The sequence below is a fragment of the Aquimarina spinulae genome (assembly GCF_943373825.1).
Taxonomy (GTDB): domain Bacteria; phylum Bacteroidota; class Bacteroidia; order Flavobacteriales; family Flavobacteriaceae; genus Aquimarina; species Aquimarina spinulae.
On record NZ_CALSBP010000002.1, the window covers coordinates 3,834,777 to 3,892,447 of the forward strand.

Below are 57,671 nucleotides of genomic sequence, written 5' to 3' on the forward strand. Positions count from 1 at the left end.
TCAGGTGATCGAGAGAACTTATGAGTCTCCATTCTTACCTCATAATTGTATGGAGCCCATGAATTTCTTTGCAGATGTTACTCCAGAAAAAATTCGTTTGGTCGGCCCTATACAAACACCAGCAGGTACAGCACGTAGAGTTGCTAATTTGTTAGAGCGCGATCCAGAAGATGTTTCTGTAGAAATGACCAGAATGGGAGGAGGTTTTGGAAGACGACTCTATGGTGATTTTGCTTTGGAAGCAGCAGAAATATCAAAAATTGCCCAAAAACCTGTCAAAGTAGTATACTCTAGAGAAGATGATATGTCTGCAGGGATATATCGTCCGGCAATAAAATATAAAATCAGTGCATCAATTAAAGATGGTAAAATTAGTGGATATCATCTTAAGGAAGCTTCTGTAAATTCGAATATGTATGGGTTGATTCCTAACTTTTTCCCGGCAGGAGCTATTGAAAATTATCAGGTAGATGTTGCTAATTATAATAGTGAAATTACAACAGGAGCGTGGAGAGCCCCGTATACTAATTTCTTATCTTTTGCAGAACAAAGCTTCTTTGATGAATTGGCCGAACTATTAGAAATTGATCGTATTCAACTTCGTTTGGACTTACTACAGAAAGTAAAAGGAACTACAGATGATAGAATCCAGTATTCACCAGAACGATTAGAGAAAGTAATACAAGTAGCTGTAGATAAATCAGGATGGGGAAAAGCAAAAGAAGGAACTTATCAGGGGTTTAGTGCATATTATTGCCATAATACTCATGTAGCAGAGGTAGCAGATGTAGTATTAGAGAATGATGTACCTGTGGTAAAAAAAGTTACTTGTGTTGTTGATTGCGGAATTGTAGTGAACCCACTCGGAGCCAAAAACCAGATCGAGGGAGGAGTTATTGATGGTGTAGGCCATGCGATGTATGGTGATTTTTCATTTAAAGATGGAGTGCCGCAAGACAAGAATTTTAACACCTATCGTTTAATTCGTATTAATGAAACTCCTGTGGTCGAAACACATTTTATAGAAAGTGATATTGCCCCAACAGGACTAGGAGAACCCACATTACCTCCTGCAGGAGCAGCTGTAGCAAATGCAATTAAGGCAGCAAAAGGAATACGATTGTATAAGCAACCTTTTATTAAAAATATGAACTCCAAAGCGCCATTGGGATAGTACGCTTATGACACACGAATTCAAAGAAATAATAGAATCTTATCATAAAGCCAAACAGCAGGGAATACCTGCTGTTATGGCTACAGTAGTAGATGTAGAAGGGTCTTCTTATAGAAGACCAGGAGTGGGTATGCTCATTCTTCAAAATGGAAAAATGACAGGTGCTGTAAGTGGGGGATGTGTTGAAAAAGAAGTGTTACGACAAGCACAATCTGTTTTCGTTTCCGGAGAATCCAAAATGATGACCTACGATGGTAAATATAGGCTGGGATGCGAAGGACTATTGTATATTTTGATTGAAACTTTTGATATTAGTACTATTGAGATTACGACAATACAAAGACACTTAAAATCGAGAGTACCGTTTGAAATTAAATCATGGTACTCAAAAACAGAACAAGAAATCTCTACTATGGGATCTATTGTTCAATTTAAAGGAGATCAGGCATTTTGTTTTTCGCAAGATACCAGGCCAGATGATTGTTTAGAGAGTTTTGTGAGGGAAATGCAACCTTGTTTCAGATTAATAATTATTGGTACCGAGCACGATGCAGCGCAGTTATGTAAACTGGCATCAGCTACTGGTTGGGAAGTAGATATCGTAGGTTCGCCACAACATTCTAAAAAACTAGAAGATTTTCCGGGAGCTAAAGAGATAATTCATAGTGCTCCAGAAGATTTGAATATAGATCATATAGATGATCAGACAGCTATCATTCTAATGTCTCATAATTTTGCTAAAGATTTATTATATCTTCAGGCGTTAAAAGAAACCAGCCCGGTGTATATCGGATTATTGGGACCCGCGCAGCGTAGAGAAAAGCTATTGTCTGCTTTTATAGAGTATTTTCCCGAGGTTACCGATAGATTTCTCGATGCTATTCATGGTCCTGCCGGTTTAAATCTAGGGGCAGAAACTCCTCAGGAAATTGCAATTTCTATAATTGCTGAAATATTGTCTGTGATCAGAGGTCAAAACCCGATACCATTACAGGAGAAGAAAGGAGCGATTCATGATGATCCCAAAAGGAAAAAAATAAATGCCATTCCCACCAAAACCTAAAATAGCACAACTTATCCTTGCAGCAGGTTCTTCTAGTAGAATGGGAGAACCAAAACAGGTGTTGCCATGGCGTAATACTACATTAATTGGTCACGCTATAGAGAGGGCACTACTAATAAAAGAAACCTCAATCTATGTGGTTTTGGGAGCGCATTACGAGACCGTATATAAAGAGATTTGTCATTTTCCTGTTACCATACTCAGAAATGCAGAATGGCAATCGGGAATGGGTTCTACAATACGTTCTGGAATTAAGGCTATACAACAAGACAAATTGTCGTATGACGGAGTGCTAATTTCACTGGTAGATCAACCACTATTAGAGACAATTCATTTTAATGCATTAATCACTCAATTTAGTAAAGAACCAGGTGTTATTACTGCTACAGATTTAGGTTCTGGCGTTGGGGTTCCTGCAATTATCCCATCTCAATATTTCTGCGAATTAGTGCAATTACAGGCAGATTTTGGTGCACGATACATTGTTAAAAAGCATATAGATCATATACATACAGTTGATGCTCTCGATAAAGGAGTAGATATTGATACGATAGCACAATATCATGCTATGATAAAAAGCAATTTTTCTTCTTAAAAAAGCAAAAGGAGTTTCTGTGTAACTTCGTTTTTATAAATCATAAGATGTATCTTTGGCCTAAATTTTGATCTGATACATGTTACTATGAAAGACCCTGAAGAATTTTATAAAAAATTAAAAGAGCAGTTGGCAGATACATCACTATGGCCAACTTCATATTTATATAAATTTATTGTACCTACAAATACAGAAAAAATTGAACAAATCGAATCAATTTTTGATAACCTGGGTGCGGTAATTCAGACAAAACAATCTAAAAATGGTAAATATACTAGTGTATCTATCAATGTTAGAATGAAAAATCCAGATCAGGTGATTGCTAAATATAAAGAAGTTGCCGAAAAAGTAGAGGGAGTAATTTCATTATAGTATTTAGGTTGTACCAGATATCGTAAAGAGGTAAAACAGCCAATTTATAGGTGAGCATAAAAGTTGAGATGACTTTATTACCTGTTTTCTTTGTTAAATACCATTGATTAATAAATAAAATATAGTATTGACAGTAGCTTACTTATTTTATTTTAGTATTTTGCGAAACGAATTATAGAATAGTCCAAAAAGTAATCAATTGTCAAACTGAATCTAAAGAGGTTATACATAATTACTTATAAATAGTTTTCAAGAACTTATATTCACAACAACTTACATATTGATTTTTTAGGCTATCTCTACACAATTTTCACATACATTTTATGGATATATATAATATAGAATACAATACCGAGCGCGAAAAGCTCATTATCCCAGAATATGGTCGTCATATGCAGAAAATGATAAACCATACGGTTACTATCGAAGATCGTGAAGAACGTAATAAGGTTGCAAAGTCGATTATAGCAGTAATGGGTAATCTGCAGCCGCATTTACGAGATGTGCCTGAGTTTCAGCATAAATTATGGGATCAGCTGTTTATAATGAGTGATTTTAAATTAGATGTAGATACTCCTTTTCCTGTATTGACTAAAGAAAAATTACAGGAAAGACCAGAACCTCTTGAATATCCCCAAAATTTCCCAAAATATCGTTTTTACGGAAACAATATTAAACGAATGATAGATGTTGCAAATGGTTGGGAAGATGGCGATTTAAAAAATGCACTTACTTTAACAATTGCAAATCATATGAAAAAATGCTATCTGAACTGGAATAAAGATACGGTAGAGGATAGTGCGATATTTAACCATCTTTTTGAACTAAGTGATGGTAAAATAGATCTTAAAGGAAGTAATGAAAATCTTACAGATTCTTCAAATTTAATGAGAGGAAAAAAGAAAAAACATACGACAACAAATAGTAATAATAGCGGTAAAAAGAATTACCGAAACAATCGTGGTAAAAAACGCTATTAAAATTAATCAACTACCAATTACTAACCGCTAACGACTAACGATTACATGGGTACTTTTCAGATAGAAGGAGGGCATCAGCTCAAAGGGGAAATTACACCTCAGGGCGCCAAAAATGAAGCCTTACAAATTCTTTGCGCAGTATTATTAACACCAGAAGAAGTTATAATTTCTAATATTCCTGATATACGAGATGTAAATAAATTAATAGACATTCTCAGAAATTTAGGAGTGAAAATTCAAAAATTAGAAAAAGGGAAATACTCTTTTAAGAGTGATGAACTTAATTTAGAGTACCTGGAGAGTGAACAGTTTAAGAAAGAAGGAAGTGGTCTTAGAGGCTCTATTATGATTGTTGGACCTTTGTTAGCAAGGTATGGTAAAGGATATATTCCTCGTCCGGGAGGTGATAAAATAGGAAGAAGACGTTTGGATACCCACTTTGAAGGGTTTATTAACCTTGGGGCAGAATTTAGATATAATAAGGAAGAACGTTTTTATGGTGTAGAGGCACCAGAAGGTTTAACAGGTACCTATATGTTACTTGATGAAGCTTCGGTAACCGGTACTGCAAATATTGTAATGGCAGCTGTACTTGCTAAAGGCACAACTACAATTTATAATGCAGCTTGTGAACCTTATTTACAGCAGTTATGTAAGATGCTTAATGCTATGGGAGCAAAAATCTCTGGCGTGGGCTCTAATTTGTTAGTGATTGATGGGGTTAAAGCTTTAGGTGGATGTGAACACCGTGTACTACCCGATATGATCGAGATTGGATCATGGATAGGACTAGCTGCTATGACAAAAAGTGAAATTACTATTAAAAATGTAAGTTGGGAAAACCTGGGATTGATCCCAAATACGTTTAGAAAATTAGGGATTACCCTGGAGCGGGTAGGAGATGATATTTATATCCCTGCACATACGAATGGATACCAGATCGAAAGTTATATTGATGGTTCATTTATGACCATTGCTGATGCTCCATGGCCTGGATTTACCCCCGATTTATTGAGTATCGTTTTGGTTATAGCTACTCAAGCCAGAGGAGAAGTAATGGTGCACCAAAAGATGTTCGAGAGTCGTTTATTCTTTGTAGATAAGCTTATTGATATGGGAGCAAAAATTATTTTATGTGATCCACATAGAGCTACAATTATAGGCCATGATTTTCAATCTACATTAAAAGCAACTACAATGGTATCTCCCGATATTAGAGCCGGAATATCATTATTAATCGCAGCATTAAGTGCCAAGGGAACATCAACTATTCATAATATCGAACAAATTGATCGTGGATATGAAAACATTGATGAACGCCTTAGAGCAATAGGAGCTAAGATTATTAGGGTTAAGGCGTAATAGATACATATTTTTGCCGCAAGAGATTAGATAACTAGCTGCAGGCCTTTCAATCATATGCCATCACTTATGGTTTAAAAGATTGCGTAAAGGCCAAAAAAGAGTTTTGGTATTTTTAATTTCTTTGAATTGTATTTTAGAAATGTATTGTTTTTAATGCTAAGAATTAGACCGTTGTTTGAGATACTTTGGTGTATGGAATAGTAAAATAGAATGTAGATCCTTTACCTTTTTTACTTTCTAGCCAAATTTTTCCTGTTAGCATTTCGACATAAGCTTTGGCAATAGATAATCCAATACCTGCACCTTCTAGCGCATAACGATCTTCGAGATCTGCCTGTACAAATCGTTCAAAAATAGCTTTCTGACGATCTTTTGCGATCCCCATACCAGTATCTTTTACATAAAATTGAAGAATATCTTTATCTTTTAGATATCCAAATTCAATTCCTCCTTCATTCGTGTACTTAATAGCATTTTTTATTAAGTTAGAAAGGATTGCATTAAATTTTTCTTTGTCGGTTTTGATGATTGCATCTTCTGTCGACAAATCATTTGATAATGATAGTACAATATCCTTTTTATCTGTTTGCGGTTTAAAGAGGTCAAATAAATACTTGGTTTGTTTGTTGATATCAACCTCTTCGATATTGACTTTAACCTGATCTGCGGCTATTCTGGAGATATCGATAATATCCCTGATAATATTAAGCATGCGTGCTCCACTTTCTTTAATAAGATCCAGGTACAGTTGTTGTTCGTCACCAGTAAGTTTTGGTTCGTTTAAGAGTTCTGCAAGACCAAGAATACCATTCATTGGAGTTCTTATTTCGTGGCTCATATTGGCAAGAAAAGCAGATTTAAGGCGATCACTTTCTTCAGCTTTTTCCTTTAATCGACTTAATTCAATTTCGTATAACTTAATATCTGTGATATCTGTTAGAGTACCAACATACCCAATAATTTGATGTTTATCATTATACTCGGGTATAGCACGACCTAATACCCAGGTTACCGTACCATCGGGTTTAAGAAATCGGTATTCGGCATCAGAGGTTTCTTTTTTACCTGTAGCTGCATACCATCCTTGTTTTAGTTTTCTTCTATCCTCTGGGTGTACTGCATTAAGCCATCCGTCATTTAGGGCTTCTTCTTGTGATAGTCCCGAGATAGAACACCATTTTGGATTAACAAATATGGTTTTTCCATCGCTTTGAGTCATAAATACACCTACTGGTATCAGATTGGTTAATGTTTGATATCTGCCTTTGGTAAATTGAGCTGCTTTTTCGGCAACTTCATATTTTTGTTTGTACGTTAGAGAATGAAAAATATCTTTAAAAGTAAGATAGTTTACATGGTAGGTTTCTTTTTCAAAATACTTTAGATATAACGTAAATATAACACTATAAAAAATAGCCATAGATCCCTTTGATAATAATCCTGATAACAAGAGTTTTGGTATGTTTTCAAAATACCAAAACGAACCTAGTGTAAAAAAGATAGCATCAAAACTAAGTACTAATACCATAGTAAACATTACTCTAAGTAATAAGCTAGAAGTATGTTTTGAAATAAATTCGTATAAAAATATGATCAATATTGCATCCAGATAAAGTACTCCTGTTCCTACAAATAGTACCAGTACATTTGTGTAGAAGAAATCTGTAGAGATTTCGAAAGGATTATAGCTATATGCTCCTTCCATATTCATTCTAAAAGCGAGTAAAAGAAAGCATAATACAATATTGGCTATAACTAATGCGTAAATTAATTTTCGAGCTGTAGTTGCATCTTCTTTGATGTATATTAGAAGTATGGCAAAAAGTGTAGCAGAAAATAAAACAGATGAACCTGGAGAAACCACGATAGCATCAGATATTTTGAAATAAAGTGTACTGGCCATAAAAACCTGTACAAACTGAAACAATCCCAAAGAAGCGAATAGCACTCCTAAACCTATTATCGTTCGCAAACGAAATAGTAGTAATATTAGGAAGGCAACAACAAATCCTTGAAAAAGAAAAATTAAGATTTGATAGAAAATTAGTGTGTCCATAAGAGTCTAATGCTACATTTAATAGGCGTTTTTAGATTCTTTGGTTAACCTATTTGTGTATAGCATATAATTTTTAAGCCCCTTAAAGCTACGAACAATTGTTAAAACATTAGATATATAATCCCTTAAAAAACGATTTTTAATTAGTAATTATTACTTGTGATTACGCAAAAAAAAGGAGTTTAGATGTGTATTATATTGATTTACAGTTTGTTTTTACTTCAGTTACGTTTATTTTGATTTTTTTTAAATGAGAAGATATGCTTATAAAGTACTCAAAATAGAATTTAGGTTATGGTATAGATAAAAAAAACCTGTCATTTTTGACAGGTTGTAGTGCTTTAAAAAATTAAGTAGTATATATTAAATTACTTTTACATTTACTGCGTTTAATCCTTTTTTGCCTTCTTGCAAATCAAATTCTACTGCATCACCTTCTCGAATTTCATCGATTAGTCCAGAGATGTGTACGAAATGTTCTTTGTTAGAATCTTCTTCAGTGATAAATCCAAATCCTTTGGCATCGTTGAAAAATTTTACTGTTCCTTTATTCATTGTTAAAATTTAAATTAGTTAATAAAAATCAAAGATAACGCCAAATATCTAAATGATCATCATCAAGATGTTTTTTACTTTACTTGTTAACACAAATTTTAAGTGTTTATTGCTAATATAGGTATAAAATTGTTAATTTATCAATTATTGGTGATTCCTATAGTAGGTATAATTATGAAATATAGATGATTAGATATTATATAATTACTTAAAAATATAGTTTTTGTAATTCTAATGTATAATCATATTGTAAATCTTCGTGCAGTACTGTAATCTTCTTTTTGATAGCCGATGTTTCGCGATGATAGATGTTTTTGAGAACCGTATTGTTTTGTATAGAAGGAGTGAAGTTTTTTAACTTTTTGCAAAAATAAAGAAGTAATTCTATTTCGGTTTCTTTGTTTTTCGAATATCGAATATATTTCTTTATCGTACGCAAAATTTTTCGAATACTTTTTTTAATATAATAATATGATGCGGTGTTGATGATTTCGAATTGTTCATCAATTTCTCTCTGTATGCTTATGATATATTCTTCTTCATGAGTCGATTCGAATAATAAATAGGTAAGTAATTCTTTGTTTTCTTTTTTAAATCGGGATAGACGAAGACATAATTCTATAAGCTCCTGATGCGAACGATCTGTTAATTCGGTTTTTAGTTCTTTTACGGTAGCAGTTTTCATCTATACGTAGTGCTTGTTTTATGGTGATACATTTCCTGTATGCAATTTAAATAAAACAATAGTTTCTAGCCCGCTAACTCATTTTTAACTTATAATAATGGTATATCGATACTTTGCTCCTTTTATACCAGTGTGACTTCATGTTTTTGTGCTTTTTTTGATAACTGTTTGATATGTATGCTGTTGGTGTATAAGGCTTTCCGAAGTTATTAACATAGTTATTAACAATAAAAGTAGGTTTTTACGTGTTAATTATTAATTAAAGTGAATAAATAATGTATTATAACAGATTTATTTTAGTTTTAAACAAATTATTAACAATAAATCAACAAATAATTTGGTTTATTGTTAATAACTTATTATATTACAGGTAATTAACCTTAAATCACACAATCATGAATCATTTTTATTCCACTTTTGGGTTGAATTTTAAGAGTATTGTAAATTTTTTAAGAGAACTCCCTAAGGCTTCTAGTTATGCAATTCGTAAGTAATAGAGATATAACAAATTTTGGGCATTTGTTTTTTAAATCTATGAGAGGGATTATTTTTTGGTAATCCCTTTTTTTATGTTTATTGCTGAAATGTATATATAAGAGGTAAGGTAAGAAGATGGTTACTTAGAGCTCTCTTAAGTAATAGTATGCGTCTTTGATAGAATACACTTCTAATAGGTTTACATTAGATTATCCTCTTTTATCACTAGATTATATGCTTTTAATCTAAGATCAAAACTAATCTATGAACTCACCCTATTTTAAATTTAACTAAAAATAGGATGAGTATGTTTACATAGAACTATCCGTAAACCGGGTAACATTTCCATCCATGGTTCATAAGAAAGTCTGCATTTTTAACATCCTGTTCCAAAGTCCTTCCATTAACAGTTTTTTCACAAGTCCAACTTGTAGGATCAAGGGTTAAACTCATGTTTCCGGCATTAATAGCCGATAGGTTAGATAATTTAAATTTTCTGAGATCTTTAAGAGTACTTTTCATAATATGATTTAAAAGTTAAACATACTTCTAAAGTATAGTTATTAAACGACCTTATTGAGGGCGTTTTATAAGTGTAGAGGAAATTTGGATAAGTGATTTAACTAAATTTATAAGTGAGAGAAACATGATTTTGGAATGGAAACTATTTTAATTTAATAAACCCTGTGGAAAACGAAAAGAATATAAAATAATCCTATTGTATCTTAGAGTTATGATAAAAAAATGGCTGGCATATCGATTCTTCAAATGGAGGACGAAAAAGAATAATCTGTGTATTGGTAACCTTATAAAATTATTAACCCCAGAAAGTAAGTGTTGTCATAAGTGTGGAAGGAAAGTTTATAATTGGTAGATTTACTTGGGGAAAAATTAAACATTATTTTATTATGAATCTTGGTTTCAAGGAATCAATAGATGCTCAAGTCTTTAAAAAGATATTAAACTGTTTCTTCCTAAAAACCAAGCACAGTAAGTGTGATATCTTTAAATTAGTTTATTGAAATATTAAGGTACTAGCTCTTAAGTTCCTTTCTCCAGAATATATGCGATTACCGCTTTGATAAGAATATATTTTGTTGTTTAGATGTGCATAGTAAATGCCATTCATCATTACTGTACTTCCCCATTTTCTTTTTTTATTTCTTCCAAATAATTTCATCCCATTAATCGTAAATAACGTTTTAATATTTTTTTTTGGTTCGTTATTTTATATTATTCTTTTTCATAAGTTAAGATCAGAAGTCCATCATCAAAAGCTTCTTTTTCGATCAACCTCCATTTTTTGTTTGTTATAGAATTACCAAATAAACGAATTCCATCTCCAATAATTATTGGGTTAAGTTTTAATTTAAGCTGATCAATCAAATCATTATCCAAAAGCCAGCCTGCAAAGTCTCCACCACCACATAGATAAATATCTGTTTTAGAGTTTGCTTTAATTTCCTTTACTCGATGAATTGATTTTTTTTCAATATGAACAGAGTTTGCCAGGTTTTCAATTTTCATTGAATCCGAAAAAATGTAATGTTCCATATTTGGATAGGCAGCTTGCCCCGGCTGAAGCCCATATTGAAAACCAAACTCATACGTTCTTCTTCCCATTATTACAGTTTCAAATTTTAAAAGCTCGGCCTGATATTTTTCAACTCCCTTCCCTTGAAGTATGAATTGACTTATGTCGTCGTTCTTGCCTGCAATAAATCCGTCGAGAGAACTTGCTACGTAATAAACAATTTTTTGCATATGATTTTATATTTTTAGAATTTCTACATTAATCACAACAGTATAAGTAAGTATCGAAGTAGCGCAAATTGTTACCTTGCTTTTTGGTTTTTCTCACATTGATTGCTAACTTTTTTATCATAAGTATTATCTTTTACCAAAAAGATAAGAGTCGTTTGATTTATACTTAGTTGTTATGAATATATATAATGGTATTATGTTTTTTTATTTTTCCTTTTCACTGTTTTTATAAGACTATAATCGCAAGCTCCATTCTCTAAATATTCAATTTTATGTTCAGATAGTAGTCGAACAATTATTTCTCTGGTTTTTTTTTCATCAAAACCGAGTTTTTCACCAAGGTCGATTTCGTTTAATCGGCCATTGTTTTCAATTAATGCGTTATAATATTTTTCTTTATTTTCCATACGTTGTTTGTTTTTTTACGGCTATCATCATATGCGGACTAAAAGGCAAAAGATAGCTGTCGTTTTCTGTAATCTGCATAAGTTCTAATAATGTTTCTTTCTTTTTGTCATTCAACATATTCGTGAAATAATTTTTGTCTAACCAGGCCATTCCTTCAACCGCATAAGTAGTAAGATACGTTAATTCTTGACTTATAAATTCGTTTTTAAGCTGTTCTGGTTTATGATAATATGCTTCTGCCAAAAGCCAGGGGAAATCATCTGGCGGATTGTGTATTCCATTTGTCAATTCATCTTTACACATTTCAAAAAATGTTTTTTTTATGAATAAGCCCATTTAAAAGACCTACCAGGGTAGATGCGGTATAATTAATGGCAAAACCCAAAATGATTCCGTTATTCTTCAAAACACGTTTCGCTTCTCGAATACTTAGCGCTCTATCTTCTTTTTTTTGAAGATGATACAAAGGGCCATGCAGCAGTATGAGATCGGCAAAATTATTAGGAAATTCGAGTTTTCGAGATTCTCCCCAATGAACAGAAAATCTGTTTTTTAATTTATCGGCCCTCTTTTGCGCTATTTTTATATGTTTGGGAATAGGCTCGACCAAATGTACCTGGTGTCCTTTGTTGGCAAGCCATTCTGAATATTTCCCTGTTCCCCCGCCAATGTCAATTATGTTTAAAGGTGAGCTTGAAATATATTTTTCTATGAGCGATTTGATTCTCTCAAATTCAAAAACACCCATTCCTTTGTTAAGCCTAGTCTCTTCAGAAGCTGTATTATAAAATAGTTCTATATTTCTGCTTATTAACTGTTTACTATTCATTTTTAATCATTGTATTATCATCACATTTCGAAATGCAAAATGCATTACAAAGTGATAAAGCAATTGATTTTTAATCGATTACTATTGTTGAAATTTGATAAAATAATTGGATATGATTACCTATACATTGTAAAATCCGAGGATTTATAATGCATTAATTTCTCGTTGTATAGAGAATGTCTTTTTAGTTAAGACTCTGGTAATATGTGAAATCAGTATAACAGACTATAAAGATATTAATTCTGAATTAATTTTTTTGTAGTAGTTGGTTTTAATTACTGCTAACGTTTAATATTTGTGTCGTAGCTGGGTAACTGTTACTTTGCTTTTTGATTTTTCTTATGCATAGATTGCTAACTTTTACTCCCAACGAGTACACGTCAATGTTTTAGTTAAGTACTTGCCTTTTTTTCCTATAAAACACATAAGATATGATCAACAAGGCAAGTGGAATAGCTGGGCCAATGGCTTGACCGTCACCAGCATTTAAATGGGCAATTATTGCAAAGACGAGGTCAAGTGCGAATCCCAGGTAGGCTAATGTTTTGATTACCGGGTTTTTGATCAGCCAAATCGCCAATATCCCCAGTATTTTTACTATGGCCAGAGGATATATTATTTCGGTGGGAACACCTAAGCTAGTGAACATTTTACTTACCATCTCGTATTGGACAAAATAGGTGATAGCTCCGGCTAGAAGCATTAAACTAAATAAGGCCGTTGCTACACGGTAGATTATTAAATCTCTTTTTTTCATCTTAAAATTTATTTACTGTTTTGTTTGGCAAATTTAGCTCGATTGCTTTAATTTGGAAAGTAACTATATAAAATATAGTGGTATCCAAAAGTATAGCGATATGAAAAACAAAGAAGGGAAGGATATAAAAATTCCAATGAAGGAGCATTTTGGTAATTACATGGTACCAGTTCGAGATGCACTAGAGGTTTTTAGTGGTAAGTGGAAGATCCCAATTATTTCGGCACTTACTTTTTACGAGACTTGTGGTTTTAAAGAGTTAGAGCGTATTGTAGAAGGGATAACACCAAAAATGTTGTCGAAAGAATTAAAGTTTCTCGAGGAGAATTTATTGATCATCAGAAAGGTAGAAGATACCCGTCCGATTACTGTTACTTACAGCATTACAGAATACGGAAAAACGTGTAAATCTGTGATGAGTGAATTGTATCGTTGGGGTGTAGAACACAGAAAAAAGGTATTTAATATAGAAGGACAAACCTGGGACAAATGCTAGGGAATTAATCACTGAATATACTAAGAACTAACTTACTCAATTGTATACAACAAAAGAATATATGTACCAGTACACATATATTCATTTTGTATTCATTATGCTTATATTTTCGTTTTGCCGTTTGAACCGTTATTAATTATACACTATACCATATTGGCATTCGTTTTATTTCTTCAATTCCATATGTAAAATCGGGTAAGGCTTTCCAGAGGAATCCAATTCAGAGCGACCTATTACGTCAAATCCACAATGTTTATAAAACCCAACTCCTTGTTCATTCTGTTCATTCACGTCAACTTTGGTAACATTTAAATTATTAATTGAATAGTCTAATAATGTCTTGCCAATTTTTTTTCCTCGATATTCAGGATCAATAAATAACATTTCTAAATTCTGCTCGGCAACACCAAGAAAACCAACTATTTTCTTGCCATTGTTTCTTATGCATCTTAATTCAACCGCATCCAAGTATGTATTTAAGATTAGGGGTTTGAAATATTCGATATCTTCTTCTTTTAAAAAGTGATGGGTTGCTCTAACCGAAGACTCCCACACATTTACCACTTCCTGGTATTCTGTTTTATTAATGGTATCTATTTCTTGTCTCATTTCCTTAGTTCTGACTAACAGTAAATTTTTGCTTCAAATCTACTCTAAAATTTTATCTGTTAGCTTAAGAAATTAATAGAGTTTCTTTATGTGGGGAATTACTGCTAATAAAGATGTGTGTGCGTCAGTATATATCTATTTTGTATTCTTTATATTTTCATTTTGGCACTTACTTGCTATGTTTTGTTATATAATGTTATCTACTTTTTTTATTTTGCTATAAATTTATCCACTTTAATTACATCTTCCAGCTGTAATTCCCAAAAGGTAGCTTGAATTTTCTTTTCTTGAAATGGTAAAGTATAATACTCTAAGTCAAAATTCATGTCAAAAATCTTTTCCCAACTCTTCTCAATTAGATTTTTCTCTAGTTTTGATAATTTCTCAAACTCGTCATTACCGCGTCTTTTTTCGTATTCGTTAGCCTCTATTTCAGAGTCGGCTATATAATCTTTATAACTAAGTGGCCAATGCCATAAAATGAAATCTGACAACAAAATATCTTTCTGTTCTTTTTCGATTTCTATTCGATAACCAACGGTTCCGCTTGGTAGATGACCAGATTTCCTTAAATCAGGTTTTCTTTTATTAGAATCAAAATGTTGATACCAAGCCCATACAGGAAATTGATTTGTTTTTTCAGGTTTACCAATCCGATTACTCATTTGGATTTTCATCCATTCATAACCAGATTTGAAATCAGGCTTTACGAACTCCTCTTTTGGTATTAAAAATCCTTTCTTCTGTAATTCGTTCCATCCACTTTCATTTTGTATTGTCCAGAGTTTGATTTTCATTCAGTGAATTGTAGCTAACGTCTCGGCTATGGTTTGTACGGGAATTAAAAGTAGTGAACTTTCGATTAAGCACTTAGCCAAAACTTTTTATTTTGTTTTAATTTTTCATTTTAAAGCCAAATCAAAAGATTTGGCGTACATTCTAAATATAGACAGACCTTCCCTCAAAGACTAAAACCCGTATTAACTATAGCCATTGTTGTACCCAGTTTTTTTTCTTTTTATTATTTCAAATATTCCCAATGTCAGCATTACAATTACTAAACCTTGCAAAAAGAATATTCCAATTCCATACGAAGCAGATTCCATTAGTCCAGTATTCCAATATTCAGTACCGTAATCTCGATGAAAACTTGTAACTATAATTACAAAACGTTCAAAATACATTCCGCTTTTCATTCCGAATGCAACTAATAAGACATACCAAAATTTTGATGCTAATTTTCTTATAAATAAAGTCATAGGTAAAATTAAAGCACCTAAAAACATCATCCAATATGCCCAAGCATAAGGTCCAGTTGCACGATTGATAAAGGCGTGTTCATCCGGATTAACAGCCATTCCGATTAGATAGAAAGTAAAAGTGACTATTGTATAAATAATGATTATCCAACGAATTAAATTCAGAGCTTTTTTCGTTTCAAATCGGTTTTTTAAAGTCAGTTTGACAACCATTAATATAAGAATTATTGGAATCAGGCAATAAATCAGATTCGCATCAACTATTTCAATAATCCTTTTATATAATTCCATTTTTAGTTTTGCTTATGTCGCTCGTCAAATTGGGTACAACAAAGATATAAAGGATATATGTCCTTTATATTTCCTGTATGGTTATTTATAATTAATGTTTTTGATTTGGTTCACTTTCTAGACATAGCTTCCTGTATCGTTTTAAAGAAGGATGAAACTAACCACCAAAATAGTTAACGATTCCATATAGTGAAGCTAAAAATATAATGGCAATCAGTATTATAAAAACCATGCCCCCTTTATATTCTTCCTCCTCCAGTTGTTCTTGTTTCTTTTTCCATTTTCTGGCTACCTGTTTGTTTTGTGACTCATATCTTGTTTTAAGATCTTTATCAAAACTAGAAACATACTCGCTAAATTTCTTATACCCTTCATAGATCTGGTATGTATCGGTATGATTAGAAACTAACTCAATTCGTAAAAATGTATCCAATACGGCATAGCCGCTTTTTCCCCGAAGTTCAGTAAACGTACTTTCACGAGTATTTTCGTGTACCAAAACAATTTCAAAGATATTTTCGATTTTTAAGAAACTCAGAATTAGCTGTACCTTTTCTAAATAACTGCTATTAATAGTAATGGTGGTATCATAATTATAAGATAAGATATCCAAAACGGCTCTATCAATAACTGTTATGGTTTCATCTGGTTGTTGAAACGTATATTTATCGAGTTGATATTCGTGTTTTTTTTGAACAGCTTCCATGTTATAGGTTTTTTATTCCTTTTTTCTCCAATCGAGTGTCAATGTACGTGTATGTATACTATGGGGTTGTTGATAGACATATTGCACCTGACCCACAAAAGTTCCTTCGGGAAACTTCGCCAAAATTAGAGGCACAGTTACCGATTTGATTTCTTTATAATTGTTATCATTCTCTAAGTAGTTTTCGTTAAGCCTAAGTATAACAGAAACATATTTCAAATCTTTATCTTGTTCGAGTTGGTCATAAACACGTACATCAGAAGTTAGGTATGTACCCAGGCTATCTACAAAAAGTTGTTTGGTTTCATTTGCTGCTTGTTCATTCAATGAACTGGCGACATAAGTCACCTGGTTACTTTTTATTCTTGATCTCCAGGCTTCAAGAGGTAGCATCATAAGCATCATCATTCCATAGGCAAGAAGCATTGAAAATGCTATTTGTATGCTATTAATTTTGGGTTGTTTGTGTTCAGGATTAAACGGAACTACTTTTGTTCCTGCTACCAGATCACCGATTCTCCTATTTGGGTTTACCAGGGTAACGATCACTTCTATAAACCAAAAGATACAAAATATATTTCTAATAAAACATCTAATTGGCGAAGCCACTTTACCGCTTGAGTTTTCGACGACTTGAAGTTTTAGGACTCTTTTTGCAATGCTTCGTCCTTGTATGCAATCTTTACAGAAATAAAGAGCAAGGCCAATAAGTGTAATGTAATTAAAACCAAAAATGTCGGTGGTAGTCGGTTCATGACTTATTTCAAAAGCTGTCGAAAACCCTGAAATCATTCCCGGAATAAAAAAGAACATCTGGATAAATACCATTACGATATGGTCAAAAAGCATCGAAACAATTCTTATTCCGGCATTTACTTTCTGTTCTTTTGTCATTTATTTTCTTATTTCAGGAAATGTGGTAATACATAGGCGTACATCATATCGAAAGGCTGCTTGTTTACAATAGGTTTACCATAATTACTTCCTGTAAAAACAATGACCAAATTATCTAGTTCAGGAACGAGCATGATATAGTTCCCTCCGTTTCCGAAAGTGAATTTTAATGTAATTTCCCGATCTTTTATTTTTGCTTTTTCGGTGTACCAATAATAACCGTAGGTAGCAGCGTTTTGCCCTTCCCAGGAATTGCCAGCTGTATTAAAAAAAGAATAATTTTGCGGCAATTCTACCTTTTCACTTAAAATTACGTTGATCATTTTTTCCGAAATCACCTGCTTTCCGTTATACTTTCCTTTATTGATGACCATATGACCTATGGTAAGCATATTTCTTGGTGATATTCTTAGATTACCGGCAGTAAAATACCTCCCCGTCATTTTATTCTTTGCCCATCGATAATGGTTTGTAATATCTAAAGGCTTAAATAAATAGTCTGAAGCAAATTCTGCAATACTAACATGAGATGCATCACTAATTACCGCTCCCATGATCATTGGAGCCGTACCTGTATAAAGCCATTTTTCCTTTGGAGAAAAAGCCATTTTTTGATCAAGGCCATATTTAACCCAGTCTTTTTGGTCAAACATTTTATCTTCACAATCCGGAAATCCCATATCTCCAAAAAACTGCTCGCAACCAATTCCGGTTCGCATGGTCAATAAATCTTCAACGGTTATCAAAGATTTTCTATCGTCCCAATTGTCTAGATTATCTTTGTTGTATTGAGGAAGGTAGGTGAAAATAGGTTCGTCTACTTTCAGGATTCCTTTATCCACGGCGATTCCTGTTAATAGAGCCGTTATTGATTTGGTAGTTGACCGAACATCTTGCAGGCTGTCTTTTCCATAACCGTTAAAGTACTTTTCAAAAAGAAGATTGTCGTTTTGGGAAATAAGAATGGCATTAGTCGCAGGGTATTTTCCGTTTTCTATTTCTGAAAACAATTGTTCAACAGGGTTTTTTTCTTTTGTGGTTTCCTGTTGCTTTTTAACATCAGAATTGCACGAATAGCATAACGAAAAAAACAATAAAAGATAAAGAGGTTGTCTCATAAAACGTATTATTTCGATAATTGGTTACAATGTCTCGTATAAGAAAGATATGACATGTGATAAGCAATATGTTTCGGGTTGATAATAAGCCAAATATAGTATTTTACTTTTATTTTTTTAGAAACGCCAAATTTTGTGTTTGGTGACAGTGTAAATAAACTTGACCTTTCGATTAAGTGCAAAAGCCCTATGTTTTCTTATGCATTATTGGTATTTCGTTTTTATTTCCTTTTTTTAAAAATTGAGGTTGATACTCCAGATTCTATTTTGAATTCAATTTGATCAATTTCACCGGTTGTATTTGCGTGAACATGAAAAATAAATACTTGGGCTTTACTTTCCAAATCTAAATCGACTTGAAAATTGTTAAACCCTTTATGCTCCATTTTGCTTTCAAAATCATGAAACTTGAATAAAAGCTTTTTATTTTTTTCGGAAATACTAATGGTTCCATATATTTTATCCTCATAAGTGCCAATGTATTCATTAAGATCATGTAATAGAGGTATTTCTTTTTTAGTTTTATACTTGTCTTTTTTTGGTTTTTTATATTCTAATGATTCTTCCCATTCATAATTTCTCTCATAATTATCGTCTACAAATATATTTAGAGCGTAATCTGTCATTATAGAAACATAATTAGTCCAAGAATTAGACATAATTGCGATACCAAACTTTTCGGTAATTACGGTTACTTTGGACACGAATCCATCTATGCCGCCGTCTTTTTGTATAAATCTTTGTTCATTGTATGGAGCTGTAAGCCATCCATTAGAATAGCTAACTGACCTACTTGGGTTAAAAGGGGCGTGAGCACCTGTTAAATAATCAAATTGGTTTTCGCTAATGAAATTACTGTTTTCAACCTTGCCTTTGTTTGCCAGCATTTGAATCCATAATGCCATATCGTGAGGTGTCGAGGATATAGACCCTGCTGGCGCAATAACATCAATATTTTGATAATCAACCTCTGTTTTTCCATCTAACTTGTAACCTTTTGATTTTTCTTCATAATCAAAATATTGTTGAAATGAAGTGAAGGAATTATTCATTTTTAAAGGCCTGAAAACTTCTTCATAAACTAAATCATCCCAACTTTTTTTGCTTACGTTCTCTTCAATTATTCCTGCGACTAAATACATGAAATTATTGTAGCTATGTTGTTGTCTAAATGAATATTTTGATTCCATATAAGGAAGCTTCTCTAATATTTCATCTCTTGTAATTGAAGAGTTGTGGTAATATAGCAAATCATACCTTCCTACTCCAGTCATATGAGTAAATAAGTCTTTAATAGTAGCATTTTGAGTGACATATTCGTCTGCTACCTTAAATTCTGGATAATACTTTTTTACAGGTTTATCCCAATCTAATAATCCTTTTTCTATAAGTTTTGATGCTATAAGGCTGGTTATCGGTTTTGTGTTTGAACCTATTGGAAATAAGGTGTTTTTTGTTACTGGTTTTTTATGTTCTACATCCCGAAAACCGAGACCACCTTGATAGATTATTTTTCCATCATAGACAAGAGCTAAACCAACACCAGGAGTATTAGACTTTACTCTTAGAGAATCTGTTAACTTTAAAAAATAATTTAGTTTTTGATCTATTGTTTTTGTTTCTGATTGACTATAGGATAAAAAATTAAAAAAAATTAAAAATATGGGTGTACTAATATGTTTAATAAAGATCATTTTTAGAAATTGATTTTTTTGAATAGAAAAAATTGATTGACTGGCGTATTATATAAAATGTTAATTGTCATTTTTTTGGAGTAGATTTTCGGTATCTACTCCTAATTTTTTAAGCATCATTAGGCTATTCGTATTACTGGGATTAAGTACTGCTGATTTTTTATAGTTAATAATAGCTTCTTCTTTTTCATTGTTCTTCATCAATGCTTCACCATAACTATTATAAACATTCGAAGAAGTAGGAAATACTTCTGTATTTAATTTGAACACTGTAATAGCTTTTTCAATTTCTCTATTTCCTAAATAATAATACCCTAAAGAATTTAATTGATTCTCTCCAAAATCATAATTATCGCTTTTATTTTTCTTTAGTTTCCAATACGTTATTGTAGCTACTTCAATTCCTTCATTTTCTATACTTTTTTTGAGAGGTACAGTAATAGAAGTTTTTTTTAAGGCTGATGTAGAGTCTAATAAATGGATTCCGATATCATCAATATTTACATTATCTTTTGAATTTGTGAGTACAATCACTCCTTTATCTCCATCTTTAATGAAGCCTGCAAATGCTCTATAACCTCCTGTGGCTCCAGTATGAAATACGATTTCTAGCTTATCACGCAACAGAATATGCCACCCTAGACCCACCTTGAGATCACTACGTATATTTGTTGTTTTTCTATGTGACAATTGCATTGCAGGGTACAAGTCACTCTTTATTAACCCCATATTGGCTGCTAAATAATTGATCATATCTGCAGCTGTAGAACGAATAGCCCCCGCACCAGCTAAAGTTGGGATGTCCCAATTTTCCACTTCCTCACCAATACTATTATGTCCAATAGCCAAGTTTTCTTTCATTTTATGTGTAAAGGTAATACGTGTATTTTCTAGTTGTAAAGGATTAGCTATGATTTCTGTCATTAATTCTTCATAGCTCATTTGTCTTTTATTAGCCAATACATGCCCCAATAAACCTTGAGAGTAATTAGAGTATTCATATGTAGAACCAATATCTCTGGTAATTTGATAGTTATCTAAAAAAGTATATAGTTGCTTTTCGGTATAATCGACATACGGATTTGCTGAATTTACCGGGGCAAAGTTACCTGGCATTCCTGGAAGCGAAGAAGTATGATTAGACATTTGGGATAGTTTGATTGATTTCCCATCGTATGTTGGCGCCGTTATTCCATTTGGTAAAAACTTTTGTAAAGGGTCGTCCAAATTTAACTCACCTTTAATTACCATGTCTGCTAATAAAACTCCTGTAAAAGTTTTTGAAATAGAGCCAATTTCAAAAACTGAGTTTTCATTTACGGGCTCATTGGTTTTTAAGGACTTCACACCATAACTATAATAGGTTATTCCTTTAGAAGTAATTACTCCTATAACTATTCCAGTATTAGTGCCGTTTTTTACACGCGATTTAACGTTTTCTTTAACCCCATCTGAAATAGTCTCGTTCTGAGTGAAACATCCAGATAATATAATTTGAAATAGAATTAATAGTGTAATAATTTTTTTTATCATGACTTTCGTTTTCGTTACACTTCAAAAATGTCATATAAATAAAAAAAGAACGTACTACTTTAATGTAAAAGCGTCCTGTTTTACACAAGTTGTTGATTACTAGTGTTTTTTCTGTACTGAGATGGTGTCGAATTGGTGTGTTTTTTAAAAGCAGTATTAAAAGAATTTTTGGAATTAAAGCCTACGTCATACATTACTTCTTGAATAGTTTTCTTTGGTAAAGATGTATTCCCTAAAAGTTCCTTGGCTTTTTCAATTCGATAACCATTGACAAAATCAAAAAAATGTTTACCAATGTGTTGATTAATTAAAATGGATAATTCTCTTGACGGAATACCTAATTGGTGTCCGAGTTTTTGAAGTGTTAAAGATGCATCCAAATATGGTTGCTTTTCTTTCATGAATTCTTGAATATGTGCTATACGCATATCTTCTATGGTATTCACTTTTTCTTTAATAGGAGTTAGATTTGCATCTACACCTTGAAATACTTTTGGTGCCAATAATGCTTTACTAAATAACCAGCAGATAAAAATCAAACCAGAAAGTAACATTATAACTCTTAGGTTGTTTGTTGTGTCAATATTATTATAAGTAAACCTATAAACACTTTTTGATAGCGTTACGAGTGAAATAATAATGTCTATAACTAAGAACTGCGTGATCCAAGTATAGTTCACGAGAGCATTTGAGTTAGAGTAGTTTTGGTTTATAATTTTACGATATCGTATAACTTCATAAACAAGTGCAAAAAAGAGAAAAAAGTAGGTTGTATAACCAATAGAAGTTACAATTAAGGCTTCAGGTTGGTTAAAGTAATTATTTATGAATAGTTCTTGTTGATCTATGTTAACGTTGAAAAAAGATGGATATAGTATTATTAAATTAATGAATAGTGGTAAAAACAGTAAGACATGTTTAATTTTGAGTCTAAAATTATCATATAATATTGAAACTATGTATAGGTAAAGTAAGGGCGCTTTCAAATCAGCTAATACCTGCATGCGAAGCATTTCTATTGAATAGGAAAATGTTATAAATTTAGGATAAAAAAATGCAGTTAAATCTAAAGCAATAACAAGTAAATAAAAGGCAAATAATCCATTGCTTAATTTTTTACTAGTTTTAGTGGTTACCAAATATAAAGCAAAAAACAAGAATAAAAAGACCGAAAAACCACCTAATATTTCAATAAGATTAAACATCATATGTTTGAATATTAAGTTTGTTAGCATAAATTTTTAAAACAGATTCAAATCTTATTTTACAATAGTCTGCTGATATATTTTTTATTTTAAATTCTATCATTTATAAATGTTCTAGAACGTCTGGTATAAGAAACGTAGGGTGGGTGATAAGCGATATGTTTTGGATTGGTCCTAAGCCAAATATAGTATTTTACTTTTATCTTTTTTAGAAACTCCAAATTTTGTATTTGGTGACTTTATAAAAAAAATTGACTTTTTGATTAAGTGCAAAAGTCTTATGCTTTCTAGCATTGTTTGCAATAGTTATTTTTCGCTCAATTGTTCGTTTAATTGCTCAGAAAATAATTTTTCAATGTCTATTTTACTCAAACCATTAAAATATTTAACGTCCTCTTTGGTATATGTACTTGAAAAAATAAACCCTGTACCTTTAATTCTGTAATTTAATACACTATCGAGCTTAATTTTTAAATATCCATCTTGTAATTCTTCCAATTCGATTTTGGTTTCAATACTTGCTTTTCTTTTCGGAATCTGAATTACATAGATGTATTTGTTTTTTTCTTCAGATTCATATAGACCCATTTTGTTTTTGATATTAAGAGAGTCGATTTTTACTATAGTTTCTAAATCTGAATTGAAGTTATAATTTTCTGTTTTCTGAGGAAGAGTGGTAGCTACAAATGAAAAACAAGAAACACCGATCATTATCGATTTTAAAATTCTATTGGGTTTAAGTGTAGTACGAAAATTATTTTTCCAAAAGAGATATGAAATAGGTAAAATTAAAAGAGAAATTAGATCTGAATAGTCTATAGTTCGATCAATTCCAATTCCGAATGAATGAGCAAAGTCAAAAAAAGGTTGCGAAAGTTCCGATTTCCAAAACACGAATAGAATTCCGGAAAAAATGTAAATCAGCTTAACTTTTTTTGGAAAGAAACAACTGAAAAAATAAGGGAAAGCAAATAACCCAGCAAAATCAGATAATTTTCCAGTCAGATAATTGTGGTATTCATATTTTAGGTAGAAGTCATTACAAAGCAGTAGAAAAATTGAAGTAATAAATTCAATCCGATATAAATCTTTTTCTTTAGTCACGATACATTCTTGATAATTATTGCTAACGGTTTTGTACAAGGCACATTGTGATATTTATAATTTATATTATTCAGTCGTAACTGGGGTTAATTAGTAGGGGAGAGTTTAAAGTTAGCCAAATTTTGGCAATGTTCTTATATACAATGTTGGCAATAGTTTTTTAGATTCTAATTTTAGTTCAAGTAGTGATGAACTATAAATCGAGAATATCTTGTTTATTGTTTTGAGTTGATAAACTTGATAGCCATAATAATGTTCTTATCCTTTGCTAGATTTTCAAAATTGTGTTGTTTTACAACTTCTATATCAGGAATAATAGTTTTAGTAAATTTAGCAGATCTATCCGTTCCATAACTTTCAGTAATTGCAGCCTTTGTATCATATGGTAATTCGTATAAGTCATTGGCAGTCGTACTCCCATAACTCTCTTCTCCAATCACAATAGTATTTTTACGACCTCTAAAACCCAAAACTACAAATTCTCCTGCACTGTTCGTCATAATTCCTGATATTAGAGCAACAGGGACTTGTGGTTTTGGTTTTTGGTTTGGTTTTATAGCTGTATTTATTTTATGATTTTTATATAAAGTACCATTATAAATACTGGTAAGAATTTTTACATTTTTGTCAACATCTAGAGATAGGTGAGTGGTACCATTTCCTAATAAATGATACAATCCAGCAAGCATTACATTAGAATTACCACCAATATTTAAACGAAGATCAATTATCCAGCCTTTAATGTTGTGTGATTGATCTATTTTTGTAATGGCATCATAAATTTCTTGCGCCGCTTTATCCAACTCTTCTCTCGTGGCATCTTTTAACAGCATTCCTGGTATAAATACATAACCATATTCCTTCTCAATAACTTTTGCTTCAAAGGATTTTCCATTTTCATAGGCATCTGCAAGACTTTGATTAAATTGTTCTTGAGATAATTGTTTGCCAAGTGTACTTTTATACCAATCTTTTTCTGAAAAAAGAAGTAAATGATTTCCTCTAATGGTATCAAATAGTTTTACTGTGATTTTTAAAGACTCTTCAAAGGATTTACTTTTTAAAGCCTTCTTTTTTATATAAGGTTTCAGACCTAACCAATCTATATCTTTAGTATGCAAATAGTTTTCTTCTAGTTCTTCAAATAGTTTGTTATAAAATGTATTAATACTGTCTTTAACTGTTACATATTTGTCTTGACTGTGAGTGTTTAATGAAAAAAGTAAAAAACATATAGTAGTACCTACAAAAATTGATTTCATAATATTATTTTTTTAATTGATGAAAACAAAACTAAAGGCTACCATAATATTTTTTAAGAAAAATAGCGGAAAGAATGTCCATAAAAAAAATACTGGACGTATTAGTTTTTATAACTCGCTTTATATTGGGAAGGAGTTAAACCCGTAACTTTTTTAAAAACAGCGTTAAATGAAGATTTAGAACTAAAACCAGCATTTTCGGCAATGGCTAATAAAGTGTATTTTTTTTGATCTTCGTTTTTTAAAAGCGTTTTTACTTTTTCAATTCTTGACTGATTGATATACTCAGAGAACGACATTTCAAATGATTCGTAAATGAATAAGGATAATTCTTTTTCATTTGTTTCAATTAAATAGGCCAAGTCTGACAGCTTTAAATTTTTATTTTTAAAAACCTCTTCTACTTTCATATAATATTCAAGTTTTTGGGCTAATACGCTAGGTGTTTTACCTTCAATTGAATCTTGGTTTTTAAGCCTAAACGTATTGAATAAATAGTTTGATTTTGTAAGCGACTCAAACCCCACCCAATAGATATAAATTGAATTTAAAATTAAAATAATTGAATAGACTATCCCATTATATAGATCACCTACAATATGCACAATTACTGCTAATACTAAGTTTATAATTATGACAACTATAAATACATAAGAAAATTTTAAGAGCCACTCCCAATTTTTTTGAGAAATCTTAGTTCCTCTTATTTGGGTTTTATATCGCGTTAAAAATTTTATCGTCAGGCTTAATAAAAGAAGGTTAAAAATTAAATAGACGTATTCGTTATATGTAAAGAAACCAGTTTTATATACATTCCAAAAGATATCTTTATCTAAACCTGTATGAAGTTTTATATACCAATAAGTTCGTAAAATACCATAAAAAAAAGCTGGTAAAAATAGAAGGTAATCGTATTTTGAAATGACTTTTTCTTCTTTGGATATTTGACTTTTTATGAAAAAATAAAAACCAACCGCAATAAGATACTTATATGGAAAAGGGAAAGAGGTTAAAGGTATAATTCCCAGGGTTGAAATCTTCATATACATTAGCGCATATATGAGATTAAAAAAGGATAATGAGAATAAAAAAAGAACAAAATTATTGAATGCTGCTTTATTATCTTTTTTTTTGAAATATAAATACAAACAAAGTAAAAAACCTTGTATGGCTCCGAAAAGAACAATTATAGCAATTGTATTTAGCATTCAATATTTTTCTTAAGACTCTTAACCATTTGTAATGTTACAAACTTATGATTTTTAAATTATTGGTAACGGTCTTGTGTATGAGTAGTAAGGGAATAAATATGCAATAATTTTTCGGTTTAGCACTTAGCCGAATTTGCAATTTTACTGTTTCCTTTTTATCATTTAACCGTCAAATTGCAAATTTGTCGGACTTCATTAATATGCACCAACTTTGAGTTTGGTACTTAACCCTTATTACTTATACACATTGTTGTAAAGCGTTATTCTTTTGTTTTTCTGACTCTATTTTTATATGATTAAGCACTCTTTTGTGTATTCTATGAATAATAAAGTCAGACCATGTTTTCCAATATATCTCTGGTGTAATATCGACTTTATACCAAGTTGTTCCTTCGATTTCTGTTTTGTTCTCACTAACTTTGGTTAGTTTAAATTGTCCCTTGTATGATTTAAAATAACCATCTAAATGTTGAGGGTGAATATCCCAAAATGGATTAAATTCATTCATTGGTATTGGTTGTTCTTTTACGTCAAATTGCAATAAGTTCGGTTCGTTCCAAGTTGTAATTGGTTCAACAAAACTACCTGTTGTAAAATTACAATACCTTACCGCTCCAACTCCGGTTCCTTTTATTGTGGCATCAGTTGGGTATGAAATACCAGTTTTAAATATCCAATCTATAGGTTCGTCAATCTTATTAAAAGTAACTACATTTTTCCAAGCTGTTTCAATTGAAGTATTTACAATGATTTTTGTCCTAACTGGAATTAAATTTTCTGGTTTGTTTACGTAATCAAAACTCATAGAACTAATGCAAATTATGAAAATTCCAATCGTCGTATTAGTGGGATTTATCCATTTTCCTGTATTGGATTTAAAACCCAAATATGAGCCAAACCAAACTAAAAGCCCTAGTATTGGAGAAGCCATAAATATGCAAATCAGTCCTTCAATAGCAAATATTAATAATCCGATAATTGCTACTCCTAAAGTTAATAAACTTAAACTGTAACTTTCATTTCTGCTGATATCTTTAAATCTACCAACAATGTAAGGCGGTAAAAAACCAATTAGAAATGGTATTACCAAGAATATAGTCCAACCATAATCTTTAAAAATTTCAATCGAAACAAATCCTATAATTGCAGAAAGAATTAAAGTGAAAGTAATTGAAATTAACTTAATGTTCTTTTTCATTCGGTTTTTTTTCTAATGCTTTACAACGGTCTTGTGTATGAAATGTAGCATGCAAAAAGACACTAACTTTTCGGTTTAACACAGAACCGAATTTTTATATTTTGTTTTAATTTTTTAATTCTTAAAGCCAAATTTTTAATTTGGCGGTTTTCATAAATAAATACAAACCTTTGGGTTTAGCACTTATTAGTTATGTTTTATACACCGTGTTGGCAGGTCGTTATTTATTTTCTACAAGCGCACTTATGGTGTTCATTGAGATAAGCAATTGTTTCCATACTAAGTTTTTCTACAACTGGAATATTTATGTCAGCTAATTTCTTAAAATAAATACAGGCTTTGCCCATTTTGAATTTCCCTAAATCTGTTAAAAGCGCATCACTTTTATCTGTCTTCGAATAGACATAGAGTGAAAACTGAGCTTTTCGTGGTGAGAAACCCAGCAAAGGAGCGTCGCCTTCATGTCCACTTGCGTATTTATAGTGATAGCTTCCAAAACCTATTATAGTTGGTCCCCACATTTTAGGTTCAAAACCTGACCATTCACTCATTAACTCTAATAGCATATAACTGTCAGCTTTCTTTTGATCATTATCTACAAATGATTCAATAAAATCAAAAACATCTACTTCTGTTTCGGTAGTTTTATTTTTGGCCATTTCTGTAATTATTTAAGTTGTTTTCTAATGCCTGCCAACGTTCAGTATAAGAAACGTAGGGCAGGTAATAAACTATACGTTTCGGTTTGATACTAAGCCAAATATAAATATTTAGTTTTTATCTTTTTTCTCATAAACGCAAATTTTATATTTGGCGATTTAGCAAATAAATACCGACTTTTCGGTTAAACCTAAAGCACTATGTTTTCTTATACATTGTTGGCTGTAGTATTTTTTCCGTCCTTTAATGTATTATTATCAGTTCCGATTCTTTCCTGCACCAATTATTTACATTTCCATTATCGTCAATTAATAAATAATATGTGATGCTTTCTCTTTTATAGTTTTCCGATATAATTACGTAAAAATTCTTAAAATCATCTTTTTTATGGTATGGTTGAGAAATTCTTAAATTCAGTCCGCTATTACTTTTAGATTTTTTAATCCGAAACTGCTTTTTATCCAAGTTTTGATAATTCATTACGTGAGTTGGGGAATCAAAATCTATTTGTTCTAGAGCATAAATTCCGAAAATTTCCAATTCTTTTTCTTCTGTTAATAATTCTCCAGTCAGACATTCGTTAACTTGAAATTTATAAGATGAGAAGTGAAAGTCAGTCGTGTATTTAGGAATTTTTATTCTTTTTTCTACAGGGAACTTTGTCAATAAACTGTCCTTGTAAAAATCAAAACCGATTTGTTCAAAAAAAGGAATTTCAACTTGTCCAAATCCAAAGTTGAAACTCAATATTAATATTGTAATCGCGATTTTTTTCATATTACTGCCAACGATAGAATATAACACATATGTCCTATATATTCTATGTACTATATCCCCACTTTGAAGATATTGATATTTTTTCAACTATAGTTGTTCATTTCAGGAATTATTACTTCGATGTAATTTATAACAAACCTGACTCTTTTTCTTATATCACCAATTGTATATAGTAACTATTTTCTGAACTTCTTTTCAGAAAGAAGTTTTTAGTGAGTCTCTCTAAAGAATTTAATCATTTTTCTGATCCTCTTCAAGAATTAGTGCAGGTATGTTTAATGATTTGTACATGCTGTTATATGCATTCATTTCAGTGTTTATAATAGCATCTCGTTCATTTTTATACACTTGCCAATCGTTCATTACATCCTTTAAGCGTTCTTTAGCGCCTTGAGTAACTTTTGGGTCTGCCTGATCTATATAGCCTAAAAGTTGAATAAGTTGTGCATTGAGTTTATTATTAAAATTTATAACATCCTGAAACGTTTTTTGCTTTGCTTGTATTAAGTTTTCTTCCCAGCTGTTAATGCGCTTTATTAAAGCTTCTCCTTTTTCTATAAGTGTTTTGGCCTTGTCATTATTTTCTAAAAGTTTGGCATATGTGTTTAGTTGTGTTTTAGCCGAGCGCATTTGATTAACAGATTGATGCATTTCTCTAATGGTGTTTTCAATAGTGACAAGCATTTCTTGTTGTTTTACAAAATCTTGAGGTGTAGCATTTATTGCCGGATTTTGAAGAATGGTAGCTTGTGTCTCTACACTGTTCCCATCCAGAGTTAATCTTAAAGTGTAGTTTCCTGGTGCCACACTAGACCCAGAAAGTCCTCCAAAAATAAACACTTTGTTTATAGAAGGTAATGCCTCTCTATCAAAGTCCCATGTAAATCTATTGTATCCTTTCTTTGATGGTAAAACCCGAGGTTTTGCTGGCCCTCCTGGCCATGACTTAAAGTCTTTTGACTTTTTATTGGTATAGGTTCTTATCACTTTTGTGCCTTGTAAAATGGCCAACTCCAAATCTAGCGTATCGGTATCCTTATCTAAATAATAATCAAATGTCACTCCGCTTTTAGGGTTTCGCCCCTGACCAATAGCTTTAGACGTTCCACCAAAAATACGATAGGTAGATTTTGGCTTAAATACTTGAAGTGGCTTATGGGATGGTGTCATATTTTGAAATACACTCAGGTCGTCTAAAATCCAGAATCCACGACCAGATGTTGCGGCTACCAAATCATTGTCTTGTATTATTAAATCATTGATGGCAACTATTGGTAAATTCAATGTTAAACGTTGCCAATATACACCATCGTCATTAGAGATATATAGTCCTGTTTCTGTACCTGCATATAACAATCCTTTTCGCTTTTTATCTGCTCTTACAACTCTTGCAAACCCATTTGAATCATTGAGGCCATTTACAATTTTAGTCCATGATTGTCCATAATCGGTTGTTTTAAAAATATAAGAATTGAGGTCTAAGAATTTGTATCGCATAATAACCACATAAGCAGTTGCTGGATCATGTTCGGAGATATCAATACTGTTTATGATACCATCCGAAATGCCTTCAGGTGTAATATTCTCCCAATTTGCACCTCCATCTTTGGTAATGTGTAATAGTCCATCATCACTACCGGCATAGAGTATACCTTCCTGATGTTGAGATTCTACTAAAGTTGTTAGTGTATTATAATTTTCTCCACCAGCGGCTTCGTTGGTATATGGGCCTCCACCAGGGCCATGTTTTTCTTTTTCATTCTTTGTAAGATCCGGGCTTATCACAGTCCAGCTTATTCCTTCATCAGTGGTTTTAAAAACAACATTCCCTGCATGATAAATTGTTGTTCTATTATGTGGTGAGGTTATAATGGGAGCATTCCAATTGTAGCGATATTTAGAATCTTTAGGGGAAATGCCCAATCCTAATTCCGGGTATTGTTTAATTGATTTTTGTTCTCCAGAGGCTTTTGTCCATTTACTAATATTACCCTGGTATGTACCTCCATAAATAGTTTCTGGATTATCTGGATCAAAGGCAATAAAAGCGCTTTCTCCTCCGGCTACAGAATACCAATCCTTCCAATCTATGCCTCCATCATTGGTACGGCTGGCAATGGCTATTGCCGAGTTATCTTGTTGACCTCCATAAACATTGTAGGGTACTAAATTATCGGTGATAACACGATAGAATTGTGATGTAGATTGATTTTGTTGTGTACTCCAGCTCTTTCCACCATTAAAAGAAATATTAGCACCTCCATCATTAGAATTAATGAGATTAGTATTGTCATGTGGATTAATCCATAAATGATGATTATCTCCATGCGGAACAGGAATATTAGAAAAACTTTTACCTCCATCAATAGATTTCATCACGGGAGCATTCAAAACGTATACCACATTCTCATTTTGTGGATCGGCAAAAATCTCCATATAATACCAGGATCGAGTAATATTTATACGATTGCTGTTGACTTGTTTCCATTTTTTACCTGCATCATCAGAACGATAAACCCCTCCTTTTTTATCTTCTGCTTCGATAACTGCATACACACGTTCCGGATTTGCTCTAGACACAGAAATACCTGATTTGCCAAAGTCTTTTGGTAAGCCTTCTTTCATTTTGTTCCAGGTATCTCCTCCATCGGTAGATTTATACAATCCTGAATGTTCCCCGCCAGATTCTATGATCCAGGGATAACGTCGATGCTGCCACATAGAGGCGTATAAAATTCGTGGATTGGTCATATCCATAGACAAAGATGATGCGCCTGTAGTTGTATTCACAAATAGAATCTGTTCCCAATTTTTACCACCATTGGTAGTTCTATAAATTCCTCTTTCTTTTGTGGGTGCATATTGTGCACCTTGGGCAGTCACATAGATAATATCTGGATTTGTTGGGTGTATTATAACATCAGAAATATGATGTGTATTCTCCAACCCTATATGTTCCCATGTTTTTCCTGAATCCATAGATTTGTATACCCCATCTCCCATAGAAGTCATAACGCCACGAGCGGCATGTTCTCCCATTCCAACAACCACAATATTGGTATCGCTTTCAGACACTGCAATGGCTCCGACAGATCCGGTTTTAAAAAATTCATCTGAGACATTTTTCCACCGAATACCGTCATCAGTAGTTTTATAAACACCACCACCTGTAGCCCCCATATAATAGGTGTGAGGTTGTCCTATTACTCCTGAAGAAGCTACACTTCTACCTCCTCTAAACGGACCAATATTTCGCCATTTTAAACCATGAAATAAAGAGTCGGTAAGTTTTAAAACGGGCTCGTTGGTTTTCTTTTTTCTTTTTTGCGCATGATTGGTTACAGGTAATAAAAGCATACAAATGGCTAAGAGTTTTAGCGTTTTCATATAGTTGTTTTTGATTCGTGATTTATGTGAAAGTTGAAAGAATGTAATCATTGCTTAAAGATTTGTTATAATGACACACAATAACAGGATATAAGATATACATTATATGTATTATCCACTTTGAATATTGTATGTTTTTTGATCTATAATTGATAAAAATAGCATCTTTATTCCTTGCTTTGGTACTATTTATAGAAAATGTGACAAATGTTATCCAGTATGTGATAATTTTTGTTATGTTTTTTTTGATCCCTTAAAACGGTTTATTACAACTTATATAAAAAAGCCTTCAATAGTACTAAAAAAAACCTAATTTTCAATTAAACCCAAAAAGTTCAAATGAGTTCACTTTATTAATTGTCATATCAGAAAAGTAGTAAGATTATTCCGGAAATTTTCACCAATGGAGATTTCAATGTTACCAATTTCAATATCATTTTTTGTGTAGGCCGCGATTTTATCTTTATTGATAATATATGAGCGATGTACTCTTATAAACCGTTCATCTAACTTTTCTTCAAAAGCCTTATTCCAATACCTATTTCTAAAATAATTTTCATTTTTCTTTATTCAACTTGTAGCTAACGGCCTTTTGTATGAGTAGTAGTGGGTTTTTACTCACAAACCTTTCGGTTTAGAACTAACCTTTGTTTTATGTTTACACTTTTTGTTTTATCATTTAAACCACTATTACTTATACACTATGTTGCGGTGTGATATTTATCTTTTTTGTATCTCGTCTATTTTGTTGATCGTTACATTTATTAAATCAATATCCATTTGATTACTCATCTTTATAAGATAGATAAGTATGTCTGCCATTTCTTTACCTATCTCATTTTTATTCTTACTTAGAACTTTCTGACCTCTAAATCTAATTGTGTCATCCCATTGAAAATGCTCCAGTAATTCAGCACTCTCAAGCATTATAGATTTTGCTAAATCTCCTGGTTGTCCATCTGACCAACCTTTATTTTCATCCATTTGGATGATTTTACCTTTTAAATCTTCAAATGTCATTTATTTAATCTTAATTTTCGTAGTGGTAGGAATGCACCATAACAAAGCTATAACAGCAATTGTTATTATATCCCTTGTAATTGATATGAATATGTACAAATCTAAGTGATTTTTGATCAATTCAGAATAACTAACTATAGACTCTTGCCTTAAGACCTGGGAAAGAGGTTTACATAGGGCGTGTTGTTACCAAAAACTATTACTTTACTAACTCTTGTCATGTTAAAAAAGAAGCAAGATTGTTCCTGAAATTTTCACCAATTGGGATTTCGATGTTACCAATTTCAATATCATTTTTTGTGTAGGCTGCAATTTTATCTTTATTAATGATATATGAGCGATGTACTCTTATAAATCGTTCGTCTAACTTTTCTTCAAAAGCCGATATACTAGACTTGGTTATGTGATTTTCTTTCTCTAAATGTATTTTGACATAATCTTTTAAACTTTCTATATATAAAATAGCATCTAAGTACACTTTTACCTGTTTTCTGTCTTTTCTTATATAGATAAAAGCATCTTTGTTTTCTGGGGTAGGGGTTGGATCAGAAATGCTTACCCTTTGTAAGGTTCTAAATTTCTCTATAGCATTAAAGAAACGCTGAAAAGTTATAGGCTTTAGAATATAATCAACCGCATTTAATTCAAACCCTTCAACAGCATAATCTCTATAGGCTGTGGTAAAAATAACTTTGGGTTTGTGTACCAGGTTTTTAAAAAAATCAGTGCCCTTTAAAACAGGCATCTCGATATCTAAAAACAATAAATCTATGGTTTCCTTTTGGAGTATCATACTAGCCTCAATGGCACTACCACAAGAAGCGATCAATTCGAAATCATCTAATTGAGACAAATGTGTTTTTATAAGCCCTCTAGCCAACTTTTCATCATCAATTATTAAACATTTGTATGTCATTTTACAGGCAATTTTAAACGTACATTAAAGCAATTGTTTTCTTTGTTAATATCTAATGAATAATCATCAAAATATAATAATTCCAGCTGTTTTTTTACATTCGTTAATCCAATGGTTTCTTTATTCGCAGAAACCACATTTTTTGCTATAGAGTTTGTAATGTCAAACTGAATAAACTTTCCTTCTATGGATATCGTTATGCGTATGTACGCTTTTTTTAGTTCTTGAGAAACCCCATGTTTAAAAGTGTTTTCTATAAAGGTTAACAAAATTAATGGCGCAATGCTAACATCGGTTTCTATATTATTATTAAAACTAATATCTACACGGTCGTCATATCTTACTTTTTCTAAATCGAGATAGTTTTCTATGAGTTCAATTTCCTTTTTCAACGATACATATTGGTCATTGCAACCATACAGTATATAATCTAAGATCTCCGAAAGTTTTGCAATTACCTCAGGAGCTTTGTCAGATTTATCTATAGATAAAGCATACAAATTGTTTAGGGTGTTAAACAAGAAGTGTGGATTTAACTGATGTTTTAATACCGATAATTCTGTAGCTATTTTTTGCTCTTTGAGCTGTAGATAATCCTGCTTTTCTTTATAAAAATTTGCGACGACTAATAATATTGTTGGTGTTAAAATTATTGTAGACTTACCAAAAAAGATACGAGGATTCAATAATTTCTCCCAAAATATTGTATTAGAATCATAGATAGCATTATCACCTGACTTGAAATATTTTGGGATATGATAATATTCGTGAAACCCTACAAAAATGATAAATACACCAGCTAATAACAACAATAAACTCATCGCAAACCGAATATTCTTTTTTGGTATTAAGAAACGTGGTATTAAAAAATACAGGCATGTGTAAGCCACAATAACCTGACACACAATATAAATAGCAAAATGCTCTATAACTTCTTTATAGCCACTGTAATAAGTCATGTTTACAGTGCCAACAAAATAGACGTAAATACCAAGCCAAAACAAAAAATGTTTGACTATCGGAATATTAAAAAATGTTGGTGTTTTTTTAAAACTACTCATATACGCACTAAAGTACAATTTTAATGAGGATGAGAATTAAAAGTAGCTTAAAACTGGTTTTTTGTAGCTAAAAGTAGAAATATAATAGACTAAACTTTGTTTCTTTCAAATACAACTTTCCAGACGTGAAAATTACCTCTTAGTCTATTTTTTTAAATACGAATACATACTTCGGATAGCTTTACTTCCCAAATGTGTTTTGAAATATAAACACCATGTTAAACTTTTTAATTTAAGTAAATGAAGAGAATTGTAATTCTTTTAGTATCAGTTTTTGTGATATTTGATGTTCAGGCTCAGTCTGAGTTAGGGAAGGGGAAAATAGTTTTTAACAACAGCAATATTCAATTAGATGGAGAGCTAAACGAATCTGTATGGAATACTCTGGTTCCTGAAGGAGGATTCCTTAATTACATACCAAACAATGGAGATTTGGCGTCTAATAAAACTGAAGTAAAAATGTTTCATAACGGAAAAAAATTATACATAAGTGCTGTGTATCATGATACAATTCCCGATGTTCAAATAGGATCTTTAAAACGAGATGATATCGGAACTTCTGGAGCAGAAAGTGATTCATTTGCTATCATTATAGATACCTATAACCAACAACAATCTGGTTATTTCTTTATTGTTAATATGGGTGGTGCATTAATAGATGCATTAGTTGCCAGGCGTAGAGACGGTTTTGGAATAAGTACGAGTTGGAATACGGTGTGGAATGCCAGAACTTCTGCAAAAGGGAATTTAAAAATATACGAAGTAGAAATTCCGTTAAAGGCACTGGGCTATAAGGAAGATACTCCAGAATGGGGAGTTATGTTTCATACAAGAAATATTAAATTAAATGAGTGGACAACCAGTACACCAATAAATCGTAATTATAGCCAATTTGATTTACGATTTGCTAAAACCTTTGAGGTAGAAAATCTGTCAGAAAATAAATCGTCTCGATTTGCTGTAACGCCATCGGTTACTATGAATCATTCAGAAGATGTTGCTAATGATACCAAAAATACCAAGGTAAAACCAAGTGTAGATGTACAATTTAATGTAAGTTCTTCTTTAAAATTAGATGCCACTATAAACCCCGATTTCTCACAGATAGATGTAGATAGACAAGTAACTAATTTAAGTCGGTTTTCGGTGTTTTTTCCCGAACGACGTAATTTCTTTTTAGAGAATAGCGACCTTTTTACGGGTTTGGGAGTAAGTGGAGTAAATCCTTTTTATTCTAGACGAATAGGGGTAGATAGTGAAATATCCTTCGGATTAAAATTATCTGGAAACATCGCTAAAAAAACACGATTAGGGATACTTAATGTGGCAACAAAAGCCAAAGATGATAATCCTGCCCAGAATTATGGAGCCTTGGTGGTACAACAACAATTATCCAAATCTTTTACAACAACAGGGTTTATTATCAATAGACAGGAAACAGATGATTTTTCTTTTAGAGATAATTATAATAGAGTAGCTGGAATCAACTTAAATTATCAATCAAAAAATAATAAATGGACGGGGCTTGCAAATTTTGCTGGTAGTAATACCAATGATACTTCGGGAGATACCAATTTTTATAATTTGGGAGTTTGGTACAATACCATAAATGTATCTGGTTATGCAGGGATTAGAAAAGTAGAAAAAAACTATATTACAGATGTTGGTTTTGTGCCACGTTTATATAATTATGATGCGATTTTAGAAAGCACCACACGAGAAGGGTACACGCAAGCTAGTAGCCGTATTACTTTGACTAAATTCTATAAAGATTCTAAAACCATCGATAATCACCGCTATTTAAATATGTATAATCAAACCTATTGGGATGATCAGGGCGATGTTACACAAGCGACCATAGGAATAAATAATGATTTAGTATTTAAAAACCAGTCATTGTTATATGGCGGATTGCGATATGAATATGTAAACTTGAAATATGCGTTTGACCCATTGAATAATGGAAATGCTATTATAGCAGGTAAGTATAGGTATCTAGATGCTGGTTTGGGATATGCTTCTGCCGACAATAAAAAGCTTCAATACGGAGGTAATGTTAGTTACGGTAGTTATTATAGTGGGTATAAAAACCAAGTTAGTGTTAATGCCCAATATAGATTAATGCCTTTAGCGCGTTTACAAGTAAGATATGAACGAAATGGTATAGATTTAAAAGCATTAGGAACAGAGACATTTCATTTAGCACGCTTTACAGGTGAAATTTTCTTTTCTAATCGATTAAACTGGACTACCTATATACAGTACAACACTCAGTTTGATAATTTTAATATCAATAGCCGTTTGCAATGGGAGTACAAACCCTTGTCTTATATCTACTTGGTAATTTCAGATAATTATAATCAGGATATTATACGTAAAAATTGGGGCATTGCTTTTAAAATGAATTACAGATTTGATTTTTAAACATTCTTTGTTCTCCAGGTGTATTGAAAAAGGAGTACTTTTAATCAGGATATTATATAGAAGTACAGGCTTTAAATGTATGGTTAGGGTGTAGTGTATGAAACGTAACGTTTAAAAATACACTAGCTTTTCGGATGAACGCAGAGTTAAATTTTAAAAGCCCGTGCTGAACTTGTCGAAGTGTGGGTTTGAAAATTTGAAGGTCTTCTAAATATACAACTACTTTTGAGCTAGGTGCTTATTAGCTATGCTTTACATAGGCACGCTGTTAGTGGTCGTTTTTTATTCAGATCTAAACGTAAATGGCAAAGTATAGAATACTTTTTGTACTCACCATTTTTGAAATCACTTCAATACCTTATAATTCCTTATCAAAATACCTCTTTTACTTCTCTTAAGAATTCGATACGTTGATATTCAATAGTTTAATCTTAAAATGTTGTAATGATGCTCGGTATGATAAGCTGTCCAAATTACGATTTCTCTGATAGTCATTCTTCCCATAAGAGGGTGAGGAAGTAGGTATGTATCTAAATCATGCTCAGTCCAATTTTGAAATTTCTTAATCAGTTTTGTTTTTTCCTTTTCCAATTTAGAGATATAAGAAATTTTATTGGTGAGTGTAATTATTGGCATATTTCTGGAAATATTAGCCACTATACCTGGATTATCAGCCAGTTTGTCTTGATATTTTTTGACGATTTGATGATATGTACGATTGTCTCTATTGTTAGTCCCAAATTTATATTTCAAGTAAAACTTCGGTAGCCATAATGCCTTGTTTAAGGCATTTTCACTTTGAACCAAATGAACGATGTGTTCGCCAGTATTCCACTTGTCTTGAGGACCTTTTATCCAATTTTGATCTGGATGATTTCTGAGCCATTCATATAGTATTTGGTGTTTCTGCTTTAGAGTATCGATTACTTCTGCTTTTATCATAGTTTGAAATTTGGGTGTAATTTATTGGTCATTAAACCTAATAAAAGAATATAGATTTATAGTTACTTCTACTTTTCTATACGTAAAAATCGATCAGTATGAATACCTACTTGTTTCTTAATTGAAAAATAATATCCATCATTTCAATATCTGGAGCTTCATTAATAGCGTAGGCTGATGGTATACTTTTGGCTAAATCAGATTCTTGGTAACTTTGTAGAGACTGTACAGAATCCCAGACATATACACCTCCATATTCTCCTTCTTTGCTTGTTTTAATATAGTATTTTTGTAAAAGCCCAGGGATAGATTTAAAATTAGTTTCTCTTTCTCTTGCTCTTTTTAATAATTCTTCTTCTGGCAAATCCGATTTCAACTTAATAATTTGCAATATCATATGAATTAAATTTTGATTTTTAAAAATGCAATCTATTCATTTTTGATGATTGAAAATTGTAAAAATCGGTCGTTTTCATTTTTCAGCAATGCTTTTGGCGTAAAACCTGTTATCTTCTTTATTCCTTTTATGAAATGTGGTTGATCAAAATAACCTCGTTGAGGATATAATTGTCCTTTTCTTATCTGACTAAATGTGGCAGCACCTTTTCGAATGCTACAATAACCTTTTAAGGAAAGTCCAAAAGTAGATTGAAAATATCGATTTATTTGCCGTTTTGACCAACAAGCTTTTTGCGAATAATATTCAACTGTCTTATTTCCTTTTGTTTGATTAATCGATTTTAAAAGAGTCGATTTTCTTGGATCAATTAGGTCGTGTTCTTCAATACACGATAAAAAGCATCGGTTTAGGTATTCGAAGAAATGAGAGTCAACATTTTTATTAAATTCATCAAGTCCCAAATAAGATTTTTCTAACTCCTTTATATTATTGAGTAATGAGCTGAGATTTTCTTGAATTATATTTTCGATTGCAAGCAACCTGAACTGTACTCCATATATTGTCGTTTCTGGTGAAATAACTACATTGGTTGTATGATCCCATAAACCAGTTAAAAACACCCCGTCTAGATTGTCATTATGATAGCAAATCAATAAATCGAAAAATCCATCAGGAAATATTGTGTAATATTGAAAATCTTTATTCTTGTTTTCAATCTTCCAGTAGCATCTTACATAATTCCCAAGGTTTTGATGAGCTTGTTGTTGAAAGTAAATCATCTAAAACTCCTATTTAATATTTTGTTGCTTCTTGTTTACATTCATCTATTTATTCGTTTGTCAGTCTATTTTGAGTTGTCAAATACTTTATGAAATGTTCGTTAAGATACATAGTTTACACAAGTTAAAGATTAGGTATTACTAAGTCAAATTTACATATTTTGCTTTTATTTTTTTCTAAATGCTAAATTGAAAATTTGGTGATCTCATAAATAAGCACAGACTTTGAAATTAAACATGAACCGCTCTATGTTTTCATACATTGTTGTTGCCAGTTTAATGTTATCCTCTTGCTTCTTTACCAAGTGTTTTAATAGTAGAAATATCATCAAAAACTTTGTAATAAGAATGTACTGCTGGGACACCACCTAAATGAACATATAATACTTTTGAACCCTTTGGTATCTCCTCATTTTCACACATTTTAATTAATCCATCAATAGATTTCCCTTCATAAACCGGGTCGGTTATCATTGCTTCTAAACTCGCTACTCTTTTAATACTAGCTATAGTCCCTTCATTTGGTATGCCGTAAGCAGGATGACTATAATTTGGATTTATTTCAATATCGTTTTCGTTTAATGGTTTTGCAGAACCTCCGGCATCATTGATAGTTTTGATAGTCATGTTACAAATTTTAGTAACTGCTTTTCTAGTCATTTTTGCATCATCAGCAGCATCAATGCCAATTACTCTTCTTGTTTTTTCTTGATTAGCAAAACCCACAACCATGCCTGCTTGCGTAGAGCCAGTAACAGTGCATGTTACAATCGTGTCAAAAAATACACCCATCTCCTCTTCTTGCTTAACAACTTCGTCAGCAAAATTTGCAAACCCTATACCTCCTAAAGGATGATTAGAAGCGCCTGCAGGAATTGCATAGGGTTTTCCTCCTTCTGCTCTCACATCGTCCATTACTTTTTCCCAAGTTTTTTTCTCAGTGGTAGAGTATCCATAACCAGCAACAACAGGATTTCCGCCCATAATTCTAGTTAATAAAATATTGCCTACTTTATCGTAAACAGGGTCATCCCATTCTAACCAAGTTTCTTGAACGGTATAAGATTTTAATCCTAATGAAGCCGCTACTGCAGTAACTTGTCGTGTATGGTTTGATTGTATACCACCAATAGAAACTAAGGTGTCACAGCCTTTTTTTAAGGCATCAGCGGCAAGCCATTCTAATTTTCTAACTTTATTGCCTCCATAAGCCAATCCGCTTGAAACATCTTCACGTTTGGCCCAAATTTCAACACCCAATTCTGCTGATAATCTTTTTAGTTTTTGAATTGGAGATGGAAAAAACAATAAACTCGTTTTATCTAAGTATTTTTCTAAATGTAGCATACACTTCTACTATTTTGGATAAGGTTTGTTATGATAAACCTCTTAAAATGAAACATTATATTATATTCAAATGCAAAGAAAAAGAGTATGATATTTTTTTAATTGGAAAAACCCGCAATTAAACTGTGCTTAAAAGTAAATTCCCTTGATTTAAGAATTTAGAAGGACTTCTTTGGCAATATTTAGTGAAATAATTGGTAAAGTGAGCTTGGTCATAATAACCATAGTCAAGAGCTGTATGAATTATTGTTTTTGTTGTTTTAAGGTTCATACATGATTTTCTAAACCTAACAATATTTTGATATTCTTTTGCAGTGATGCCAATATATTTTTTGAAATCATACTCTAATGTTCTTTCTGATTGCATATACATATATTGTAAATCAGCGATTGAACAAATGCCTTTTTTATTTCTTAACTCAGTAATTATATTCTTGAAACGAGGTTTTATCACTATACAACTATTAAACTCTTTTTTTAATGCAAAAGATAAATTATCAATGGATACCAATCGAGGATCTGAAAAATTCCAGTGTTTAAAAAACTGGTTAATTTTTTTAATTAAAGGCTTCGACATAATTTCGTTTAATGGAAGTACACTATCTACTAAATCAATATTTTTTTGCTCTTTAATAAAAGCGAATAACCAGGGTTGAAATTTGATTCCGAAAACTTTAAAATGGTTATTTGCTTCTATAGTACCAGTAAACCGTTTTTGACCCCAAAATATATGTTTTTCATTGGTTAAAATTTTATTTTCTCCAGATAATATTGAAACAGGCTCATTAACCAACATTAATTCTAAATTACCATCGGGCACATAGAATTTGTCTTCCATTGAAGTATTACATTCAATGAAATAGACACTTACAATGTAATCATTATTCGAAGATGGTATTTTATATTCTTTAAAAATCATGTTTTAATTGCATACAGCGGTTTGTGTATGAAACGTTGGGCATTTCAAAGCACTTTCCTTTCAAGATACTACAAATTAATTAAATATAATTATCTTTGAATATAGTATTATTCGTCCAATGATTTATACACTTTGTTAGACACTGGCTTATTTTATTTTTTACGCATAAATAGCACATCATCGTAAGGGTTATCATAATAAGCTTCTGTTTCGATAAACCCTAACTTTCTATACGAGTTGATTGCAGGTTTTAATTCTTCTTTGAAGCTTTGGAAAGACAAATCTTTACCAAGTTCTTTTTGATATTCTTTAAAAAGCTGTCTTATAGCATCAAATTCTTACTTAGTGGATACCATGACTATTTCAAAGTATAAATCATTTAGTTCTCCTTTCGTTAAAACAACGAAAACACCAAGAAACCCAAGAGTTATTGCGATAATTTTTCTTCCATTTATTTTTTCCTTTAAAATTAGTACTGAAAGAATTATTACAAAGATTGGCCAGCAATATTGTATTACCAGAACTTCAATCCCTTTGCCATTAACATATCCAAAATAAAGAAGAATGTAATATAAATAAGTTCCTAGAAATCCCAAAGATATAGAATAAACCCAATCCTTTTTTGATAACTTTAAAATCATGTTTCCTTTCTTTCTGGTAATTATGATAACAACAAAAGTCAGAAAGGAAGCTATACTCGACCAAAATAAAAATTGGTGACTATCTAAATTTGATTGACCAAGTTTAGAAACTACAGGAATCAGGGACCATAAAAGGACACAAATTAAAACATAAATAATTGATTTTGTTTTAGAATTCATTAGCAAAAGACATAGTATGACTAACTTGATAGTACTTCAAATAAGGTCTATAAGGCATATTTTAAGACCTAGTATTTTTGATCATTAATTGATTTTGTAATCGAAGATTCTACATCTCCCGTATGCTTTGCGGTTTTGGTTTCAATCATCATTATCAAACATTCATTTTCTGAAGAAACTCTATGATTTATACTTTTTGGTACAACAAATAAATCACCCTTTTGCATAATAAAACTGGGCTTTTTTTCAATTTCCATCAAAAGGCTACCTTCAATTATATAAAACAACTCATCTTCGTTTTCGTGATTATGCCATGGAACCTTATTTCCGTTAATTTTTGCAATTTTTACGTATTGATCATTAACTTCAGCAACTATCTTTGGTGAAAAATAATTTGTTACTGTTTTAAATTCTTCTTTTATTTTCATATTTCATCAATTTAAATAAATATTGATATTCTAATTTGACAGCTTTAGCTCTTTTTTTAACTCATAATGTTGTGCAATTTTATCGTATCGTAACAATACCTGCCGTGCTTTTCTGGGATATAAGCGACTTTATAATCATCTCCGGCAAAGGCCTTTACACTGTCAAGTGAGTTAAATTGAATAACTAGCAAAAATTCTACTTCCTTTTTCTTGTTTTGCCTATATATATTAACTTTCTGTAGGTCTTTTATTCCTTTCTTTTGTATTTGTGGAAATATTTCATTGACAAGTAAATTTTCATAGATATCGGCATTTTCAATTGTCGTCCAACCTTTCCAGATTCTGGTAATTTTTACTTCTTTATTCATCAGTTTATAATTTTAAATTGAGTGTTTAGAAATATGCTTAGATATGATTGGTACCTATTAATTCTAAATCCAATCAAGTTTTTCAACGGTTTTTTCACTTTTAACCTTACCAGTGTTTTGAGTTTTTTTAGGTTCAAAAAGTAAATTAAAGACTAGATCTCCGTTTGTATATGGTCTATGCTCAATTCCTTTAGGAATAATTAGGATTTCTCCCTCTTTAACTTCGACAGTTCTACCATCTCTAAAATCCATCAGCAATGTTCCTTTAAAAACCATAAAAAGTTCATCTTCATTTTCATGACTATGCCAGACAAAATCATCTTTAAATTTGCAGAGTTTTACATATTGACCATTTAGTTCACCAACAATATATGGTGTCCATTGCTTTTCAAACAATGAAAATTTATCTATTATATTTATGGGTTTTATTTCTTTCATTACGATTTAATTTAAATTGTTGTTAGATATGCTTTAGCTCTGTTTCAATTCTGACTGGATATTTGAGAGTAATTTATTCTTTAGTTGCAAGTGCTACTTTTAGTCCAAAGGCAATTAAACCCGCCCCCAAAATACTTTCTATACTTTTTTTATGCCTTTGAAATCTATTTAAAAACAAAGAATGAGAGAAGAAAATCGCAACAAAGTAAAACCAAACTAAATGTACTAAGGATATAATACTTCCATATATTAACTGTAATGTTAGTGCAGTGTCAATGTGGATTACTTGTGTGAAAATACTTAAGAAAAAAATCGTTGTTTTTGGGTTTAGCGCATTTGTAATAAATCCGCTTTTAAATGCACTTATCTTATCCAAGGTTTTAATATTTTCAAGTTTTGTTAATTTTTCAACTGGTGTCTTTTTAGAAAAAATAGATTTTAACCCAATAAAAATTAAGTACGTAGCACCCAAGTATTTTATGATTGAAAAAAGCACAATGGATTTGGAAATTATTAAGGTTAACCCAGCTATAGAATAGGTTATATGTACCCATAATGCAACACATATACCTATAGCAGAATAAATACCGGCGTTTCTACCATATGAAATACTATTTTTAGTCACCATAAAAAAATCAGGACCAGGGCTAATAGCCATAAATATTGAAATACTTAAAATTGCAATAAATTCCATAATTCAGGATTCGTAGTATAAATGATTTTCAAAATCAATTAATATTGTGAATACAAAAATATGGGGAATGAAGAAACAAAAATAGAATATTATTAAAGTACTAGAATAAAATTAACTTCCTTGGATGAGTTTTTGATAAACTTTTGGGGTAATATTATATTTCCTCTTAAAAATACGAATGAAATGACTTTCGTCAGAAAATCCACATTTATACGCAATTTGTGCATTGCTTAAACTTCCTATATTTAACAAGGTAATTGCTCTTTCAATTTTAACATTACGCAAATATTCTCCAAGGTTTGTATGAAAATATTTTGAAAATTGTTTAGATAAATATACAGGGTGAATATTCACTTCATTGGCAAGCCAAGTAAGTGAAATATTTTCGGTATCTTCAATATGAATTATTTCTTTTACCCTTTCAACCCAAGGTGGGGTAGTAGTTTTTTTATTATCAGGATTTCTTAAAATTTCCGAAAAGGCATTCAACAATAGACCCTCCACAGAAATATGGGTAACATTATCTTTTATTAATGATTCAGTGTAAATATTATTAAAGATACTTTTTAATGACGGGCTATTGTATTGAATACTTCCTTCAATATAATTAGATTTTAGATGATGTTTTTCAAACCAATTTCTTTCTAATTCAACATGGAAAAACCTTGTATTCTCTTTAAAACTCGCATTGTAATGAGCATCTTGCCAATTGTGGAATAATAAAGTTCCTCTTGAACAATCAATGCTTTTCTTTTTATTTACTTCCTTTAGTTGTCCCTCAAGGAGGTAATAAAAGTATGCGTTTTCATGATAGTGCCAAGGGACATCCATATTAGGATCACAAACTGCTTCATTTAGGATAATGCCTTTCAAATGAATCTTTTTTCTATTGGTTCCAAAATGTTGCCCCGATTTCAGTTGTTCCATATTTTATCCATTTTGTTTAGTTTGTGCCTAACGGCTCGGCTATGGTTAGTATTGGAATTAAAATTACTGAATTTCCGATTAAGCACTTAGCCAAAACTTTTTATTTTGTTTTATATTTTCACTTTAAAGCCCACCGAAGGACTACAACTATCAAAATTAAAATAAAAACCATAGTTGTAAATCAATGAGATTTGGCAGACTTCATAAAAACACACTAAACTTTGGGTTAAGCACCAAAACCCGTATTAAATATAGTCATTGTTGTGTGGCGTTGTTTTTTACGTTTCTGCTATTCCGCCAATGCTAATTATTTTATTGTTTTCAAGTCTTATTTCAATTCCGTGTTCTGTGTCAATTTTATAATGAATTGGAATTTTTATATTTCCATCTTGAAGAATTCTGATATAATTAATGTCTTTTATATATTCAAAATGAGATTCTTTATTTGATATATTTAATGGTTTTTCTCCTGATTTCTCTTCATTTTCATAGTGATGAGCATACAGTTTTAGATATCTCTCAAAAGTCTTTTCTTTTATTTCTTCAATAACTTTATCTAGTTCAGTTATAAAATTCGAGTAAGTCTTTTCAAAGTCATCCAGTTCATTATTTGATGGTATTATTTCTATTTCCTCACCGTCTTCGTCATATTCCTCATTCAAAAATATTCTTATATGTTTATTATCAAAATAGCGTGATATAAATTCTGTTTCCGCAGAAAATCCAGCCCAATCTTCCTGAATTTCACCCCAATATTTATGTTTGCTCATACTTTTGTTTTAATGACACACAACGGTCTTGTGTATGAAACGTAGCGTGCAAAAAGACGCTAACTTTTCGGATTATCACAGAGCCGAGTTTTTATATTTGGTTTTTTTATATCAAAAGCCAAATTTAAAAATTTGACGAACTTAGTAAATAGTAGCGAACCTTTCGATTTAGTACTTATCAGGTATGTATTATATCCCGTATTAAGTGTTTTTTATTCTCCAATTATATTTTTTCAGGTAATTTCGTCTTAATTTCTATATCATGCTTATTAAATAAGTTATAATTTATGACACTGTCTCCTTGAAGTTCGTCTAATCTCTTTATTCTGTTCATAGGCGAGTCATCTGTAATTCTCATTATTTGATGCCCATATTTTTCAATGCGATCACTAGGAAAAACTAAATGCCCATAAATATAACACTTTGACATCTTTTTGAAAATAGATTTCAGACCAGTATTTTTTGTTTGTAAATAAACTGATAAATCATACATGAAGTTCTCAATCCAACTAATTTCTATGATAAGAGTTCCTTCTGTTACATTTCTTTCCGCTTTTAAATAATAGGATGTATCAGCATATTCTCTTTTATGTTCTTTAATTATTTTCCATTTCATAGTGGATTTTTTTAACAATATGAATTAATTGAACTCAATTTTGTTATTGCACACAACGTTTAGGCTAAAAAGCGTTTTAATGCTTTTTAGGTTTGTTAGCTGATTGCGATATAATTTAATGCTGTTTTTATCATTGTAATAGTATTCTCGTCTTTATTATTAAGTTTTAGCTCTTCTATTTTTTTAAGTATTATGTTTCTATAATCATCAGGAAATAAAACTTGCAAGCTTTCAATAGCATATTTTAAGTCGTACTCATCATAATGATATTCGATTACTTCCATTAAAGCACCCTTTATTTTTTCATATTCAATAGTATACCTTGAGAGTAATTGAATTGCTGTTGTTCTGATAAGTTCTCTTTCATCAAAAGCATAGATAAGAATTTCATCCAAACCCTTTTGTAAAGGGATATTTATAGAATACAATGCATCTAACACGTTGTGTAAATTATCATCATGATAATCCTCAACCTTTATTTGACCTATAAGTATGTTCGTGGCTTCACCGGCTCCTGCATTTCTACCTATATACATTAAAATGTCATAGGCATACTTTCTGGTAGTTTCATTGTCATCATTTTTAATATAGGTATTAATTTCAGTAATTAAACTTGTATCATTTAACTGTTCTGCAGCTCTATATGCTTCCCACGATAAAGTTTTGTTTCCTATAGCTTCATTGCCGTCTTTTACACCAGACATAAGTTCTATGAGCTCATTTATTTCCATTATTGATCGCTCATTTCATATAGTTCAACTGATTTTATATTTTTTATATAAACCATATATTCTTCCTCTTTGTTATCTTCAGTATAAGTTGGGAAAACAGTCTCTTCACAACGTTTAAAAATTACCCTAGGATCTTCTTCTTTATAGTTAAAACCATTGATTTTTGTGATAAATGGTTTGTACTTTTTTGATTTTAAAATAATAGTAATCTTATCATCAAATGTTTTATAGAGAATTAAATCGTCTAGTATTTCACTTCTTTGCGTAGATGACATAATTTATTGTGATTTTTTAGCTTTAGTTAATATTTTTAATATTATAGTTGAAATAGGTTTGATATTGATTGGGCTTGCAGCTAACAACCAAATATACCCAATTGAGTATATTTCTTATATGTCCTAAACAAATCTAACTTATTTTTGGTAAACATGATATTATCCAATCATATAGATATGATCTCTCTACTGTATTTGGGATGATGAGAAGACATAATAGCGTACTTTAACAAGACTAACAAGGCTTTGAATCTTTCTACACACTTAAGATGAAATGGGTTTCGGGTTAAAAACTATTCTCTATAATTATTCAATTAAGTGTTAAAATCATACTTTTTAAGCATTAATTACCACTATTGCGGAAACCCGTAATAAACGTATTATTTAGTACAGTATCTTTATACTAAGTTGAGTTTATATGATTGTAATTTAAGTGGTTAAATGTGTAAAACCCTCTAGTGAAATCTTAGAGGGTTTTATATGTGAAGTACATATATGCTACACTATTGTGCATTTAGATGTTTTTTTCATAATCCTATTTTCGATACACCGCACCCAAAAAGCGTGGTACTCAAATTGACGCATTATGGTCAAAAAAAGCTACTTTCAATACCTCATAGCAGGTTACGCTAATCAGAAATATTACCTGTTTTTTAAAGCATTAATGGTTTTGGCAAACTTTTCTTTTATCTCCTGGTATTTTGTATGCTTTTGGTTTGCTACAATCATTTCTCCATAAGCAATAGTTCCTAACTGCATGTTTGAATCTGTAGCATATACTATAGTCGATGCCAGGTTTTTTGTAGCAGTAGTTGCTAGTAATGGTGATGAAGCATCAATAATACAGGCATTTAGCGGTTCTCCGACCTTAAAGAAATCTGTAGTAAAATTATTCATTGCTTTTCTTCCTGTTTTTGTTGCCATTTCTATTGCATACATTCCAGAATCTCCTTGTTGATGAGAAGAGTAGGTGTTTCTTTTATGAGAAATTAAGCGTTGCCCATAATCCAAAATGCGTAACTCTTCTAATGGATTAAGCCCTACATGACTATCGGTACCAATACTCCATTTCCCACCATTTTCCTGGTATTTCCTTAACGGAAATAATCCATCACCCAAATTACCTTCTGTACTGGGGCAAAGTACTACATTAGCTTTGCTTTTTGCAATTCCCTCGATTTCGTGATCTGTTAGATGTGTTGCGTGTACCAGGTGAAACCTGTCATTCATATCTACATGATCTAATAACCATTCTACGGGACGTTTTCCCAGATATTTTACAGAATCATCGATCTCTTTTAGTTGTTCTGAAACATGAATATGAAATGGAATATTCTGAGGCCCGGATTTTGCAATCTCGGCAATATCAGACGGTTCAACCCCTCTCATAGAATGAATGCCAATTGCAATATTAGCGTGCTGGTAGTGCTTACAAGCTGCTTTACTTGATTCTAATAATGTTAGATATTCATCAATCGTAGGGGAGATAAACCTTCGCTGTCTATCGTTTGGTTCTTGTCCAAAACCACCTTTTTGATAAAAAATAGGAATTAAGGTAATCCCAATACCTGCATTTTTTGCTGCGGAAATAAGACTATTTCCCATTTCTGAAAGGTTAGCGTAGGGAGCTCCGTTTTTATCGTGATGTACATAATGAAACTCGGCTACATTGGTATATCCATGACGAGCCATTTCTGTATAAAGCATAGTTGCTATAGCTTCCATTTGCTCAGGATTCATCGTTAATGCCAATTGATACATCGCTTCTCGCCACCCCCAGAAATCATCTGGGGTAGAAGTCGTGTTTTCATGTCTTTCGGCCAAACCAGCCATTGCATATTGAAAGGCATGAGAGTGCGCATTTTGAAACCCGGGAATCGCAAAACCATCAATAATTTCATTGGATTTATGTTGTGGGTCAAAAGAAGAGATATCGGTAATGATACCTTCATTATTCACCGTAATCCCCGTATGTTTTTCCCAACCAGTATTTTGTAATAATCCTTTAAAATGATAGGTTTTCATCTGTTCTTTTTTATTGTTTTTTAGTTGTCAGATAGAATTCGCCATTGAACATCTCGGTTGGTATCAACTTTAATTGTTACGGCTCATTTCATAGTGTGTTTCAGAATTTTATTGTTGTAACGTCTCTATCAATCGCTCCATGGTATGTTGTAATACTTGTTGTACCTCTTTTGCACGATCTTCATTATAAGTAACTTCATTGTCATCCATATATAAAATTTTATTCATTTCCAGCTGAAGCGTATGAATATTATTCTCTGGATTTCCGAAGTAACGGGTAATGTGCCCTCCTTTAAAAGGGGAGTTGTGATTAACTTCAAAAACTCCAGATTTTAATCCGTTTAACGCAGAGGTAATGAGTTCTGGGGATGCAGTTTCCTCATCGTTATTCCCCAAAATCATATCGGGAAAAGGATCTTTTTGGATGGTGCTTACTTTATGACGAATAGAATGTGCATCCCAAAGTAATACCTTACCAAACTGCTTTTTTCTATCTTCTATCAGAGCCTTAATTTGCTCGTAGTAGGGCCAGTAATAGGTATCTAGCCTTCTTTTAATTTCCGTTTGATCGGGTTCGAATTCTTGAGATTTATAAATTTTATTGCCGTAGAAATCTGTAACAGGTGTATTGCTTGTAATTAATCGATTATCATTATATAACGGTACACTTTTGGGATCTCTATTAAGATCGATGACCCATCGGCTTAGATTTGCCTTAATTACAGTGATTCCCATAGCCGGTGCAAATTCATACAGTCGATGTACAAACCAATCGGTATCATCAAGGTGCTTACGCATTCTTTTTTTATACTGTTTTTTAATTGCTGTAGGAAACTTTGTTCCCGAATGAGGTACACTTATAATTATAGGAACTATAGGTGTTTTGGCTTCTGTAATCTTAAATAGATTCACACGTTTACATTTTAATGATTAGTTGTTATTTCAGAAAAAACTAAGGTACTATCTTTTATGGCATTAATACGAATAGTCGTTGCTATTGGTTGGTGTACCATCAATACATCAGATTGACTAACTGCATATGCTTTATCATTGATATTAACGCTAACTTCTCCAGAATAGGTATAGAGAAACACCCAATCTCGCTTATTTTGAATAGGGTATGAGATATTCTCATTTTGGATAACATTACAGGCATCTAGTGTACCAACCGTGTTACCTGTGGTCATGAGATTAAAATCTGTACATACTCCTATAGAAGATGTTTTCCAACCTCCTTCAAATGTATCACTATCTAATTTAGAAAGCTGTTTAGTATGCTGGTTTTTGTGCTGTAATGTTATTTCTCCGTCCAAAACCAATAATGTTCTCGATACCCCGGGAAGCGAAGTAAAAACAGATTTTTCTATTGCAACAGTTGCCATACTTAACCTGAAATCAAAATTTAACTCCTTGTAATTTGCCGTTGGGGGATGCATAAAAAATTGCGTGGTTGTACCTCCCGACCAGGTATTGGTTTTAAATGTATCAGCTGTTATGACAGTAATTTCCATATACAGTGACTTACATAAAACCTTCTAAGAATTCTTCATCTACCAAATTAGGTAATGTTACTTTAAGTTGTGGAGTTCTTTCCATTTCACGTTTTATAGCAAACATTGCTTCTTCATTTCGAGCCCAACTTCTTCTTGAGATTCCATTATTTACATCATAAAATAGCATACGTTCCAGTTTTTCTGAAGCTTCTGAAGTTCCATCAAGTAACATCCCGAATCCACCATTGATTACTTCTCCCCAGCCAACACCACCACCATTATGGATAGATACCCAGGTAGCTCCTCTAAAACTATCTCCGATCACATTATGAATTGCCATATCTGCGGTAAATTTACTACCGTCATAAATATTACTGGTTTCACGATAAGGAGAATCGGTACCACTCACATCGTGGTGATCTCTCCCCAGAACTACCGGAGCCGAGATTTTTCCACTTTTAATTGCTTTGTTAAAGGCCTCAGCAATTTTGATTCTTCCTTCGGCATCGGCATATAAAATACGAGCTTGAGAACCAACCACAAGTTTATTTTGCTTGGCTTCTCTAATCCAGGTAATATTATCCTGCATCTGCTGTTGAATTTCTTTTGGAGAAACTTTCTTGATAGCTTCCATCACTTCTAGAGCAATCTGATCTGTCGTGTCCAGGTCTTCTGGTTTCCCAGAGGTACATACCCATCTAAAAGGTCCAAACCCATAATCAAAACACATAGGTCCCAAAATATCCTGTACATAAGAAGGGTATTTAAAATCAATACCGTTTTTGGCCATGATATCTGCTCCTGCACGTGAAGCCTCGAGTAAGAATGCATTTCCATAATCAAAGAAATAGGTACCTCTTGCAGTATGTTTATTAATGGCATTAGCATGCCTGCGAAGTGATTCCTGAACTTTGTTTTTGAACGCTTCGGGGTCATTGCTGATCAGAGTATTGGCTTCTTCATAACTTAGCCCTACAGGATAATACCCTCCAGACCACGGGTTATGCAATGATGTTTGATCAGATCCTAATTGAATGTAGATATTTTCATCATAAAAACGTTCCCAGATATCGACAACATTACCTTGATATGCAATAGAAACGATTTCTTTTTGATCGATTGCTTTTTGAACTCGGACTACCAAATCATTTAAATCATCATGGATTTCATCTACCCAGCCTTGCTCATGGCGTTTTTGAGCTGCTTTTGGGTTTACTTCTGCACATATGGTAATACAACCTGCAATATTTCCGGCTTTTGGCTGTGCACCACTCATTCCTCCTAATCCAGAAGTTAAAAAGATTTTACCAGCAGGAGTTTCTTCAGATTTTAATGTCTTTCTAAAAGCGTTCATTACGGTAATGGTAGTACCATGCACAATACCTTGAGGACCAATATACATATAGCTTCCTGCGGTCATTTGCCCGTATTGTGTTACCCCCAGAGCATTGTATTTTTCCCAATCATCGGGTTTTGAATAGTTAGGAATCATCATTCCGTTGGTTACCACAACTCTGGGTGCATCTTTTGAAGAAGGAAATAATCCCATAGGATGCCCCGAGTATATATGCAACGTTTGTGTTTCGGTCATTGTAGCCAGATACTGTATCGTTAATACATACTGTGCCCAATTTTGAAATACAGCTCCATTACCTCCATAGGTTATTAACTCGTATGGGTGCTGTGCAACTGCATGATCCAGGTTATTCTGAATCATAAGCATGATTCCTGCTGTTTGTTTTGTTTTTGCAGGATATTCATCTATAGGACGAGCATACATCACATATTCTGGCATAAAACGGTACATATAAATACGACCGAATGTATTTAGTTCGTCTAAAAACTCGCTGGCAAGTTCTTTATGCCAGTCTTTTGGGAAATAACGTAATGCGTTTTTAAGCGCTAGTTTTTTTTCTTCGTTAGAAAGAATTTGTTTTCTCTTTGGGGCACGGCTAATTTTAGAATCCAAAGATCTCTTTGGAGGCATTGTTTTAGGAATCCCTTGAAGTATTTGTTCTTTGAAATTCATATTTATTTTTTTTTAGCTTCATGGTTGTTACAGAATCGAATTCGATACAAACCATTGAAATTTGATTTTATACCATTTGTAGTTATACTAACTTTCCACGTTTCCATACCTGGGAAGGAACAAGTTTTCCCTGGTGATAAAAGATTTCGTGTACATGCTCTGTTTCAAACAGGTTAAAATCTGCAAGCATTCCAGAAACCAATCTTCCTCTATCGTCTAGGTTAAGTGCTGCTGCTGCTCTACAGGTAATTCCGGCAAGAACTTCGGCATTACTTAGTTTTTGAAATGTTCCCAGAATAGATGCCTGGGTTAGTAAATCACCCATTGGTGCCGAACCAGGGTTCCAGTCACTGGCAATAGCTAATGCTCCTCCGGCATCCAAAATTTTTCGGGCTGGAGTAAAATCACATCCTAATCCTATTGAAGCACCGGGTAGTGCAACCGAAATCACATTACTTTGAGCTAGCATTTGTATTTCATTCTCGGTACTGGCTTCTAAATGATCTGCACTAATAGCTCCTACTTTTACAGCTACTTCGCTACCTCCTGTGTTAAACTGATCTGCATGCACGGTAATATCAAATCCCATCTGTTTTGCTTTTTCAAAATAGGGATAGATATCAGAAGGGAGAAATGCTCCTTGCTCAACAAAAGCATCGATTCGGTTGGTGAGCTGTTCTTCTTTTAATACAGGAAAAAGAGTAGTACTCATCTCTTCGAGGTATGCTTTATGATCTCCATCAAAATCCTTAGGTAATATATGCCCGGCAAGACAGGTAGAGACTAAATCTGCTGCTGTACTACTATTTGCAGTTTTTATGGCGCGTAGCATTTTAAGCTCTTCTGTAACCGACAGTCCATATCCGCTTTTTACTTCTGCAGTTGTGATTCCTCTTTTTAATAGGGTATTCGCTCGTTTTATAACGCCGTCGGTAAGTGTTAGCTGTTCTGCCTTTCTGGTTTGTGTAACAGTATCCCAGATACCTCCACCGGCTTCGGCTATTTCTAAATAGGATCTTCCTGCATTTCGCATGGCATAATCATTGGCCCTGGATCCAGAAAAACAGATATGCGTATGAGCATCTATAAATCCGGGAGTACATACGTGATCGGTATGCAATTCTATGATTTCTGCATGTAATGCATGGGCCTTTTCTTTTAAATCAGAGAAAACTCCAATGGTGTGAATTTTTTCATCTTCAATAAGAATACCAGCGTTCTCAATAATTTCGAGATCCTGATCTTTTATTGCGCCTTTACTACCTGTTTTTTGTAATGGTATAAGTTGCGTGATCGGGCCTATTAATGTATATGTTGTCATATTATATTTTTTTCCTTTACATCGAGCTAAGGGAACTACTTAATTTTTGGACTAATATTTTTCAAATTCACTAGAAAACTGTGTTTCTAGAGATACCTGTTCTTTTAAGGATACTTGATTAGCAGTAGTAATTATAGTTTTGTTTTGGATGATTTTGATTCCTTTCTCTATATCATCTGCAAATACCCTGTCTTTATCTGCAAAAGATACGGTTTCTCGTACTTTTTTATGAATTTCATCTAGAATAGCTCCTGATTTTAACGGTTTTCTGTACTCGAATGCCTGAGCGGCAGTTAATAGCTCTATGGCTAGTATTTTTTCCAGATTTTCGATTACTCTTAGTGCTTTTCTACCACCAATTGATCCCATACTAACATGATCTTCCTGGCCAAGAGAAGTAGGAATACTATCTGCACTGGATGGAAAGCATAATCCTTTATTTTCACTTGCTAATGCAGCAGTGGTATATTGTAAAATCATATATCCAGAATTGATACCTGTATCTTTCATTAATAATTTAGGAACACCAGGAGAATTACCTTCTAATGAGAGATAAATTCTTCTATCCGAAATGTTACCCAGTTCTGAAGCTGCCAGACATGCATAATCGATAGCCATAGCTAGCGGTTGCCCATGAAAACTACCTCCGCTAATGGTTAGCTCTTCGTTGATTATTATTGGATTGTCGGTTACCGAGTTTAGCTCTACTTCGAGAAGTTCTTTTAAATGTAGCCATGCATTTCTTGATGCACCATGCACTTGCGGCATACAACGTAAAGAATAAGGATCCTGGACCCGATCACAATCGATATGATCTTCCATAATTTCAGAACCTTTTAATAAAGATTTTATTCTGGAAGCGACATGGATATTTCCTTTATATGGGCGTAATTGATGTAGTTCTTTAAAAAATGGTTTTACAGAACCTTGTAATCCCTCGATCATCATTGCTCCAATAATATCTGCTTGTGTAAGACAGCTATGTAATTTTGCAACTACCTGTACTGCATGTGCGGCAATAAATTGAGTTCCGTTGATTAGAGCTAATCCTTCTTTTGGACCAAGATCAAGAGGCTTTAAACCTGTGATGTTAAACAATTCTTGTGTAGTGATTATTTTATTTTGATATTCGACTTTCCCTAATCCCAGTAAAGGTAAAAACAGGTGAGAGAGCGGAGCCAAGTCTCCGGATGCTCCAACAGATCCCTGGCTGGGAACAATAGGTATGGCATCATTATTAATATGCCACAGAATTCTGTCTAATGTTTTTTCTGCAATACCAGAATATCCTTTTGCCAAAGATTGAATTTTAAGAATGAGCATGAGCTTAGCAATCTCAGTATCTATGGGGTCACCAACGCCTACACTATGACTTTGTAAGATGTTGCTTTGTAGGATATTGGTTTCTTCTTTAGATATTTTTGTAGTACAAAGTGGTCCAAAACCGGTATTAATGCCATATACAGGTTCTCCTTTTTCTACAATATTTTCTACTACCTGCTGACTTTTTTTTACGCTATTGCGAGAAGTTTCAGAGATAACCCCAGTGGTTTCTCCACGGGCAATTTGTATTGCTATACCTGCAGTTAGGTAGTCTTCTCCAAATGAAAAGTGGTTTGTTTTCGTTGACATATGCGTATTTCTATTTTTTTACTAAAATAATACCTATTTTTGATAATTAGAAATACTAATTTGATCATTAATTAATAACTATGGGTTATCAGATAGAGCTTCGACACTTCACTTATTTTATGGCAGTAGCCGAGGAGTTACATTTCAGAAAAGCTGCAGATCGACTGTTTATTTCCCAACCAGGATTAAGTAGACAAATTAAGCAAATGGAAGAAATAATTGGTGTTGCTCTTTTTGTGAGAAATAAAAGAAAGGTAACATTAACGGCAGCAGGGGTGTATCTTAAGAAGGAATTAGATTATATTTTTAATCATATTGATTTTACGATACGACAAACTCGTTTGATTGATCAGGGAAGTAATGGGGAGATTAGAATTGGTTTTTTGGGATCTGCTATGCAAACGGTTATTCCAGAACTATTGGTTATGGTTAATAAAGAGCTCCCAGATATACAGTTTAGTTTAGAAGAAATGTCTAATCATCTGCAGGTAGAAGCTGTAGAAAAAGATCAGTTAGATCTTGGTTTTGTACGATTAGCTCGTGTACCCGAAGGCATACAAAAAAAAACAGTTCATACAGATTCATTTTCTATGGTAGTACCACTAGAGCATCGACTTACTTCAGAAACTTTTAAAAGTATTGCGCAAGTATCAGAGGAGCATTTTATTTTGTTTTCTTCAGATTATAGTTCTTTATATTACGATAAAATCATGAGTATCTGCGAGGATAAAGGATTCACTCCCAAGGTAACACATAAGTCGGTACATGCGCAGACTATCTTTAAATTGGTAGAGAGTGGGTTAGGAGTTGC

The 57,671-nt window shown here is 32.3% G+C and carries 59 protein-coding genes (2 of these 59 cut by a window edge); 9 read left to right on the plus strand and 50 right to left on the minus strand.

Annotated features, from left to right (window positions below; all coding sequences use genetic code 11):
• The 6 genes from NNH57_RS21845 to murA form a co-directional block, all read left to right on the plus strand.
• Positions 1–1,174, plus strand: partial view of a xanthine dehydrogenase family protein molybdopterin-binding subunit gene (locus tag NNH57_RS21845; protein ID WP_108808796.1) — the 3' portion only. Its footprint begins 992 nt before the window's first position; only the last 1,174 of its 2,166 coding nucleotides appear in the window; its start codon lies beyond the left edge, outside the window; the stop codon is at positions 1,172–1,174.
• A gap of 7 nt (positions 1,175–1,181) precedes the next feature.
• Complete coding sequence (locus NNH57_RS21850) at positions 1,182–2,237, plus strand: XdhC family protein (protein ID WP_074406610.1); 1,056 nt, start codon at positions 1,182–1,184, stop codon at positions 2,235–2,237.
• Positions 2,215–2,832, plus strand: a complete 618-nt coding sequence (locus NNH57_RS21855) for a nucleotidyltransferase family protein (RefSeq protein ID WP_074406609.1) — start codon at positions 2,215–2,217, stop codon at positions 2,830–2,832. Before NNH57_RS21850 ends, NNH57_RS21855 begins: the two co-directional genes overlap by 23 nt.
• An 87-nt stretch (positions 2,833–2,919) precedes the next feature.
• Positions 2,920–3,204: a DUF493 family protein gene (locus NNH57_RS21860; protein WP_074406608.1), complete on the plus strand. Its 285-nt coding sequence runs from the start codon at positions 2,920–2,922 to the stop codon at positions 3,202–3,204.
• A gap of 323 nt (positions 3,205–3,527) precedes the next feature.
• Complete coding sequence (locus NNH57_RS21865; protein ID WP_074406607.1) at positions 3,528–4,184, plus strand: DUF4290 domain-containing protein; 657 nt, start codon at positions 3,528–3,530, stop codon at positions 4,182–4,184.
• A 45-nt stretch (positions 4,185–4,229) separates the two neighbouring features.
• On the plus strand, positions 4,230–5,546 hold the full coding sequence (gene murA, locus NNH57_RS21870; RefSeq protein WP_074406606.1) for a UDP-N-acetylglucosamine 1-carboxyvinyltransferase: 1,317 nt from the start codon (positions 4,230–4,232) through the stop codon (positions 5,544–5,546).
• Positions 5,547–5,712: 166 nt separating this feature from the next.
• Here the strand turns inward: murA and NNH57_RS21875 are convergent, their stop codons facing one another.
• From NNH57_RS21875 to NNH57_RS21915, 9 genes are all read right to left on the minus strand, one after another.
• Entirely contained in the window at positions 5,713–7,605 is a 1,893-nt protein-coding gene (locus NNH57_RS21875; RefSeq protein WP_108808797.1) for a PAS domain-containing sensor histidine kinase, read from the minus strand.
• 363 nt (positions 7,606–7,968) lie between these two features.
• Entirely contained in the window at positions 7,969–8,160 is a 192-nt protein-coding gene (locus NNH57_RS21880) for a cold-shock protein (protein ID WP_024769089.1), read from the minus strand.
• 208 nt (positions 8,161–8,368) lie between these two features.
• Positions 8,369–8,845: a hypothetical protein gene (locus NNH57_RS21885; protein ID WP_074406604.1), complete on the minus strand. Its 477-nt coding sequence runs from the start codon at positions 8,843–8,845 to the stop codon at positions 8,369–8,371.
• A 798-nt stretch (positions 8,846–9,643) separates the two neighbouring features.
• A complete protein-coding gene (locus NNH57_RS21890) occupies positions 9,644–9,844 on the minus strand; it encodes a hypothetical protein (protein ID WP_108808798.1) in 201 nt (66 codons plus the stop codon).
• A gap of 711 nt (positions 9,845–10,555) precedes the next feature.
• Positions 10,556–11,086 (minus strand): dihydrofolate reductase family protein, encoded by a 531-nt coding sequence (locus NNH57_RS21895; protein WP_108808799.1) that lies wholly within the window; start codon positions 11,084–11,086, stop codon positions 10,556–10,558.
• A gap of 194 nt (positions 11,087–11,280) precedes the next feature.
• Positions 11,281–11,493 (minus strand): hypothetical protein, encoded by a 213-nt coding sequence (locus NNH57_RS21900; RefSeq protein WP_108808800.1) that lies wholly within the window; start codon positions 11,491–11,493, stop codon positions 11,281–11,283.
• The gene (locus NNH57_RS21905; RefSeq protein WP_254504244.1) at positions 11,483–11,797 is read right to left on the minus strand and encodes a hypothetical protein; all 315 of its coding nucleotides are present in this window, start codon (positions 11,795–11,797) and stop codon (positions 11,483–11,485) included. Before NNH57_RS21905 ends, NNH57_RS21900 begins: the two co-directional genes overlap by 11 nt.
• A 1-nt stretch (position 11,798) precedes the next feature.
• Entirely contained in the window at positions 11,799–12,323 is a 525-nt protein-coding gene (locus tag NNH57_RS21910; protein WP_254504246.1) for a class I SAM-dependent methyltransferase, read from the minus strand.
• Between the two features lie 388 nt (positions 12,324–12,711).
• Positions 12,712–13,080: a DoxX family protein gene (locus NNH57_RS21915; protein WP_108808802.1), complete on the minus strand. Its 369-nt coding sequence runs from the start codon at positions 13,078–13,080 to the stop codon at positions 12,712–12,714.
• Between the two features lie 100 nt (positions 13,081–13,180).
• On the opposite strand from NNH57_RS21915, the gene NNH57_RS21920 reads away from it, so the two are divergent.
• A complete protein-coding gene (locus NNH57_RS21920) occupies positions 13,181–13,576 on the plus strand; it encodes a winged helix-turn-helix transcriptional regulator (protein WP_234423417.1) in 396 nt (131 codons plus the stop codon).
• A 165-nt stretch (positions 13,577–13,741) separates the two neighbouring features.
• Here the strand turns inward: NNH57_RS21920 and NNH57_RS21925 are convergent, their stop codons facing one another.
• The 20 genes from NNH57_RS21925 to NNH57_RS22020 form a co-directional block, all read right to left on the minus strand.
• Positions 13,742–14,185, minus strand: coding sequence for a GNAT family N-acetyltransferase (locus NNH57_RS21925; RefSeq protein WP_108808803.1), 444 nt, complete (start codon positions 14,183–14,185; stop codon positions 13,742–13,744).
• 209 nt (positions 14,186–14,394) lie between these two features.
• The gene (locus NNH57_RS21930; RefSeq protein ID WP_074406597.1) at positions 14,395–14,982 is read right to left on the minus strand and encodes a DUF3841 domain-containing protein; all 588 of its coding nucleotides are present in this window, start codon (positions 14,980–14,982) and stop codon (positions 14,395–14,397) included.
• A gap of 183 nt (positions 14,983–15,165) precedes the next feature.
• Positions 15,166–15,735 (minus strand): hypothetical protein, encoded by a 570-nt coding sequence (locus NNH57_RS21935; RefSeq protein WP_074406596.1) that lies wholly within the window; start codon positions 15,733–15,735, stop codon positions 15,166–15,168.
• A gap of 157 nt (positions 15,736–15,892) precedes the next feature.
• On the minus strand, positions 15,893–16,441 hold the full coding sequence (locus NNH57_RS21940) for a hypothetical protein (protein ID WP_074406595.1): 549 nt from the start codon (positions 16,439–16,441) through the stop codon (positions 15,893–15,895).
• Between the two features lie 12 nt (positions 16,442–16,453).
• Entirely contained in the window at positions 16,454–17,335 is an 882-nt protein-coding gene (locus tag NNH57_RS21945) for an RDD family protein (protein WP_074406594.1), read from the minus strand.
• A gap of 8 nt (positions 17,336–17,343) precedes the next feature.
• Positions 17,344–18,453 (minus strand): serine hydrolase domain-containing protein, encoded by a 1,110-nt coding sequence (locus NNH57_RS21950; protein WP_074406593.1) that lies wholly within the window; start codon positions 18,451–18,453, stop codon positions 17,344–17,346.
• Between the two features lie 221 nt (positions 18,454–18,674).
• Entirely contained in the window at positions 18,675–20,147 is a 1,473-nt protein-coding gene (locus NNH57_RS21955) for a serine hydrolase (RefSeq protein ID WP_074406592.1), read from the minus strand.
• A 60-nt stretch (positions 20,148–20,207) separates the two neighbouring features.
• Complete coding sequence (locus tag NNH57_RS21960) at positions 20,208–21,680, minus strand: serine hydrolase (RefSeq protein WP_108808804.1); 1,473 nt, start codon at positions 21,678–21,680, stop codon at positions 20,208–20,210.
• Positions 21,681–21,760: 80 nt separating this feature from the next.
• Positions 21,761–22,885 (minus strand): helix-turn-helix domain-containing protein, encoded by a 1,125-nt coding sequence (locus tag NNH57_RS21965; protein ID WP_159099303.1) that lies wholly within the window; start codon positions 22,883–22,885, stop codon positions 21,761–21,763.
• Positions 22,886–23,191: 306 nt separating this feature from the next.
• Positions 23,192–23,779 carry a hypothetical protein gene (locus tag NNH57_RS21970; RefSeq protein WP_132065866.1) on the minus strand — a complete coding sequence of 196 codons (588 nt, stop codon included), beginning with the start codon at positions 23,777–23,779 and terminating at the stop codon, positions 23,192–23,194.
• A 425-nt stretch (positions 23,780–24,204) separates the two neighbouring features.
• Positions 24,205–25,251, minus strand: coding sequence for a S41 family peptidase (locus tag NNH57_RS21975; protein WP_108808806.1), 1,047 nt, complete (start codon positions 25,249–25,251; stop codon positions 24,205–24,207).
• 101 nt (positions 25,252–25,352) lie between these two features.
• A complete protein-coding gene (locus NNH57_RS21980) occupies positions 25,353–25,661 on the minus strand; it encodes a helix-turn-helix domain-containing protein (RefSeq protein WP_159099304.1) in 309 nt (102 codons plus the stop codon).
• A 1,039-nt stretch (positions 25,662–26,700) separates the two neighbouring features.
• A complete protein-coding gene (locus tag NNH57_RS21985; RefSeq protein ID WP_108808807.1) occupies positions 26,701–27,660 on the minus strand; it encodes an SRPBCC family protein in 960 nt (319 codons plus the stop codon).
• 224 nt (positions 27,661–27,884) lie between these two features.
• Entirely contained in the window at positions 27,885–28,319 is a 435-nt protein-coding gene (locus tag NNH57_RS21990) for a DUF1801 domain-containing protein (protein ID WP_108808808.1), read from the minus strand.
• Between the two features lie 244 nt (positions 28,320–28,563).
• The gene (locus NNH57_RS21995) at positions 28,564–29,184 is read right to left on the minus strand and encodes a hypothetical protein (RefSeq protein ID WP_132065864.1); all 621 of its coding nucleotides are present in this window, start codon (positions 29,182–29,184) and stop codon (positions 28,564–28,566) included.
• 144 nt (positions 29,185–29,328) lie between these two features.
• Complete coding sequence (locus tag NNH57_RS22000; RefSeq protein WP_108808809.1) at positions 29,329–32,484, minus strand: VPS10 domain-containing protein; 3,156 nt, start codon at positions 32,482–32,484, stop codon at positions 29,329–29,331.
• Between the two features lie 360 nt (positions 32,485–32,844).
• A complete protein-coding gene (locus tag NNH57_RS26475; protein WP_082994785.1) occupies positions 32,845–33,054 on the minus strand; it encodes a LytTR family transcriptional regulator DNA-binding domain-containing protein in 210 nt (69 codons plus the stop codon).
• 150 nt (positions 33,055–33,204) lie between these two features.
• Positions 33,205–33,504 carry a MazG-like family protein gene (locus NNH57_RS22010; RefSeq protein WP_074406582.1) on the minus strand — a complete coding sequence of 100 codons (300 nt, stop codon included), beginning with the start codon at positions 33,502–33,504 and terminating at the stop codon, positions 33,205–33,207.
• 217 nt (positions 33,505–33,721) lie between these two features.
• Complete coding sequence (locus NNH57_RS22015) at positions 33,722–34,420, minus strand: LytR/AlgR family response regulator transcription factor (protein ID WP_074406581.1); 699 nt, start codon at positions 34,418–34,420, stop codon at positions 33,722–33,724.
• Positions 34,417–35,481 (minus strand): sensor histidine kinase, encoded by a 1,065-nt coding sequence (locus tag NNH57_RS22020; protein ID WP_108808810.1) that lies wholly within the window; start codon positions 35,479–35,481, stop codon positions 34,417–34,419. Before NNH57_RS22020 ends, NNH57_RS22015 begins: the two co-directional genes overlap by 4 nt.
• Before the next feature lie 240 nt (positions 35,482–35,721).
• Between NNH57_RS22020 and NNH57_RS22025 the strand changes: the two genes are divergently transcribed.
• Positions 35,722–37,905: a DUF5916 domain-containing protein gene (locus NNH57_RS22025; protein ID WP_108808811.1), complete on the plus strand. Its 2,184-nt coding sequence runs from the start codon at positions 35,722–35,724 to the stop codon at positions 37,903–37,905.
• A 417-nt stretch (positions 37,906–38,322) separates the two neighbouring features.
• Here the strand turns inward: NNH57_RS22025 and NNH57_RS22030 are convergent, their stop codons facing one another.
• From NNH57_RS22030 to hutH, 21 genes are all read right to left on the minus strand, one after another.
• Positions 38,323–38,847, minus strand: coding sequence for a DinB family protein (locus tag NNH57_RS22030; RefSeq protein WP_074406579.1), 525 nt, complete (start codon positions 38,845–38,847; stop codon positions 38,323–38,325).
• A 106-nt stretch (positions 38,848–38,953) separates the two neighbouring features.
• Positions 38,954–39,244 carry a YdhR family protein gene (locus NNH57_RS22035; protein ID WP_108808812.1) on the minus strand — a complete coding sequence of 97 codons (291 nt, stop codon included), beginning with the start codon at positions 39,242–39,244 and terminating at the stop codon, positions 38,954–38,956.
• A 32-nt stretch (positions 39,245–39,276) separates the two neighbouring features.
• Positions 39,277–40,026: a DUF6597 domain-containing transcriptional factor gene (locus tag NNH57_RS22040; RefSeq protein WP_074406577.1), complete on the minus strand. Its 750-nt coding sequence runs from the start codon at positions 40,024–40,026 to the stop codon at positions 39,277–39,279.
• Between the two features lie 282 nt (positions 40,027–40,308).
• A complete protein-coding gene (locus NNH57_RS22045; protein ID WP_074406576.1) occupies positions 40,309–41,373 on the minus strand; it encodes a 1-aminocyclopropane-1-carboxylate deaminase in 1,065 nt (354 codons plus the stop codon).
• A gap of 118 nt (positions 41,374–41,491) precedes the next feature.
• Entirely contained in the window at positions 41,492–42,292 is an 801-nt protein-coding gene (locus tag NNH57_RS22050) for a helix-turn-helix domain-containing protein (RefSeq protein ID WP_108808813.1), read from the minus strand.
• A gap of 338 nt (positions 42,293–42,630) precedes the next feature.
• Complete coding sequence (locus tag NNH57_RS22055; RefSeq protein ID WP_074406574.1) at positions 42,631–43,113, minus strand: DMT family transporter; 483 nt, start codon at positions 43,111–43,113, stop codon at positions 42,631–42,633.
• A gap of 68 nt (positions 43,114–43,181) precedes the next feature.
• On the minus strand, positions 43,182–43,541 hold the full coding sequence (locus tag NNH57_RS22060) for a cupin domain-containing protein (RefSeq protein ID WP_074406573.1): 360 nt from the start codon (positions 43,539–43,541) through the stop codon (positions 43,182–43,184).
• Between the two features lie 56 nt (positions 43,542–43,597).
• A complete protein-coding gene (locus NNH57_RS22065) occupies positions 43,598–43,909 on the minus strand; it encodes an antibiotic biosynthesis monooxygenase (RefSeq protein ID WP_234423419.1) in 312 nt (103 codons plus the stop codon).
• Between the two features lie 63 nt (positions 43,910–43,972).
• A complete protein-coding gene (locus tag NNH57_RS22070; protein WP_074406571.1) occupies positions 43,973–44,347 on the minus strand; it encodes a cupin domain-containing protein in 375 nt (124 codons plus the stop codon).
• Between the two features lie 73 nt (positions 44,348–44,420).
• Positions 44,421–45,041 carry a LysE family translocator gene (locus NNH57_RS22075; RefSeq protein ID WP_074406570.1) on the minus strand — a complete coding sequence of 207 codons (621 nt, stop codon included), beginning with the start codon at positions 45,039–45,041 and terminating at the stop codon, positions 44,421–44,423.
• A gap of 111 nt (positions 45,042–45,152) precedes the next feature.
• On the minus strand, positions 45,153–45,968 hold the full coding sequence (locus tag NNH57_RS22080) for a helix-turn-helix domain-containing protein (protein ID WP_108808814.1): 816 nt from the start codon (positions 45,966–45,968) through the stop codon (positions 45,153–45,155).
• Positions 45,969–46,246: 278 nt separating this feature from the next.
• On the minus strand, positions 46,247–46,738 hold the full coding sequence (locus tag NNH57_RS22085) for a DUF6985 domain-containing protein (RefSeq protein WP_108808815.1): 492 nt from the start codon (positions 46,736–46,738) through the stop codon (positions 46,247–46,249).
• Positions 46,739–46,961: 223 nt separating this feature from the next.
• Positions 46,962–47,354, minus strand: a complete 393-nt coding sequence (locus tag NNH57_RS22090; RefSeq protein ID WP_074406567.1) for a hypothetical protein — start codon at positions 47,352–47,354, stop codon at positions 46,962–46,964.
• Positions 47,355–47,449: 95 nt separating this feature from the next.
• Positions 47,450–48,085 carry a hypothetical protein gene (locus NNH57_RS22095; protein ID WP_108808816.1) on the minus strand — a complete coding sequence of 212 codons (636 nt, stop codon included), beginning with the start codon at positions 48,083–48,085 and terminating at the stop codon, positions 47,450–47,452.
• Positions 48,085–48,360, minus strand: a complete 276-nt coding sequence (locus tag NNH57_RS22100) for a hypothetical protein (protein WP_074406565.1) — start codon at positions 48,358–48,360, stop codon at positions 48,085–48,087. The genes NNH57_RS22095 and NNH57_RS22100 overlap by 1 nt, the downstream gene beginning before the upstream one ends.
• A gap of 642 nt (positions 48,361–49,002) precedes the next feature.
• A complete protein-coding gene (gene hutF / locus NNH57_RS22105; RefSeq protein WP_074406564.1) occupies positions 49,003–50,385 on the minus strand; it encodes a formimidoylglutamate deiminase in 1,383 nt (460 codons plus the stop codon).
• Positions 50,386–50,493: 108 nt separating this feature from the next.
• The gene (locus tag NNH57_RS22110; protein ID WP_074406563.1) at positions 50,494–51,297 is read right to left on the minus strand and encodes an N-formylglutamate amidohydrolase; all 804 of its coding nucleotides are present in this window, start codon (positions 51,295–51,297) and stop codon (positions 50,494–50,496) included.
• Positions 51,298–51,308: 11 nt separating this feature from the next.
• On the minus strand, positions 51,309–51,896 hold the full coding sequence (locus NNH57_RS22115; protein ID WP_074406562.1) for a HutD/Ves family protein: 588 nt from the start codon (positions 51,894–51,896) through the stop codon (positions 51,309–51,311).
• Between the two features lie 10 nt (positions 51,897–51,906).
• Positions 51,907–53,907 (minus strand): urocanate hydratase, encoded by a 2,001-nt coding sequence (locus NNH57_RS22120; RefSeq protein WP_108808817.1) that lies wholly within the window; start codon positions 53,905–53,907, stop codon positions 51,907–51,909.
• An 82-nt stretch (positions 53,908–53,989) separates the two neighbouring features.
• Positions 53,990–55,228 carry an imidazolonepropionase gene (hutI, locus tag NNH57_RS22125; protein WP_074406560.1) on the minus strand — a complete coding sequence of 413 codons (1,239 nt, stop codon included), beginning with the start codon at positions 55,226–55,228 and terminating at the stop codon, positions 53,990–53,992.
• 51 nt (positions 55,229–55,279) lie between these two features.
• Positions 55,280–56,860 carry a histidine ammonia-lyase gene (gene hutH, locus NNH57_RS22130; RefSeq protein ID WP_108808818.1) on the minus strand — a complete coding sequence of 527 codons (1,581 nt, stop codon included), beginning with the start codon at positions 56,858–56,860 and terminating at the stop codon, positions 55,280–55,282.
• An 80-nt stretch (positions 56,861–56,940) separates the two neighbouring features.
• Between hutH and NNH57_RS22135 the strand changes: the two genes are divergently transcribed.
• Positions 56,941–57,671 carry the 5' portion of a LysR family transcriptional regulator gene (locus NNH57_RS22135; RefSeq protein WP_074406558.1) on the plus strand. The gene runs 148 nt beyond the window's last position, so the window shows 731 of its 879 coding nt (coding positions 1–731); the start codon lies at positions 56,941–56,943; the stop codon falls past the right edge of the window.

Coding starts and splice junctions, on each gene's coding strand:
- NNH57_RS21850 (WP_074406610.1), top strand. CDS start 1,182: ATGACACACGAATTCAAAGAAATAATAGAATCTTATCATAAAGCCAAA.
- NNH57_RS21855 (WP_074406609.1), top strand. CDS start 2,215: ATGCCATTCCCACCAAAACCTAAAATAGCACAACTTATCCTTGCAGCA.
- NNH57_RS21860 (WP_074406608.1), top strand. CDS start 2,920: ATGAAAGACCCTGAAGAATTTTATAAAAAATTAAAAGAGCAGTTGGCA.
- NNH57_RS21865 (WP_074406607.1), top strand. CDS start 3,528: ATGGATATATATAATATAGAATACAATACCGAGCGCGAAAAGCTCATT.
- murA (WP_074406606.1), top strand. CDS start 4,230: ATGGGTACTTTTCAGATAGAAGGAGGGCATCAGCTCAAAGGGGAAATT.
- NNH57_RS21875 (WP_108808797.1), bottom strand. CDS start 7,605: ATGGACACACTAATTTTCTATCAAATCTTAATTTTTCTTTTTCAAGGA.
- NNH57_RS21880 (WP_024769089.1), bottom strand. CDS start 8,160: ATGAATAAAGGAACAGTAAAATTTTTCAACGATGCCAAAGGATTTGGA.
- NNH57_RS21885 (WP_074406604.1), bottom strand. CDS start 8,845: ATGAAAACTGCTACCGTAAAAGAACTAAAAACCGAATTAACAGATCGT.
- NNH57_RS21890 (WP_108808798.1), bottom strand. CDS start 9,844: ATGAAAAGTACTCTTAAAGATCTCAGAAAATTTAAATTATCTAACCTA.
- NNH57_RS21895 (WP_108808799.1), bottom strand. CDS start 11,086: ATGCAAAAAATTGTTTATTACGTAGCAAGTTCTCTCGACGGATTTATT.
- NNH57_RS21900 (WP_108808800.1), bottom strand. CDS start 11,493: ATGGAAAATAAAGAAAAATATTATAACGCATTAATTGAAAACAATGGC.
- NNH57_RS21905 (WP_254504244.1), bottom strand. CDS start 11,797: ATGTGTAAAGATGAATTGACAAATGGAATACACAATCCGCCAGATGAT.
- NNH57_RS21910 (WP_254504246.1), bottom strand. CDS start 12,323: ATGAATAGTAAACAGTTAATAAGCAGAAATATAGAACTATTTTATAAT.
- NNH57_RS21915 (WP_108808802.1), bottom strand. CDS start 13,080: ATGAAAAAAAGAGATTTAATAATCTACCGTGTAGCAACGGCCTTATTT.
- NNH57_RS21920 (WP_234423417.1), top strand. CDS start 13,181: ATGAAAAACAAAGAAGGGAAGGATATAAAAATTCCAATGAAGGAGCAT.
- NNH57_RS21925 (WP_108808803.1), bottom strand. CDS start 14,185: ATGAGACAAGAAATAGATACCATTAATAAAACAGAATACCAGGAAGTG.
- NNH57_RS21930 (WP_074406597.1), bottom strand. CDS start 14,982: ATGAAAATCAAACTCTGGACAATACAAAATGAAAGTGGATGGAACGAA.
- NNH57_RS21935 (WP_074406596.1), bottom strand. CDS start 15,735: ATGGAATTATATAAAAGGATTATTGAAATAGTTGATGCGAATCTGATT.
- NNH57_RS21940 (WP_074406595.1), bottom strand. CDS start 16,441: ATGGAAGCTGTTCAAAAAAAACACGAATATCAACTCGATAAATATACG.
- NNH57_RS21945 (WP_074406594.1), bottom strand. CDS start 17,335: ATGACAAAAGAACAGAAAGTAAATGCCGGAATAAGAATTGTTTCGATG.
- NNH57_RS21950 (WP_074406593.1), bottom strand. CDS start 18,453: ATGAGACAACCTCTTTATCTTTTATTGTTTTTTTCGTTATGCTATTCG.
- NNH57_RS21955 (WP_074406592.1), bottom strand. CDS start 20,147: ATGATCTTTATTAAACATATTAGTACACCCATATTTTTAATTTTTTTT.
- NNH57_RS21960 (WP_108808804.1), bottom strand. CDS start 21,680: ATGATAAAAAAAATTATTACACTATTAATTCTATTTCAAATTATATTA.
- NNH57_RS21965 (WP_159099303.1), bottom strand. CDS start 22,885: ATGTTTAATCTTATTGAAATATTAGGTGGTTTTTCGGTCTTTTTATTC.
- NNH57_RS21975 (WP_108808806.1), bottom strand. CDS start 25,251: ATGAAATCAATTTTTGTAGGTACTACTATATGTTTTTTACTTTTTTCA.
- NNH57_RS21980 (WP_159099304.1), bottom strand. CDS start 25,661: ATGAAAGTAGAAGAGGTTTTTAAAAATAAAAATTTAAAGCTGTCAGAC.
- NNH57_RS21985 (WP_108808807.1), bottom strand. CDS start 27,660: ATGAAAAAGAACATTAAGTTAATTTCAATTACTTTCACTTTAATTCTT.
- NNH57_RS21990 (WP_108808808.1), bottom strand. CDS start 28,319: ATGGCCAAAAATAAAACTACCGAAACAGAAGTAGATGTTTTTGATTTT.
- NNH57_RS22000 (WP_108808809.1), bottom strand. CDS start 32,484: ATGAAAACGCTAAAACTCTTAGCCATTTGTATGCTTTTATTACCTGTA.
- NNH57_RS22010 (WP_074406582.1), bottom strand. CDS start 33,504: ATGACATTTGAAGATTTAAAAGGTAAAATCATCCAAATGGATGAAAAT.
- NNH57_RS22015 (WP_074406581.1), bottom strand. CDS start 34,420: ATGACATACAAATGTTTAATAATTGATGATGAAAAGTTGGCTAGAGGG.
- NNH57_RS22020 (WP_108808810.1), bottom strand. CDS start 35,481: ATGAGTAGTTTTAAAAAAACACCAACATTTTTTAATATTCCGATAGTC.
- NNH57_RS22025 (WP_108808811.1), top strand. CDS start 35,722: ATGAAGAGAATTGTAATTCTTTTAGTATCAGTTTTTGTGATATTTGAT.
- NNH57_RS22030 (WP_074406579.1), bottom strand. CDS start 38,847: ATGATAAAAGCAGAAGTAATCGATACTCTAAAGCAGAAACACCAAATA.
- NNH57_RS22035 (WP_108808812.1), bottom strand. CDS start 39,244: ATGATATTGCAAATTATTAAGTTGAAATCGGATTTGCCAGAAGAAGAA.
- NNH57_RS22040 (WP_074406577.1), bottom strand. CDS start 40,026: ATGATTTACTTTCAACAACAAGCTCATCAAAACCTTGGGAATTATGTA.
- NNH57_RS22045 (WP_074406576.1), bottom strand. CDS start 41,373: ATGCTACATTTAGAAAAATACTTAGATAAAACGAGTTTATTGTTTTTT.
- NNH57_RS22050 (WP_108808813.1), bottom strand. CDS start 42,292: ATGATTTTTAAAGAATATAAAATACCATCTTCGAATAATGATTACATT.
- NNH57_RS22055 (WP_074406574.1), bottom strand. CDS start 43,113: ATGAATTCTAAAACAAAATCAATTATTTATGTTTTAATTTGTGTCCTT.
- NNH57_RS22060 (WP_074406573.1), bottom strand. CDS start 43,541: ATGAAAATAAAAGAAGAATTTAAAACAGTAACAAATTATTTTTCACCA.
- NNH57_RS22065 (WP_234423419.1), bottom strand. CDS start 43,909: ATGAATAAAGAAGTAAAAATTACCAGAATCTGGAAAGGTTGGACGACA.
- NNH57_RS22070 (WP_074406571.1), bottom strand. CDS start 44,347: ATGAAAGAAATAAAACCCATAAATATAATAGATAAATTTTCATTGTTT.
- NNH57_RS22075 (WP_074406570.1), bottom strand. CDS start 45,041: ATGGAATTTATTGCAATTTTAAGTATTTCAATATTTATGGCTATTAGC.
- NNH57_RS22080 (WP_108808814.1), bottom strand. CDS start 45,968: ATGGAACAACTGAAATCGGGGCAACATTTTGGAACCAATAGAAAAAAG.
- NNH57_RS22085 (WP_108808815.1), bottom strand. CDS start 46,738: ATGAGCAAACATAAATATTGGGGTGAAATTCAGGAAGATTGGGCTGGA.
- NNH57_RS22090 (WP_074406567.1), bottom strand. CDS start 47,354: ATGAAATGGAAAATAATTAAAGAACATAAAAGAGAATATGCTGATACA.
- NNH57_RS22095 (WP_108808816.1), bottom strand. CDS start 48,085: ATGGAAATAAATGAGCTCATAGAACTTATGTCTGGTGTAAAAGACGGC.
- NNH57_RS22100 (WP_074406565.1), bottom strand. CDS start 48,360: ATGTCATCTACGCAAAGAAGTGAAATACTAGACGATTTAATTCTCTAT.
- hutF (WP_074406564.1), bottom strand. CDS start 50,385: ATGAAAACCTATCATTTTAAAGGATTATTACAAAATACTGGTTGGGAA.
- NNH57_RS22115 (WP_074406562.1), bottom strand. CDS start 51,896: ATGGAAATTACTGTCATAACAGCTGATACATTTAAAACCAATACCTGG.
- NNH57_RS22120 (WP_108808817.1), bottom strand. CDS start 53,907: ATGAATTTCAAAGAACAAATACTTCAAGGGATTCCTAAAACAATGCCT.
- hutI (WP_074406560.1), bottom strand. CDS start 55,228: ATGACAACATATACATTAATAGGCCCGATCACGCAACTTATACCATTA.
- hutH (WP_108808818.1), bottom strand. CDS start 56,860: ATGTCAACGAAAACAAACCACTTTTCATTTGGAGAAGACTACCTAACT.